Origin of the sequence: Parabacteroides merdae ATCC 43184, assembly GCF_025151215.1 — a bacterium.
In the GTDB taxonomy this organism is placed as follows: domain Bacteria; phylum Bacteroidota; class Bacteroidia; order Bacteroidales; family Tannerellaceae; genus Parabacteroides; species Parabacteroides merdae.
In genome coordinates, this window is record NZ_CP102286.1 from 3517961 (window position 1) to 3575631 (window position 57671).

The 57671-nt window shown below is 43.8% G+C and carries 42 protein-coding genes and 1 pseudogene (2 of these 43 running past the window's edge); 35 read left to right on the top strand and 8 right to left on the bottom strand.

The features are described 5' to 3' along the window. Together NQ542_RS14425 and NQ542_RS14430 are read left to right on the top strand one after the other, a co-directional pair. Nucleotides 1-398, top strand: the end of a protein-coding gene (locus tag NQ542_RS14425; RefSeq protein ID WP_005639655.1) for a glycine--tRNA ligase. 1147 nt of this gene lie to the left of the window's left edge; the window shows 398 of its 1545 coding nt (coding positions 1148-1545); its start codon lies beyond the left edge, outside the window; it ends in the stop codon at nt 396-398. Between the two features lie 4 nt (nt 399-402). Further along, nucleotides 403-969 (top strand): FKBP-type peptidyl-prolyl cis-trans isomerase, encoded by a 567-nt coding sequence (locus NQ542_RS14430; protein WP_005639657.1) that lies wholly within the window; start codon nt 403-405, stop codon nt 967-969. Between the two features lie 66 nt (nt 970-1035). On the opposite strand, the gene NQ542_RS14435 is transcribed toward NQ542_RS14430, so the two are convergent. Continuing rightward, nucleotides 1036-1623, bottom strand: a complete 588-nt coding sequence (locus NQ542_RS14435; protein ID WP_005639659.1) for a DUF417 family protein — start codon at nt 1621-1623, stop codon at nt 1036-1038. Nucleotides 1624-2171: 548 nt separating this feature from the next. On the opposite strand from NQ542_RS14435, the gene NQ542_RS14440 reads away from it, so the two are divergent. The 17 genes from NQ542_RS14440 (at nt 2172) to NQ542_RS14520 (ending at nt 31862) form a co-directional block, all read left to right on the top strand. Continuing rightward, the gene (locus tag NQ542_RS14440) at nt 2172-2759 is read left to right on the top strand and encodes an RNA polymerase sigma-70 factor (protein WP_005639663.1); all 588 of its coding nucleotides are present in this window, start codon (nt 2172-2174) and stop codon (nt 2757-2759) included. Nucleotides 2760-2832: 73 nt separating this feature from the next. Beyond that, complete coding sequence (locus NQ542_RS14445; protein WP_005639665.1) at nt 2833-3810, top strand: FecR family protein; 978 nt, start codon at nt 2833-2835, stop codon at nt 3808-3810. Between the two features lie 285 nt (nt 3811-4095). After that, nucleotides 4096-7512 carry a TonB-dependent receptor gene (locus tag NQ542_RS14450; protein WP_005639667.1) on the top strand — a complete coding sequence of 1139 codons (3417 nt, stop codon included), beginning with the start codon at nt 4096-4098 and terminating at the stop codon, nt 7510-7512. A 31-nt stretch (nt 7513-7543) separates the two neighbouring features. Continuing rightward, nucleotides 7544-9436 carry a RagB/SusD family nutrient uptake outer membrane protein gene (locus NQ542_RS14455; RefSeq protein ID WP_005639669.1) on the top strand — a complete coding sequence of 631 codons (1893 nt, stop codon included), beginning with the start codon at nt 7544-7546 and terminating at the stop codon, nt 9434-9436. Between the two features lie 105 nt (nt 9437-9541). Then, complete coding sequence (locus NQ542_RS14460; RefSeq protein WP_005639672.1) at nt 9542-10675, top strand: metallophosphoesterase family protein; 1134 nt, start codon at nt 9542-9544, stop codon at nt 10673-10675. A gap of 89 nt (nt 10676-10764) precedes the next feature. After that, nucleotides 10765-11787, top strand: a complete 1023-nt coding sequence (locus NQ542_RS14465; RefSeq protein ID WP_005649803.1) for an MBL fold metallo-hydrolase — start codon at nt 10765-10767, stop codon at nt 11785-11787. Nucleotides 11788-12666: 879 nt separating this feature from the next. Then, the gene (locus tag NQ542_RS14470; RefSeq protein ID WP_005645211.1) at nt 12667-13149 is read left to right on the top strand and encodes an RNA polymerase sigma-70 factor; all 483 of its coding nucleotides are present in this window, start codon (nt 12667-12669) and stop codon (nt 13147-13149) included. Nucleotides 13150-13205: 56 nt separating this feature from the next. Next, nucleotides 13206-14255, top strand: a complete 1050-nt coding sequence (locus NQ542_RS14475) for a FecR family protein (RefSeq protein WP_005639678.1) — start codon at nt 13206-13208, stop codon at nt 14253-14255. Between the two features lie 183 nt (nt 14256-14438). Beyond that, nucleotides 14439-17846 (top strand): TonB-dependent receptor, encoded by a 3408-nt coding sequence (locus tag NQ542_RS14480; protein WP_005639680.1) that lies wholly within the window; start codon nt 14439-14441, stop codon nt 17844-17846. Nucleotides 17847-17863: 17 nt separating this feature from the next. Next, the gene (locus NQ542_RS14485) at nt 17864-19627 is read left to right on the top strand and encodes a RagB/SusD family nutrient uptake outer membrane protein (RefSeq protein ID WP_005639682.1); all 1764 of its coding nucleotides are present in this window, start codon (nt 17864-17866) and stop codon (nt 19625-19627) included. A 13-nt stretch (nt 19628-19640) separates the two neighbouring features. Next, nucleotides 19641-22637: a glycoside hydrolase domain-containing protein gene (locus NQ542_RS14490; protein WP_005649807.1), complete on the top strand. Its 2997-nt coding sequence runs from the start codon at nt 19641-19643 to the stop codon at nt 22635-22637. A 125-nt stretch (nt 22638-22762) separates the two neighbouring features. Then, nucleotides 22763-25921: a DUF5107 domain-containing protein gene (locus NQ542_RS14495; protein WP_005639685.1), complete on the top strand. Its 3159-nt coding sequence runs from the start codon at nt 22763-22765 to the stop codon at nt 25919-25921. Between the two features lie 276 nt (nt 25922-26197). Continuing rightward, entirely contained in the window at nt 26198-27010 is an 813-nt protein-coding gene (locus NQ542_RS14500; protein ID WP_005639689.1) for an alpha/beta hydrolase, read from the top strand. A 12-nt stretch (nt 27011-27022) separates the two neighbouring features. Then, nucleotides 27023-28798, top strand: a complete 1776-nt coding sequence (locus tag NQ542_RS14505) for a hypothetical protein (protein WP_005639691.1) — start codon at nt 27023-27025, stop codon at nt 28796-28798. A gap of 26 nt (nt 28799-28824) precedes the next feature. Further along, nucleotides 28825-29709 (top strand): hydroxypyruvate isomerase family protein, encoded by an 885-nt coding sequence (locus NQ542_RS14510; protein WP_005639694.1) that lies wholly within the window; start codon nt 28825-28827, stop codon nt 29707-29709. A gap of 10 nt (nt 29710-29719) precedes the next feature. Then, nucleotides 29720-30856, top strand: coding sequence for a glycoside hydrolase family 43 protein (locus NQ542_RS14515; RefSeq protein ID WP_005649812.1), 1137 nt, complete (start codon nt 29720-29722; stop codon nt 30854-30856). Between the two features lie 106 nt (nt 30857-30962). Next, nucleotides 30963-31862: a YitT family protein gene (locus NQ542_RS14520; RefSeq protein WP_005645231.1), complete on the top strand. Its 900-nt coding sequence runs from the start codon at nt 30963-30965 to the stop codon at nt 31860-31862. A 414-nt stretch (nt 31863-32276) separates the two neighbouring features. On the opposite strand, the gene NQ542_RS14525 is transcribed toward NQ542_RS14520, so the two are convergent. Continuing rightward, nucleotides 32277-35093 carry a M16 family metallopeptidase gene (locus NQ542_RS14525; protein WP_005639703.1) on the bottom strand — a complete coding sequence of 939 codons (2817 nt, stop codon included), beginning with the start codon at nt 35091-35093 and terminating at the stop codon, nt 32277-32279. Nucleotides 35094-35289: 196 nt separating this feature from the next. Between NQ542_RS14525 and NQ542_RS14530 the strand changes: the two genes are divergently transcribed. The 16 genes and pseudogenes from NQ542_RS14530 to NQ542_RS14605 all read left to right on the top strand — a co-directional run bounded on the left by NQ542_RS14530 (nt 35290) and on the right by NQ542_RS14605 (nt 52520). After that, complete coding sequence (locus NQ542_RS14530; protein WP_005649815.1) at nt 35290-36726, top strand: Gfo/Idh/MocA family oxidoreductase; 1437 nt, start codon at nt 35290-35292, stop codon at nt 36724-36726. Between the two features lie 152 nt (nt 36727-36878). Then, a complete protein-coding gene (locus NQ542_RS14535; RefSeq protein ID WP_005639714.1) occupies nt 36879-37607 on the top strand; it encodes a DUF4271 domain-containing protein in 729 nt (242 codons plus the stop codon). Next, a complete protein-coding gene (locus NQ542_RS14540) occupies nt 37604-38371 on the top strand; it encodes a uroporphyrinogen-III synthase (RefSeq protein WP_036608063.1) in 768 nt (255 codons plus the stop codon). Before NQ542_RS14535 ends, NQ542_RS14540 begins: the two co-directional genes overlap by 4 nt. Next, entirely contained in the window at nt 38361-38747 is a 387-nt protein-coding gene (gene rnpA / locus NQ542_RS14545) for a ribonuclease P protein component (RefSeq protein ID WP_005639719.1), read from the top strand. Before NQ542_RS14540 ends, rnpA begins: the two co-directional genes overlap by 11 nt. Further along, nucleotides 38747-38968: a membrane protein insertion efficiency factor YidD gene (yidD, locus tag NQ542_RS14550; protein ID WP_036723952.1), complete on the top strand. Its 222-nt coding sequence runs from the start codon at nt 38747-38749 to the stop codon at nt 38966-38968. Before rnpA ends, yidD begins: the two co-directional genes overlap by 1 nt. 3 nt (nt 38969-38971) lie before the next feature. After that, nucleotides 38972-39604 (top strand): TatD family hydrolase, encoded by a 633-nt coding sequence (locus tag NQ542_RS14555; RefSeq protein ID WP_005639724.1) that lies wholly within the window; start codon nt 38972-38974, stop codon nt 39602-39604. A 97-nt stretch (nt 39605-39701) separates the two neighbouring features. Further along, entirely contained in the window at nt 39702-40994 is a 1293-nt protein-coding gene (gene tyrS / locus NQ542_RS14560) for a tyrosine--tRNA ligase (protein ID WP_005639725.1), read from the top strand. A 332-nt stretch (nt 40995-41326) separates the two neighbouring features. Beyond that, nucleotides 41327-43635: pseudogene (locus NQ542_RS14565) on the top strand (family 78 glycoside hydrolase catalytic domain); the annotation flags it as partial. 99 nt (nt 43636-43734) lie between these two features. Continuing rightward, entirely contained in the window at nt 43735-43974 is a 240-nt protein-coding gene (locus NQ542_RS14570; RefSeq protein WP_229055947.1) for an alpha-L-rhamnosidase C-terminal domain-containing protein, read from the top strand. Nucleotides 43975-44227: 253 nt separating this feature from the next. Continuing rightward, nucleotides 44228-44716 (top strand): pyridoxamine 5'-phosphate oxidase family protein, encoded by a 489-nt coding sequence (locus tag NQ542_RS14575; RefSeq protein WP_005639730.1) that lies wholly within the window; start codon nt 44228-44230, stop codon nt 44714-44716. A 136-nt stretch (nt 44717-44852) separates the two neighbouring features. Beyond that, entirely contained in the window at nt 44853-45758 is a 906-nt protein-coding gene (locus tag NQ542_RS14580; protein WP_005639732.1) for a serine O-acetyltransferase, read from the top strand. Nucleotides 45759-45850: 92 nt separating this feature from the next. Beyond that, nucleotides 45851-47356, top strand: a complete 1506-nt coding sequence (locus NQ542_RS14585) for a THUMP domain-containing class I SAM-dependent RNA methyltransferase (RefSeq protein WP_005639733.1) — start codon at nt 45851-45853, stop codon at nt 47354-47356. Further along, nucleotides 47340-49541: a S9 family peptidase gene (locus NQ542_RS14590; protein ID WP_005639734.1), complete on the top strand. Its 2202-nt coding sequence runs from the start codon at nt 47340-47342 to the stop codon at nt 49539-49541. The genes NQ542_RS14585 and NQ542_RS14590 overlap by 17 nt, the downstream gene beginning before the upstream one ends. A gap of 131 nt (nt 49542-49672) precedes the next feature. Further along, nucleotides 49673-50944, top strand: a complete 1272-nt coding sequence (gene purD, locus NQ542_RS14595; protein WP_005639736.1) for a phosphoribosylamine--glycine ligase — start codon at nt 49673-49675, stop codon at nt 50942-50944. Nucleotides 50945-51072: 128 nt separating this feature from the next. Beyond that, entirely contained in the window at nt 51073-52086 is a 1014-nt protein-coding gene (locus NQ542_RS14600; RefSeq protein WP_005649823.1) for a hypothetical protein, read from the top strand. Further along, on the top strand, nt 52071-52520 hold the full coding sequence (locus NQ542_RS14605; RefSeq protein WP_005639738.1) for a YqaA family protein: 450 nt from the start codon (nt 52071-52073) through the stop codon (nt 52518-52520). The genes NQ542_RS14600 and NQ542_RS14605 overlap by 16 nt, the downstream gene beginning before the upstream one ends. Here the strand turns inward: NQ542_RS14605 and NQ542_RS14610 are convergent, their stop codons facing one another. The 6 genes from NQ542_RS14610 to NQ542_RS14635 all read right to left on the bottom strand — a co-directional run. Beyond that, nucleotides 52521-53234: a DUF5036 family protein gene (locus NQ542_RS14610; RefSeq protein WP_005639739.1), complete on the bottom strand. Its 714-nt coding sequence runs from the start codon at nt 53232-53234 to the stop codon at nt 52521-52523. A gap of 68 nt (nt 53235-53302) precedes the next feature. Beyond that, on the bottom strand, nt 53303-53749 hold the full coding sequence (locus NQ542_RS14615) for a helix-turn-helix domain-containing protein (RefSeq protein WP_005639740.1): 447 nt from the start codon (nt 53747-53749) through the stop codon (nt 53303-53305). A 203-nt stretch (nt 53750-53952) separates the two neighbouring features. Continuing rightward, nucleotides 53953-55257, bottom strand: coding sequence for a S28 family serine protease (locus NQ542_RS14620; protein ID WP_005645259.1), 1305 nt, complete (start codon nt 55255-55257; stop codon nt 53953-53955). A 4-nt stretch (nt 55258-55261) separates the two neighbouring features. Next, on the bottom strand, nt 55262-56269 hold the full coding sequence (gene queG, locus NQ542_RS14625) for a tRNA epoxyqueuosine(34) reductase QueG (protein WP_005649825.1): 1008 nt from the start codon (nt 56267-56269) through the stop codon (nt 55262-55264). A gap of 1 nt (nt 56270) precedes the next feature. Further along, nucleotides 56271-56879 (bottom strand): polysaccharide deacetylase family protein, encoded by a 609-nt coding sequence (locus tag NQ542_RS14630; protein WP_005639748.1) that lies wholly within the window; start codon nt 56877-56879, stop codon nt 56271-56273. Between the two features lie 2 nt (nt 56880-56881). Further along, nucleotides 56882-57671: the final stretch of a DUF2723 domain-containing protein gene (locus NQ542_RS14635; RefSeq protein ID WP_005639749.1), read on the bottom strand. Its footprint extends 2450 nt past the window's final position; 790 of the gene's 3240 nt are visible here — the last part of the coding sequence; the start codon falls outside the window, past its right edge; the stop codon is at nt 56882-56884.

Sequence of the window (57671 nt, forward strand, 5' to 3'; positions counted from 1 at the left end):
TGATGGCCGGTTCTTATTGCGAAGAGACATTGGAAAACGGCGAAACACGTGTTGTATTGAAGTTGCCCGCAGCGTTGGCGCCTATCAAGCTCGCCGTATTGCCGTTGGTGAAGAAAGACGGTCTGCCTGAAAAAGCTGAGGAGATCATGAAGATGTTGCGTTTCGATTTCCGTTGCCAGTATGACGAAAAAGATTCTATCGGCAAGCGCTATCGTCGCCAGGATGCTATCGGAACCCCGTACTGTATTACAGTTGACCACGATACTTTGAAGGATAATTGTGTCACGATCCGTTTCCGCGATACGATGGAACAGGAACGTGTGAGCATCGACAAGTTGCATGACATTATCTCCGAGAAGGTAAGCATGAAGAATTTATTAAAAAAGATAATGGAATAAACGCATGAAGAAATACCTGCATATCGCGTTGATGTTGTTGTGTGTCTTTGTTGTCTCTTCTTGCAAGGATGATGACGATGATACTGAAGCTGTTGAAAGAGAGGCTTATAAGTTGGAACAGGACATTGCCTTCCAGGCAAAAGTAAATGAAACCGGTTTTGTAAGATGGTATTCGGAAGCCGGTGATGGTTATGTTTGTGCCAAACTGATTGAAAAGGGGAATGGCAAGCAAGCCTATTTCAATAGCCGTGTCTCGGTCTACTATAAAGGTTCTTTGACAGATGGAACGGAGTTTGATGCCCGGTTGTTTGAAGACGGTACGCCCTTCAAGTGTGCGGTCAGTTCATACTATGCGAATTATTCGAACTCCAATCCGAATGGATATGGTTCCGTCATATCTGGTTGGACAGTTGCTTTGCAACATATGGTTGAAGGAGATAAATATGAGGTTTGGATTCCGCAGCAGCTAGCCTATGGCGCAAGCGACAACGGTGATATCCCGGCTTATTCGACTTTGATATTCGAAATCGAGCTGGTATCGGTGGATGAGCAGGCAGCTTCGGCAAGTTAAAAGTTGATTTATAAAAGAATAAAAAGGGGGTGGCTATACAATGTGTAGGCAACCCCTTTCTACTTTTTATTTCTTCTGTTTCAATATCCTCTGTGCACAGTCCGAGAACACTACGATCGCCCCGGCAATGATTGCCGTATCTTTTATTACTAGTCTGCCTGCCCCGGTCAGCAGTGGGAATCCATGTTCTCCGCTTCCCAAGTCCGGTACCCATACTTCAGGCGTCGTCACCAGGAAAGAGAGCGTTCCGATCGTCATGATAATAGCAAGTCCTGCACCTACCAGGCCGATTTTAGGGGAGAAAATACCTAAGAACGTCAGGATACCGATCGCCATGATCAGAATGCCTAACCCGTGCGAGAAGCCGTACGTGTTGTTTTCCACATGCCACTGATGTTTGGCCTCGTTGAATTCCCCCTCTTTTAGTTTATATTCTTTATATTCGGGAGCGCTTTTCGTATAGAAGAAGCTCATAAAAGGACTGTTCGCCACAAACGGCACGATACCTTCTGCTTCATAGTTATAGAATTTCAATCCTCCGATCCATACGAAGATGATCAGGATTGCCACGCGGATCAAGTTAATGCCCAACTTTTGAGTCGAAGCTGCAATGTTCAGGAAAGTGTAAAATAGATTACTTAATTTAGTCGTCATGTCTTTGCTGTTTTATATGTTTGTTTTATAATGCAAATATCGACCCATTGTGGCTTGCGGTAAATGGCAATTCTGCCGGATAACTTATCAATTTTCCCCGATCTGGTTATTTATAGGCAAAAGAAACCCCTATAAACAATTAAAGGCTGTCTCACGACAACCCCTAACCAAACTTTGTTAACCTTAAATCTAATACTATTATGAAAAAACCACAATACAAAGATACGGGTTTGTCCGAACTTGTCAAGAGCCAAGATGCTAAATAGTGTTGTAAGAGGTATAAGAAAAATTAATTGCAGATGAATAAGCCTTTTATTGAAAATAAAATTATCTTTGTCTGGAAATATAAAGAAAAACGTAGAAGCGTTTCGTATTATTCTTTGTTAGGAATCTGGTAAATTCATTGTACAAAAAGAATAATAGGCAAAAACGCTCGCGCTCCCATAGGGCGTGGGCTATTGCTTATTTGTTGTACAAGCTTACCAGAGCTCCTAACCGGATGAGACAATAGCTCCACGCTTTTTTACCACAAATAGAAAGAATACGATATGATGGAAGCGAAAATTGACATTGAAAAAGTCAGGAAAGGAGATCATGCTGCTTTTAAAACTTTCTTTGAATGTTTCTATCCTAAATTGATGGCGCTCGCTTGTCGTTTTGTAGATGAGCAGGTTGCCAAAGATTTGGTGCAAGAAGTCTTCACTTCCTATTGGGAACAGAAAAAGGTTATACAACCCGACAATATCCAATCTTTCCTTTTTAAATGGTTGCAAAATAGTTGCTTGAACCACATTAAACACCAGATGATTGTTGACGAGTACGAATCATGTGTTCGTATCGCTGAGGCGCGTATCGCTTTTTGGGGCGAATCCACCGACTCCAACGATGTCCTTAAGTCTGTTATAAATCAGGATTTGCGGGAAATCATAGAACTCTCCGTTAATAAACTGCCTCCCAAATGCGCACAGGCTTTCCGTCTGGCCTATTTCCATGATATCAGCCATAAGGAGATAGCCGAGATTATGGGAATCTCTCCCCGTACAGTCGAAGGACATATCCGGCAAGCACTTGCCTTCTTACGGAAAGATTTGAAAGGCCTTTTCCTGCTTATATTCCTGCTCTGCAACATAAATTGAATTTTTCTTTGTTTTTGACCACGTAGTACCTCCCGCTTCGATTGTCTTCTTTCTATAAGTACAATCAAAGAAGATGGACGAACAATTACTCATACAATTCCTTACGCATACCTGTACCTCGGAAGACCTCCGTTTAGTCGACCAATGGATCGCATCCGGCAAACCCAATGCTGACTGGCTGTTCGAAATGGAACGCATATGGAGTTTGAAGGATGAACTGCGATTCTCGGATAGGAGAGAGATAGAGGAGGCGTACAACCGTTTTACTCTTTCCCTGGGAAAGAGTAAAAATGCGAAACCGCATTTTTACATATATCCGATATTGAAATATGTGGCAGCTGTTATCATCATCGGATTATTAGGATTGAATCTTTATAAAATGGTTCAACCGGCAACTGTAGGCGAGAATACGGTAGAAGTGCCGAAAGGACAAAGAGCATCTCTAATGCTTTCCGATGGAACAAAGATCTGGTTGAATTCCCAAAGTAAACTTATTTACCCGACTCAATTCTCTGATAAGGAAAGGAATGTCCGGCTTGAAGGGGAGGCTTTTTTCGATGTGGCCCATAAGGAACATCTTCCTTTTGTCGTGCATTCACCTTTGCTGGCAATAAAGGTATTGGGAACGAAATTTAATGTAAAAGCTTACTTCGACGAAAAATCCGTTGTCACATTGGCAGAGGGAAAGGTTGAAGTGGAAACAAACGACTGTAAAAACAGATTGACTCTTAAACCAAACGAACAGGTTTCATATTCGGGAAGTTCCGGTTTGGCATTGGAGAAAAATATCAATACGAATACGGTTAAATTATGGATGAAAGGAGAAGGCGCTTTTATCCAATGTCGGCTTGATCATATTGTCCGTGATTTGGAACGGAAATTTGATGTGAAAATAGTTATAACGGATCATTCTTTAAGTTCTGAAGTTTTTACTTGCCGCTTTAAGGATACAGCTACAATTGAACAGGTTTTACATTTACTGAAAGAAACCAGGAGATTGGATTATTTATTTGAAGGGGAACAAATACGGATTTTCAAACCATTAAAATAAAAAGCCTATGGGAAAGGATTGATAAAAACGAAGGCTGAAGATAGGCCAATATCTTCAGCCGGGATTAAGCGAGTAACGCTTTAGCGAACCTAAATTTATTACTAACTAATCATTTACAAATGTATGCATTATATTATGAAAAATACGCCATGCGGTGTATATAAATCGTCATGGCTGCGAAAAAGTCTAAATATTATGAGATGTGTTATATTATTCATACTATTGGGAACCTTACAGTCTTTTGCTAATTTAAGCTATTCACAGTCGGTGAAATTGTCATTGAATATGGAAAATACGACCGTACAGGAGGTTCTCACTACTATTGAACAAAAAAGCGGTTTCTATTTCACGTATAATTTGGAACAGGTAAAAGTAACTCGTAAGGTTACTGTCAACTTTAAGGATAAGACAGTTCCCGAAGTATTGGATGAACTATTTGCAAAAGAGAATATCCATTATGTGATAAACGACAAGCATATTGCCTTATATAAAGGAAACGAAAGGCAAGTTGCTTTACAAGCAAAGAAAGATATAAAAGGTGTGGTAACGGATAAAAACGGAGAACCGATCCCCGGCGCCAATATCATTGAGAAAGGAAATCCTACCAATGGAACTATTACCGACGTCGATGGAAATTACACTTTGTCCGTATTCGGAAATTCCGTGTTGGTAGCTTCTTACATAGGATATAATAGAATCGAAATTCAAGTTAAAGATCGTTCTGTTGTCGATATTACATTATCGGAGGATACGCAAGCATTGGAAGAGGTAGTTGTCGTTGGTTATAGTACCCAGAAGAAAGTAAACCTGACCGGTTCGGTCTCCACTGTTAATTTCGAATCGATGTCATCGAGACCCGTCACCGATGCCTCTCAAGCTCTTAGCGGTGCTTCACCCGGCCTTCAGATCATGCAAAGTTCCGGACAACCTAATGCAGAGAGTTTTTCCTATAACATTCGCGGTGTCGGGACATTGAATTCTTCCAGTCCTCTTATTCTTGTTGATGGAATGGAACAAAGCATCAGTATGGTCAATCCTTCTGATATAGCCAATGTCTCTATCCTTAAAGATGCAGCTTCTTGTGCCATATATGGAAACCGTGGTGCTAACGGTGTTATCCTTATCACGACCAAAAACGGCACGGAAGGTAAAATTAGTGTGACGTATGATGGTACAGTCTCCTATAATGAACCTTTCAAAATTGTTCATACAATTTCGGATTATGTTCAGTATATGAAATTGATGAATGAATCATCTAATAACTTAGGAAACTCTGATATCTTTTCTCAGAGTTCTATTGATCTTTGGGAAGCCGCTAAAGCTGATCCTAACGGAATTTCTGCTTCGGGTTATCCGAACTATGTTGCTTATCCCAATACAGACTGGTGGGATGAGATTTATACGAAGCAATGGATGCAGAAGCACACGATTTCACTCAATGGCAAGGAGAAGAAAACAGGTTATTCAATGAGCTTTTCCTATATAGATAATCCGGGTATCATGAAGAATACGGGATATAATCGTTATATGGGACGTGTGAACTTGTATTCTGATATTACCGACTGGTTGCGGGTTGGAACTCGTACCTCGGGAAATGTTACCGATCAAGAAGTCAGTGTTACTAGTTATAATGGGAGCAGTCATATCAATTCTATGAACACGGAAAAGATGGTTCCTTGTATATATCCGTATTATGATGGAAAATATGGTGCACCGGAAGGACCTGAAGAAGATCCACAATCGCATAACGGACTTTGGGATAATGTATTGAATGGGTTTGACAAATATTCACAGCTTTATACGGAGTGGTATGCTCAAGTCAAGTTTCTGAAATATTTTACATATAATTTTGATTTTTATTATCAGGATCTTCGCCGGGAGCGAAAAGTATCGGACGCTTCCATTGGAAAGTTCAGTTTTTCTAAGGGAGCTTATTCAACAGGGGCCGATGACCCATCAACTCTTTATACTCGTATGTATTATACAAGGACGAATCGTACGAAGTTGAACCATTTACTTAATTATAACCAGTCTTTTGGTATTCATGATGTGTCGGCAATGGTTGGCTATGAGGAAGAAACGTATGATTACAGGGAGACGAATGTGAGTAAGCTGGGACTTACAGATGCCGCTGTAAATGACCTTGATGCCGCTACAACACCTTATTCGACGGCTGGTTATGGGACTGAATATGCTGCCCGTTCGGTGTTCGGACGTGCGAATTATGCTTATAAGAGCAGATATTTGCTTGAGTTTAACTTGCGCTATGATGGCTCGTCGAGATTTTCTCCTGATTATCGTTGGGGAGCTTTCCCTTCTTTTTCGGCCGGTTGGCGTATGAATGAGGAGTTGTGGCTTAAACCAGTACAGTGGCTGACAAACTTAAAGCTTCGTGCTTCTTGGGGTAAGTTGGGTAATAATGCAATCGGTAACTATGATTGGCAGTCTGTATATTCGGCAGCAAATTATTCTACCGGTCAAGCTTTGACAAGTGGTATCGCCATCACTTCTATTGCCAATGCCGCTCTTACTTGGGAAGAGACAGCTGTTACCAATGTCGGTCTTGATTTTGGTTTCTTTGATAATAAATTACATGGTAATATAGATGTTTATAATAAGTTGACTACCGGAATTCTGTACACTCCTGATATGTATATGGTAATGGGAAATGCGACTGCTCCGAAAGCGAATATTGCGGAAGTTACGAATAGGGGTGTTGAATTGGAGCTCGGATGGAGAGATAATATCGGCAGGGATTTCAGCTATAGCATTAAAGGTCAGTTTTCTTTTAATAAAAATTTTGTCAGCAAATATAAAGGTAAATTGGAAAAAGGATGGAATAAGGGACATACGGAATATTCTACTAATATAGGAGATGTTTCTACTGGTAGTACTACGAGAGTTATCGAAGGACGTCAGATTAATGAGTTTTATCTTCCTAACGTTTATAACGGTAACGGTTCATATTTCAATGCGGACGGTACAGTCAATATAAATGGTGGTCCTAAAGATGGTATGATCCGTACGGAAAACGATATGCAATGGCTTCAAGCCATGCAAGCGGCAGGTTATACTTTCCAACCTTATAATAATATTGCTAAAAATGCACTTTGGTATGGCGAGTATATTTATGCGGATGCGAATGGGGATGGAGTTTATGGTAATTCATATGATTCTGAATTTCAGGGAACTTCAACAACCCCTAAATATAATTTTGGTATCCAGGCCAGTGCAAATTGGAAAGATTTCGATTTTTCTATGACTTGGGGAGGATCTGCTGGATTTAGTATTTATTACTATGGTAAGGCAAGGAATTCAAGTGAAACGACTTATGGTTATGCAATTCCGGATGCGGTAGCGAATGATCATTATTTCTATGATCCTGAAAATCCATCAGATCCGAGAACCAATCAGTCTTCAAAACAACCTCGTTTGGTTAATGTATCGGGGGCTCAGAGTTCAGCAAGTTCTTCGCTTCATCTGGAGAAAGGGAATTTCATTAAACTTAGAAATTTGACTTTAGGATATACAATGCCTAAAAGCATTTCTAAAAAGTTCTATGTTGAAAGGCTTCGCGTATATGCTTCGGGGGAGAATCTGTTTGCGATTACCGGCTTCTCCGGTATGGATCCGGAAATGCGTGTTAGTATGGGATATTCTACCATGCGTCAGTATGCCTTCGGTATTAATCTAACATTTTAATTATTTTGGAAACAGCTAATATATTGAGAATATGAAAAAATTATTTAGAAAAATAGCTATCATCGGAACTTTATCGGGCATGTTATTCGGTTTGGAAGGGTGTACCGGCGATCTTCTTGATACATCTCCAAGTTATAGTTTCTCGAGTTCGAATGTATGGACCAGCCCTATCTTGGCCCGTGCGGCTGTGATGGGGGTTTATAATGAACTGTATGAGAAATTCTCTAAGAATTACGATAGTCCTTCTATCGGTATTCCGTTTGATGCCTGGTCGTCCGTAATGGATATCGATATGAACTGGAAGAATAATTGTTTCGTGATTTCCGGTTCTTGTACGCCTTCGAATGGAAATGTAGGTAATCATTATAAATATTATTATACGGTTGTGTATAGGGCTAATGATGTTATCAACAACATTGATAATGTCCCGGAAATGGATGACAGCGAGAAAGCACGATTGAAAGCCGAATGTAAATTTCTGCGGGCTTGGGCATATTATCATTTGAATGTCTTGTGGAGAGGTGTTCCTATCTATATGGAAAATGTGGAGAGTTCGGAAGCAACCAAAGCGCGTTCATCGGAAGCTGAGGTATGGGAGCAAATTCTTTCAGATCTTACGGATTGTATTAATGAGCCTAATCTTCCTGGTAAATATGCTCAAGGTAATAGTAGTTATGGACGTATAACAAAAGGTGCTGCTTATGCTTTTAGAGGTTATACTTATCAGTTTATGGGAGATTATGCTAAGGCTCTTGCAGACTTTGAAGCGATTGAAGGGCTTGGATATGCACTTTACAGTCCGAGTAATGGCGTAAAAGGAAACAGAGATTTCTTTCAGCTCTTTAAACCGGCTAATGAGCAATGTGATGAGATGATTTTTTCAGTACAGTGTGTTGAGACAAGTGGGATGGGAAACCCGAGAGGAATCAATTATGGTAATCGTTGTACGGGTGGTTCTGCTTGGAACAATTATCTTCCGAATCCTGCTTTTGTGGAAATGTACGAGTGTGCGGATGGCTCCGAATTTGATTGGGAAAAATATTGTCCCGGATGGCATTCGATGACTCCCCAGGAAAGGGTTGCTTTCTTTCTGCGTGACGGACTTCAATCCGGTAAAGGAGAATGGGGAACAACTGAAGCAACTTCTAATTATCAGGCTCTTTATAATAATATGGTTTCTTATGGTGCCGATATGAGCAAATATTTGGATCAAGGGAACGAGGCGAGAATACGCCAGGCATATGAAGATCGTGATCCGCGCCTGATGCAGTCGATTATAACTCCTTACTCGACTTACGACGGGAATCAAGCAGGTGTGGGAAATCATACCTGGACCCTTCGTTGGCCGTACATTCTGGATGCTGGAGAGCCTTATGACATCCGTACAGATACAAATTCTAAATTTTATTATCTTTGGAGGAAATATGTAACAGAGAATGATGAATGTACGACTCGTTGGGTCTATTCCGAAGATATTATACTCTGCCGTTATGCTGAAATTCTTCTTAGGCGGGCTGAGTGCTTGAATGAGCTGGGCAGGACAAGTGAGGCTGTTGCTTTTGTAAATAGGATAAGACAGCGTGTAGGGCATGTTCTTCTTAATGATCAGGCTTATCCTGCGACTATTGTGAGCGGGCAGGAGGATATGCGACAACGCATTCGGAAAGAGTTTTATGTTGAACTTGGCGGTGAGGATTCTATGTTCTTTAACGAGCTTCGTTGGGGTACATGGTATGACAGGAAGTTTAAAGATCATTCTTCCGGACAGGTAGGAGAACTTAATACGAATGGTTTGATGCAGATTTGGGGAGAGACTACTTACAAGCATCTTAGCGTTGGTGAACAGATAAAGATTTGGCCGATCCCTGCAAAGGAAAGGGAGATGAATTCAAATCTTACGCAGAATCCAGGCTGGCAGGATTAGTCTGCAAAATGTGAATAACGAAAATAAGGGGTATAAAATGAAAGGTTTTTATACCTCTTATCTTAAATCAAGATTATATTTTACATCATATAAAAGAACCATATCATGAGACGAAGAGCTTTTCTAACAATTAGTGCAACATCGCTTGCCGGTTTGGCATTCGGAAACCGATTGTCTTCTTTATCTGAATCGAACCTGGAGAAAAAATATTCGATCGTATTGTTAGGCGATACACACTTTGATACGGAACCGGCCAGTGTGTATCATGCAGACTATAATGAACCGGTAGAATGGTTGAATCGGGTACAGCGTGCTGAATTTGCCCGTAATGGGGAAATGTGGCGAGAGCGTTGTCCTTTGTTACTTAAACGGGCTGCCCAACTGATTGGCACTGACACCAAAATGGTATTTCAATTGGGCGACTTGATTCAAGGAGATTGCGGTAATCCGAAGGTTCACAAAAAAATGTTAGATGACGTGATGAACCGCTTTAAGTCAGAACTTCATGGTTTGCCTTTTGTGACTGTGACGGGTAATCATGATATCCGTGGAACGAACGCAAAAGAGGCTTATCATACTTATATGCCGGAACGGATGTCTGAGGAATTGGGAAAGTCCATTACGCATACGAACTTTTTTTTCACGATCGGCGATGATGCATATATTGTACTGGATTTCAATGATCCGGATGATACACTCATTGATCAGATGCTAAAAGAGTGTGAAGGAGCCCGACATACATTCGTATTGACCCACGGTCCGGTTCTGCCCTATGACGGAGGAAGTTGCCGATGGTTCTTCCACGGGGGAAAGTCGGCTGAAGAGACTGCTGCGCGTAGACATTTTCGTAAAGTATTTGCCCAGCGGAACGCCTTGTGTATCTGTGGGCACATTCATACGACTGAATTGGCTGATTGGCATGGGGATGGTGGCCGCATTACACAAATGACGGTCAATAGCGTCTGGTCTAAACCGGAATTAGGGACCTATTCTTGTACGTCGGATCAGCCGCGGGATTACGGTAATATTCACGAAATGGCTAAATCCAATAAAAAAGAGGATGGATCCAAATATGAGGATGACAGTGGACTGCTGAATGAATATAAGCCAGGTCTGAGAACTTATATCCGTTCGAATTCGGCAGGCTCTTATAAAATGAATGTTTCTGATCGGCATGTGACTATCGATTTCTATGCGGGTAATTCAAAGGAGATTAGTAAACATTTCGTGTTGAGGTGATAAACGCGTACTCATCCGGATATCGCTTTATTGAATGTGACGCGAAAGTAGGGTAATATTTCACGAGCGAAAATTAAATAATTATTTAAATGAGAAAGAGTGTATTTTTATTGTCATTGTTTGTTTTGCCATTGTATATGTTGTTACAAGCGCAGGAAAAAACGGCGCCTTTTTGGGGTAAGCAGGAAGTGTATCTGATGAATCAAACTGAAAAAACGTTTCATTTAGTAGATGCTCTCTTAAAAGAGAACCCTCCTTCCTCCGGTAATCCGGCATTAGCTCGTAAAGCAGCATTGCAATTATTGGATGGTATATTCCATGATACGCGTTTGGATGGTAGTAAAACGCTTTCGCAGTTTATGGAATCTCGTTTGAGCGGACTTTTGGAAGACATGCAGAAACCTTTGGAAGAGGGTATGAAAGTGTATAAACTCTATAATGACGGATTTATAGTAAAGACAAAAAGTGTCACTGTCGCTTTTGACTTGTACCGTGGGGGAGCGATGAAGGAATCTCCTTCTTTGATTTCGGATGAAACGATGCAAGCTATTGTTGCCCAGTGCGACATTATGTTCCTTTCTCATAATCATCCGGACCATATAGATCCGGTTGTCGTAAGGATGTTTACGGATATGGGAAAACAAGTGATTGCCCCGAACAATAGTTTGGTAGGGAATAAATGGGTGACCCACATCCGTTCGGAGCAGATTATCGATAAGGAATTTAAAACAAAGGGGGGCAAGTTAGATGTAAAAATATTACCGGGGCATCAAAGTGAACTGATTAACAATATCCATGTCGTGACGACTTCTGAAGGTTTTACTTTCGCACAGACGGGTGACCAATATAATGAAGAGGACTTGACGTGGTTATTGGATGTGAAAACAAAAATTCCTGCATTGGATGTTTTGTTGATCAATTGTTGGGCGAATCGTTTCTCCGATACGATTGAAGGGTTCGATCCAAAACTCGTGATAACGGGGCATGAAAATGAATTAGGACATACGATTGATCATCGTGAGTCCTATTGGACTTCATTGATTAAATTGGAGGATGTTAAAAAGCCCAGTTGCTTAATGACGTGGGGAGAGGTCTATTGGTATAAACGATAGCTCGATTTTTATTAACTATCATCCGGATTTTGAATATGCAGGAATCCGGATAAGGTGTTATTTGGGTTCTGTTTTTATTTAAAAGTTGGCATGTTTTCGTTAGTCAGGTGCAATTTACCATATGATAAATTACAATAACCTCTTTTTGTGTCCTTTTTCTATTTTACTTGAAGTTTCAGTTTGTTTTCATTTTGCTTTGTGCTTTGATTTCGATACTTAAAGCTGACTGCGAACGTTATGAAGTTGGTATATTGTCCGAATATTGACTCAGTTTTGTCAGTCAAAACAGATAAAATGCAACAATGTGGTAAACTTTAACTGCTGGAGAATCGAATATTTGCGGGCAAGGTCGAGACATGGGCCATTTGTGGAAAAAATTTTTTCGTCTTTTCGCTGTGAGGTACGCAGGAATTTACCACGACGACCGTCTTTGTAGACGGTGAGCTGCTTGGTTCATAGGTAACGACGACCGTCTTTATGGCGATGAAGTCTTTTATCATGGTGGTGGCGACTGTCTTTGTGGTGATAAACGGCAAAATAGATGGAGAAAAACTCGCTTTGTCCAAGAAAAAGCGATGTCTGAATTTATTCTATCGTTGAGTCATCCTAATGTTAAATAAACCATTAATTACAATAAGGGGAGGGAGATAAGATGCCAATTGAAAGGTCTTTATTCGTTCAGCACACGAAATGAACTTTTCTTTCAATCGTTAAAAAACCTCTTATAAGTAAAAATATAACTTTTCCGTAAGTAGTTTTCCCGGATAAATCGTCTATACTTGTAGAAACGTTTCTTTGTTAGCATGTGTTATGGATAGACCGAAGGAGGATGATCGAGAGTTGATTCAGTTCAAGGAGTTATATAAATCAATTGCTCCAATGCTGATTTTCTACGCTGGAAAGTATGTAAATGCTGTTACTGCAGAGGATTTGGTGCAGGATGTGTTTCTTAAAGTTTGGCAAAAGAGGACTTTTTTGTTCTTGAAAGAAGGGATTAAAACTTATTTGTATCGCTCCGTTCAGCATGCCTGTTTGGATTATCTGAAGCATCAGGAGGTAAAAGGTGATTATATTAATGCCGTCACGACCAAATTAAAAATAGAAGAGATATATTACAATGACGATCCGCAATCCTTGTTTGCGGAAGACGAGCGCCTGGAGCTTATCTATAAAGAGATGGATAAGTTGCCGGATAAGTGTCGTGAAATCTTTACAATGTCCTATCTGGAAGAACGAAAAACTTCGGAAATAGCTGTACTGCTTAATATTTCCACTCGTACGGTGGAGGTACAACTTTATAAGGCATTGAAGATTTTACGGGGTATTTTGCTTAGCTGTTTGATTTTTCTTTCAAATTTTTGAAAATTGCGTAAGTAGATCTGAAGAGATAATCGTGTATAATATAAACGAACATCGGAATGTCTGAAAAATATAGCATAGAAGAATTAATAGTCCGCTTCCTGCAGCAGGATATAAATGAGGATGAGCTTCGTTACCTGAAGTCCTGGCTGGAAGAAGATGTGGAACATAAGTCTTATTTTTTCGAGCTGAAAGGTATTTCGGATTCCAGTCGTCGTTCTTTTTTCTCGAAGGAAGGCTTGAACGAAACAAGCTGGCAGAAAATGTATGCCCGCATAGAGAAATTGCAGGAGAAGGAACCTTCTCGGGATAAATTACGTGTCCGTAATTTATGGATTTCATGGGTAAAATATGCAGCGATCGTCATACTGGCTGTCGGATTAGGTTGGGGAATTCATGCATTTTATGGAAAGGTAGAATCTTCTTACCTGGCGGAAGAAAATGTAGTATATAACGAGATACATGTTCGGAAAGGAGGGCGTGCCAATACGGTAATCCTTTCTGATGGAACAAAAGTCGTATTGAATGCTGCAACGACGTTCAAGTATCCGACCAGTTTCAATGGGAAAAACCGGCAGGTTTACCTGGATGGCGAAGCTTATTTCGAGGTGACTAAAAATGAAGAAAAACCTTTCGTTGTAAAATTGAATAAACAGGATATAACGGTATTGGGTACGACCTTCAATGTGCAGGCTTATGAAAACGAGTCTTATAGCGTGGTTACGCTTTTGAGCGGCCGGATTATGCTGGAGGCTTTCAATGAGTTCAGCGAATCCACGGGGCGTATGTTTATGAAGCCTAACCAGTGCGCCTTGGCCGATAACGAGAGCGGATCGATTTCGTTGTCCGAAGTGAATGCTTCTCTGACGAATGCTTGGATAAACGGCGAGTATAAATTTAAGGACGAACCTTTATCGTCTATAGTCAAACGTCTGGAGAATTATTATGATGTACGGATCCATTTGGATGATCCTCGTCTGGAACAGATCCGGTATACCGGGACGTTTTCGTTGGATCAGGATATTCTGGACGTGTTCCGTATTATTGATTACGAGAAACAGTTTGTTTTCAAACGGATAAAGAAAGACATATTCATAATAAGCAAATAAATTGTAGAACCTCTAAATCTGATTGCCTATGTACAAAGTTCCGACCTTTTAAAAACAGAATCGGAAAATGGTTGCGACATTTCCCGATTCAAGACTTATTTTTAATTAGTTAACCGATCTCTTTCGCTCTCGTCTGGAAAACTCTGCGAATGAGACAATTTAATAACAAAAACATCCAAATGTATGAAAAAGAAACGAGATGACAGTGTTTCATTGTCACTAAAAGTAACACGTATCATGAAAATAACACTAATACTTATATTAGTAGGAGTTATTCAAGTATCTGCTACAACGTACGCACAGGAACATCGGATTTCTGTATCTGTGAAAAACGGAACTTTCTACGATGTCGTTTCACAGATCGAAAGACAATCTGAATTTATGTTTTTCTATAAGAGTGAGGAGATAGATGGTAATCAGCGAATCAACTTAAATGCAAAAAATAAATTGGTTTCAGAAATACTGGATGAAATTACCAAAAATAATAATTTGACTTATAAAGTAACAGGTAAACATATTATTATCACGAAAACAGCAATAACCTCTCAGATAACTAAAGAAATTGTGGGGGTAGTTACAGATGAAAGAGGTGAGCCAATTGTAGGAGCGAATGTGGTTGAAAAAGGAACAAGCAACGGTACGATAACGGATTTAGAGGGGAAATTCTCGTTAACAGTATCTGAAAAGTCTGTGCTGATAGTTTCTTATATTGGTTATAATACTCAAGATGTGACAGTAACGTCGAAGACCGTATATAATATTCAGCTAGAAGAAGATTCTCAAGCATTGGATGAGGTTGTCGTGGTTGGATATGGTACACAAAAGAAAGTTAACCTGACGGGTTCAGTGGCATCTGTTAGTTCTGATGAAATTAAAGATCGTGTACAGACAGATGTATTAAGTTCTATCCAAGGAACGGTTCCTGGCGTTACTATCGTATCTCGCCCAGGGAAAGATGTGTCTATTAATTTTCGTGGTCGTGGTAACTTGGGAACATCGGAACCTCTTTATGTGATAGACGGAGCAATTGCTGATGCAACTTTCTTTTCTAATTTGGATCCAAATAGTATAGAGAGTATTTCTTTTTTAAAAGATGCAGCCTCTTCAGCTATTTATGGTTCACGTGCTGCATACGGAGTCGTATTAGTTACGACAAAACAAGGAAAAGACGGGCGAATGGAAGTCTCTTATAGTGGTATGGTTGGAATGAAGGCTCCGACTTATACACAGGATTTGGTTAATTCATGGGAATATGCCGAACTATATAATGAGGCCTTATACAACACAAATCCTTCTGCCGGTAAAAATCAGGGATACTCAGATGAAGAGATAAATTTGTTTAGGAACGGGACAAAACCGGATTTATATCCAAATACGAATTGGGTGGATTTATTATTTGATGACTGGACTGCCACGACAAAACATTCTTTGAATTTTTCAGGAGGAACAAAAAAATTACGTTATTTCGCAGGATTAGGTTATGTTTATGATACGGAGAATATACGAAACAGAGATACGCGTCGATATAATTTAAATTTGAATGTAGCATCTGATGTAACTGATTGGTTAACGTTTAGAGGAAGTGTGAAATATATACAGCGTAATAAAGATGTCGATGGAGGAACACCTTCCTTTGACAATATATTAATTGTTCCCAGTACGTTTGTAGCCCGTCAGTCTACGGGTGAGTGGGGATCTGTCGAATCAGGACATGAGGCAAGTGGTACATTTGTTGGTGGAAACCCGTTGCGGGCTTATAGTACGAATGATTGGAGCAAAAATACAATTGAGAATTCAATGTATGAATTGGGATTCGATTTAAAACCTTTGAAAGATCTGGTTATTACGGGACAAGGCACTTATAAGTCGTATGAATATAAAAATAAGGCTTATGTGAGTTTAAAGGATGATGTTCCAAGTTTTCTTAATCCAGGTACAGTGATAGGTGGTACGGGTAATACAACTAACTCGATGGAAGTTAATTGGAAAAAACATAGTTTTTTAACTTACACTGGAATGGCTAATTATAGCTTGACGAAAAATATTCATTCACTTTCGGTTTTAGCTGGAGTATCTTATGAACATTATCAAGAAGAGACATTAATGGCTTCCCGACAAGATTTTCCTGCAGATTCTTTTAGTGATTTGTCGGCAGGTGCGACTTCTGGGGCATTGTATCAAAATGGTTCTAGTATGCAAGAATATAAAATGTTTTCTTATTTTGGACGTATCAATTATACGTTGATGGATCGGTATCTGTTTGAAGCGAATTTTAGAGCAGATGCTTCTTCTCGTTTCTACGCGGATAATCGTTGGGGGTATTTTCCTTCGTTTTCTATGGGATGGAGGATTAGTGAAGAGCCATTTATGAAAAGTATGCGTCATATTATCGATAATTTAAAATTTCGTGTTTCTTATGGTACTTTGGGAAATATTAATAATGTGGGTAATTATGATTATTTCCAAAATTATTCGGGGACCGGTTATTATTCTTTTGACGATACATCGGCCAAAGTAATTAAGGAGTCAAAGCCTGCTAATCCTTCGTTGAGTTGGGAAAAAGTAGCATTGACTGATATTGGTTTGGATTTCGATTTGTGGAATGGTAAACTGAGTGGTACAGCTGATTATTATATTAAAAATACGAGTGATATATTGCTTGCTTATAATGTTCCATTGGAAACAGGTATATCAAATGCACCTTCACAAAATGTAGCAAAAGTTCGTAATAGAGGTTTTGAATTCGCATTGACACACCGCAATACAATAGGTGAGGTTTCTTATATGGTTAGCGCAAATATTGCGACGAATAATAATGAAATAACGGATCTATCTTCTTCAAATGACATTATTAATAACTTGGAAAATGGTCATGGTGTAGCTAAATATATTTTACGAGAAGGAGAGTCTATCGGTTCTTTCTATGGTTTTGAAAGTGATGGTTTGTACACGCAGGAAGAGATTGATGCTGGACATTATTATACTTATGGAGGTGTAACACCGAATGCTGGTGATACGAAATTTGTTCCTCAGCGAGAATTGGATTGGGGTGAAGAAATTACAGATAGTGACCGTACAATTATCGGTTGTGAAGTTCCTGATTTTACTTATGGGATTAACCTTTCAGTTAATTATAAAAACTTTGAGTTTTCTATATTTGGACAAGGTATCTGTGGGGCAGATGTTGCTTTTGAGGTTTATCAGGTACACCCGTTTTTTCATGGACAAGATAATCCGAGGAGATACCATATGGGTAGATGGAGTGAGGAAAATCCTAATCCTCATGCAATTTATCCCAGAATTTATACGGCAAGTAGCCCCCATACTACTTATAATAGGGCATTTAATGATTATCATGTATTTGATGCGGATTATTTCCGTTTTAAAACAATGACTATCGGATATAATATACCCAGGAATATAGTCTCACGTTTGGGTATGTCTTCGTTAAAAGTCTATTTAACTGGGGAAAATCTATTTACGATTCGTGCAGATCATAAGATGAAAGATTTTGATCCAGAAGCAACAAGTAGTACGGTTCGTGCCTTAGGTAGCAAATCTTTGGCATTGGGAGTGAATGTTTCATTTTAATAGGAGGAAATTGGTTTATGAAATTATATATAAAAAATTTGATTCTGTTTTGTTCATTAGTGAGTGTGTTGACATCTTGTGATTTGGATGTTGTACCGCCGGCTGAAATTTCTGCAGAGAATTTCTGGAAAACGGAGAAGGATGCGTGGTATGCATTGAATGGTTGTTATCAATCTATGCCTGCTGTGGATATTTGGGATGAAATGTGTACGGATAATGCGCATAGTCATAAACCGTGGGAAGGGAATATGGAAATGGTTCAACAAAATGGCATTAATACGGCGGCTCCTTATGGAAATTATGATTTTAATGCTATTCGAACTGCAAATACATATATTGCTCGTGTCGACGAGTGCGATATGAGTGAAGAACTAAAAGTCAGGACAAAGGCTGAAGCACGTTTTTTTAGAGCTTTTGCATATTTGACCTTGACGCAATATTTTGGTAAGGTGGCTATAGTTACAGAAGAATTACCTTATGATGCTCCGACAATTGCTCGTAATTCTGTGGAAGAAGTTCGTAATTTTATATTAACAGAGTTAGCGGAGGTTGCTGAAATATTACCAGAAAGTTATAGCGGTGGATTTATGAATGAAATAGGGCGTGTAACGCGATATGCAGCTTTAGCATTGCGTTCTCGGGCCGCACTGTATTTTGGTAATTATGAAGAAGCAGAGAAATCAGCAAAAGCAGTGATAGACAGCGGTAAATATTCATTGTTTAAATTGACTTCACTGAATGCGGCTCAAGAGCAAGAGGCTGAGGAGATGGACTTGTATATAGACTTCGCTGAACTAGGAATTGATAAAGATAAATTTATAAAGGGCATGTTCAGCTACGAAGCTCTTTGGCAAGGTGCAAACGCGACACCTGCAAATCCTGAATATGTTTTGACTCATGAATATATGGGTGATCCGAATGCTTATGATCAATATCGTTATACTTATTTTATTCCGTTATCAATGTCTATTCAAAATGGTTATTCTTCTTTTGAACCAATGCAAGATTTGGTGGATGCTTATTGGAAAGTAGATGGAAAAACACTTCCGGAAAAGATTCAAGTAGATGCTCGTAAGGCCAATTATGAGAAAATTTGGAATTATGCAAAAAATTTGAGTGAAGAAGATTATAAAACGTTTGCTACCAGTCCAGAGTTGATGTCTTATGATTATATGAAAGAATTTAAGAATCGTGATAGTCGTTTGTATGTGACATTGATGTTTCCGTTTAAAGGATGGCATGAAACAGCTGTGGGAGAGTTTTATTATAAGTGGAATCCTGATGTAATCAATAAGGACGGAAATGAATCTTGGACCGGTTTCAGTTATCGAAAAATGGTTGCTTGGGAACCTTATATCGCGAGTGTATATGGGTCTGCAGATGATTATCCGACCATTCGTTATGCAGAAGTTTTGTTGACGTTTGCAGAAGCTCATTTAATGACAACAGGATATGATGATCAGGTTCGTTTTGCATTGAATCAACTACGTGACCGTTGTGGTATGCCAGATGTTCCAGAATCTTTAGGAACACAGGAAGCAATAGATTTTTTGCGAAAAGAAAGACGCATTGAGCTAGCTGTGGAAGGTCATCGTTATGATGATGTCAGGCGTTATGGTAATGAATATTGCCAAAAGTATCTGCAAGGTCCGTCGACTGCTCCGAATGGTGCAGTTGTGGTTGATAAAAAGTGGAATGAACGTTTGATGCTGATGCCAATACCCACTACGGCTATAGATGTAAATCCGTTGTTGAAAGAAGACCAAAATCCAGGATATTAAATAGACGATGGATATGATGAGGAAATATATAGAATATATAGTGTTGTTTTTATTTTTATTGTCTTGTTCCTCAAAAGTGGAAATACTGACTGGGGATAGCCAATATCAGCCTTTTGCTCCTGATGGAATTCCTTTTGTTGTTGCGGATTCTATGTGGAATGTTGATATGCGAGGTAACCATAGAGCAGTTGTACGAGTTTCCGATATAAATAGCAATACAGCCGTTAAGGCTGTATTGCCTTGGCGACGTCCAGATTTACGTCCGGAGACTAAAAAAGTTGTAGTTGTGGATGGACAGACTGGCATAGAAATAAAGAATGTCGAGATTCTGGATTTTTCTTCAGAGTCTGGAACGATTATATTTGAACCAATTTCAGGAGAAGGGCTCTATTATATCTATTATTTGCCGTATAAATATAGAAAAGGAGCTGGTGATGCACGTTACGGTAAACCTTGGAATGATTATCTTCCCCCTATTTATGAGGTAGACGGCAAATGGAAGTCTGAATTACCAACTAATTTACCGATAGCCCAGGTTCTTCGTTTTGAAAGTCGAACGAAATTGGATGCTTTTACTCCAATGGGGATTATCGCGACGATAGATGAGACCGATAGCTTGTTGCAGCAGTACCCAGAAACGCCGATTTTGTTTCCGGAGGATAGAGCATTTCCTATTCGTTTGACAGATCGATTGCCAATTCGTTGGATAGAAAAGGGACCGGCTAAATCTTTTGCTGGTGTAGCTTTGCGAAATGAGTATTATGTTTGGCAAATTGGAGTGTGGGCTGCTCATGAAGGGCTGGATAACGTTAAACTTTCATTTAGCGATTTGAAAAATGGTTCTACGAAAATAGCAAAAGAATCTATTACTTGTTTTAATCAAGAAGGTATAAATTGGGATGGGAAACCAATAAGTTTTGATATCCAGATTCCAAAAGGAAAAGTGCAAGCTCTTTGGTGTGGAGTTCAAATTCCGGAAGATGCCAAAATCGGAACTTATGTGGGGACAATTGATTTTCAGGTAAATGAAGTCGTTACAAAAACGATTCCATTAGAAATAACAGTCACGGGAGAAGTTTTGGCTGATAAAGGAGATGGAGATCTTTGGAGGCATGCAAGGTTGAGATGGCTGAATTCTCAAATAGGAGAAGATCGTGAACCGGTCACTCCTTTTCTTCCGATGAAAGTAAATGGCAATATAATTCAGGCAACAGAGAAAACATTTCGTATTGCTTCCAACGGGCTACCGGCTTCGATAGAAATTAACGGCAAACAGGTTTTGGCGAAACCATTTCGTTTTGTTGTTGTTACAAATGATGGTGATATTGCTTTTGATGCGGAAGATGCTGTTCTGAAAAAAGAGGCGGATGGAATGGTTTCTTGGATATCATCTTATGAAAAAGACGGGATCCATTTTATCAGTAATGCTTTTATGGAATATGATGGCTATGTGCATTATGATTTGAAAGTTTCGACAGAGCGGGATTTAATTGTGAAAGATATACGTCTGGAAACGGATTATACACCTTATGCCTCGGAGTATTTTATGGGAACTGGTTTTGACGGAGGTTTCCGTCCGGTAACTTATCAATGGAATTGGGATGGACCTTGGGATAGTTATTGGATGGGAAATGCTTTGGCAGGTTTGCATGTAGAATATAGAGGAGGCAGTTATCATGGTCCTTTATTGAATGATTATAAGCCTGCTCCTTCGAGAGTTTGGGCAAATAGTGGAAAAGGTATGATAAAGGTGTCTGGAGCAAAAGGGTTAGGTGCAAAAGTTATAGCTAGTACGGGAGTGGATACATTATCGATTCAGCCGAAAAATTATGAATTTGCATTGATGATAACTCCTTCTAAAAGATTGAATTCAGGTAAGCATTTTTCTGAACGCTATTATCATGCCATACATTCAGGGTTTGATAAGGCGGCAGAGGAAGGAGCAAATATTATTAATATTCATCATGCTAAGCCTTTGAATCCAGTTATTAATTATCCATTTATTGTGCGAGATTCTTTGGTTGCATTTATTGATCATGAGCATAAATTCGGACGGAAAGTTAAGCTGTATTATACCATTCGGGAATTGACTAATTATGCTCAAGAGATTTATGCTTTAAAAAGTTTGAATCATGAGATATTTGTTTCTGGGCCTGGATATGGATTGCCATGGCAATGTGAGCATTTGATAGATGACTATAAGCCTGCATGGTATACAGAATTACCTCAGGATTGTTCGGATGCAGCATTAGTATTGAATGGATTTTCACGTTGGATTAATTATTATTTGGAAGGTTTGCGTTGGATGTTTGAAAATTATGAAATAGATGGTATTTATATGGATGATGTTTCTTTCGATCGTACTGTTATGAAACGAATTAGGAAGATTATTGCGAAATATCGCCCCGATGCTTTAATTGATCTTCATTCAAATACTGGGTATTCCATAGGTCCGGCTAATCAATATACAGATTTCTTCCCGTATGTGGATCGATTGTGGTTTGGTGAGAGTTTTAAATATAATCAAATGCGTCCGGATGAATGGCTTGTTACTTTTTCTGGGATTCCATTTGGTGTTATGAGTGAAATGTTACAAGACGGAGGAAATCGTTTTCTGGGAATGGTATATGGAACGACAGCCCGTCATTCGTATGGACGATTTTCTCCTGCTCCTGTATGGAATCTGTGGAAATCCTTTGGTATAGAGGAGGCGAAAATGTTAGGATATTGGGATGAATTTTGTCCTATAAAAACTTCTGATCCAGAAGTTAAAGCTACTGCTTTTGTGAAAACAGATAGTATTTTGATTTCTGTAGGTAATTTTTCTGAATCGGATAGGAATGTTCATCTGATCATAGATTGGAATTCTTTAGGAATGGATAAGACGAAAGCACTATTGAAAGCTCCGTTTGTCAATGATTTTCAACAAGCTTCTACATTTAGTTTAGACGAGATGATTCCAATAAAACGAAAAGAGGGATTGTTATTGATCCTGTCTATTTCAAAATAGTTTGGAACAAACATAAAGAATGGAAAGGAGAATCTTTGGTTTCATGTTTAAAAGATTTTCCTTTTCTCTTTTTGGCCTATTTGATTTCAATTTTTTATTTGACATAATTTTTTAGCATAATAGATATGAAAAGTATTTTTATTTTCTTTTGCTTGATGATAATGGACTCTTTATATGCACAACATGAACGAGCGTCTGTTACAGAAATGGTACAGAATATGAAAACTTATCCTTTTTCAGATCCTGATCCAGTCGCTAACCCTTCCGACATTTTCTATCCTTATTTTCGTTTTGATGGTTTTTCTGAAAAAAGTATAGATAAGGAATGGAAGGTTGTTTTGCTTGAAAATGATTATATATGTTTGACCCTTTTTCCCGAAATAGGAGGAAAAATATGGGGAGCTTTTGATAAAGTTTCTAAGAAGGAGTTTATTTATAATAATCATGTGGTGAAATTCCGTGATATTGCAATGCGAGGGCCTTGGACGTCTGGTGGCATTGAATTTAATTTTGGTATTATCGGACATGCTCCGACAACAAGTACTCCAGTTGATTATCTGACGAAGAAAAAAAGTGATGGAAGTGTTAGTTGTTATATCTCTTCCTTTGATTTAATTACTCGTACATTTTGGACAGTTGAAGTTAATTTACCTAAAGATAAAGCTTATTTCACTACGAAAACAACATGGTATAATAGTTCGTCGATTGACCAACCTTATTATCAGTGGATGAATGCAGCTTATAAAGCAGAAAGGAATGCTCAGTTTTGTTATCCGGGAACAAATTATATTGGTCATGGAGGGGAACTTCATTCTTTTCCATTCGATGAACAAGGGCGTGATATATCTTGGTATGAAAAGAACAATTTCGGAAATTCGAAATCTTATCATGTCTTAGGACAATATAATGATTTTTATGGGATTTATTGGCATGATGATGATTTCGGTTCTATTCATCATGCTAACTATGACGAGAAATTAGGTATGAAAATATTCCTTTGGGGATTATCTCGTGAAGGAGAGATATGGAAAGATTTGTTAACCGATACGGATGGGCAATATATAGAACTTCAGTCTGGTCGGATGTTTAACCAACCAGCCTCGAATAGTTGTTTTACGCCTTATAAGCATACGGCTTTTAGTCCTCAAGCAACAGACACTTGGATAGAATATTGGTTTCCAGTAAGGAATATTAAGGGTGTATCCAAAGTTAGCAGTATAGGAGCTTTGAATGTATTAAAAGAAAAGAATTGTTTAAAATTATATTTTTCTCCCTTGCAACAGTTATCGACAACAGTAAAGTTGTATGAGGGTGAACAAGAGATTTATTCAACTTTTTTTAATTGTGATGTTTTAGAAACTTGGGAAGATTCGATTCCATTTAAAAGTAGGGGTACATGTGGAAGATTAAAGGTGGTAATAGGGGATAATCTATTAGTTTATTCGGAAGAAACTTCTGATAATGTAACAAATCGTCCCAAAGAACTGCCTGCTGACTTTGATTGGAATTCCGCGTATGGTCTTTACATACAAGGTGAGCAGTGGATGAACCAGAAAGTATATGACAAAGCAGAAAAGTATTTAACTGCTTCTTTAGAAAAAGAGGCTTATTTTCTTCCAGCTTTGACGAGTTTGGCTTCATTGTATTATCGTCAAGGACGTTATGAAGATGCATTGTTTAATTGCCATATAGCTTTAAGTGTCAATGCTTATGATGGTTATTCTAATTATTTGTACGGTTTGTGCAATATGGCTTTAGGTAATGAAACGGATGCTAAAGATGGTTTTTCTGTCGCTTCATATTCAATTTCTTTTCGCAGTGCTGCTTACGAAAAGTTAGCAGAAATGTTTTTGATTGCTTGTGATTGGAAAAAGGCTGAACATTATGCATTGAAAAGTAAGGATTTTAATCAACAGAATTTAAAGGCGGATCAGGTTTTGATGATTGCATATCGAAAGATGGGACAGATGAATAAGGCGAAAGCGGTTATTGATTCTTTGTTGGATGATCTGCCATTATATCATTTGGCTCGTTTTGAAGATCTTCTGTTAGGAACATTTAATGAGGCTAATAAAAATAGTTTTGCTTCGTTGATTCGTAGTGAATTGTCTTTTGAGACATTCATGGAAATGGCAGAGTGGTATGAAACCGTAGGATGTAAAGACGAAGCTTTGATATTATTTTCTTTTATAGATGATTATCCTATTGCTAATTATAAGAGAGCTTGGCTGTTATATGAAAAAGGGAATATATCGGAAAGTCTGGAGATGTTGGATAGAGCAAATGAATTGTCTCCTGAATATATTTTTCCATTCCGTTCTTCTACGATAAAGGTTCTGGAATGGGCTAAAACACTTCGGCCGAATTGGAAAATCGATTATTACGAAGGTTTAATATATTGGGCAAATCAGAATAAGGAAAAAGCATTGGAGCTGTTTGATAATTGTGGGGAAGTAGAGTATGCTCCGTTTTATTTAAGTCGTGCTTCTTTAAAAAAAGGAGAGGGGCGTTTAATGGATTTATTAAAAGCAGAACAAAAAAGGATATCTTGGCGCACAGGTTTCGCTTTGATTAATTATTATGTAGCAGATCATCTGTGGGAACAAGCTGTTGAAGTCGGGGAAAAATATATGAAACGGTATCCATCAAATTATTATATAGGATTGAAATATGCAAAATCTTTATGTGAAATGGGGCAATATAGCCAATGTATATCTTTATTGAATAAAATGTCGGTTCTTCCGAACGAAGGTGCATACGAAGGACGTGCTGTTTATCGAGCTGCTAATTTATATCGAGCTATAGAACAACTGAATCTTGGAAATTATGAATCGGCTATGAAAAGTGTGGAAGATTCTAAAAAATGGCCGGAAAATTTAGGAGTCGGAAAACCTTATGATAATATGATTGATAATCGTTTGGAAAACTATCTGGAAGCGAAAGTTGCAAAAAAACAAGGAGATAGGCAGAAAGAACTGGAAATTTTATCATTGGTTGCAAATTATAAATTTTCAAGAGAGTATTTCGAATCAGGGAATTTATTGAGTGCATTGGCTTTACAGGAATTAGGAAAAGTTTCAGAAGCGGATGATATGGTTAAAATTTGGAGTATTAGGTTCCCGAATGATCAAAAAGTTCAATGGTGTACGGCTATTTATCATAAAGAATATGATAAAGCTATAGAGTGCCTTAAATCTCGAAAAGAACAGATTGATTCTACCCCTTGGGAAAACTCATTCTATGATTCAAATTTTGATTTGCTCGTCCGTTTATTTGGGTTATAAAGTCAAGTGAAAAGTATAATGCTTATATCCAGAATAGCCCTGAAGTTCTAAAGTTTTGTAGAATGACATTTATAACTTAACGGTATTGGTAGACTATTAGTAAAGGGAGTGAATTGGCAATTTAATTGTGATAATGATTGATTTCGTTTTTGTGGAAAAACGGATTTTGATGCAGTCGTCCAGTTTTTTTCTCCGGTTTATCATTAGTTCTTACTTTTTTCGTTACATTAGCACCTGTTTTTAATAACTCAGTTAATGATTAAGAATTAATACCTTATGAAACACATTCTTTTACTTCTCTTATCGTTCTTTGTACCCGTGGTATGGGGGCAGCAGGTAGAACAGTTCAAGCTCTGGCCGGATAAGCCGGAAGCGGGCGAGGCGGAAATCTTTGTTTATCATCCGGCGAAGGGCGGGAAAGCGGCGCCGGCGGTGCTGATATGTCCGGGTGGCGGATATAGAGGGCTGGCGATGAATCATGAAGGGCATGATATGGCGAAATGGTACGCTTCGAATGGGTTTGTTGCAGTCGTTTTGAAATACAGGATGCCGGAAGGTGTACATACGATCCCGCTGAGCGATGCGGAGAAAGCGATGTCTGTTATTCGGGGCAATGCAGCCAAATGGAACCTGGATGCGAATAAGGTCGGAGTGATCGGCTCGTCGGCAGGCGGACATTTGGCAGCTTCACTCAGTACGCTTGCAGCAGATGCCAACCGGCCGGACTTTGCAATCCTTTATTATCCGGTGATCAGCTTCGATAATATGACGACACATGGCGGTTCCAAGAAGAACCTTTTAGGCACAGATATCGAGAATAAGGAGTTGGTAGACCGCTATTCCTTGCAGAAACAGGTGGATGATAAGACACCGAAGACTTTGCTTCTGCTGAGCGATGACGATCAGACCGTTCCGCCGTTGAACTCTATCCTTTATTATACGGCGCTGAATGAACACCATATCCCGGCTTCTCTCTATATGTTCCCCAGTGGAGGACACGGTTGGGGATTCCGGTATGACTTCACCTACTATCAGGAAGTGAAAGACCTGATACAGAAATGGCTTACCTACATAAAAATCACAGATTAATCTACCGATATCATGAAACCGATTACGCTATTGTTGGCAGCAGGCTCCCTGCTGCTGAGCGCACAAGGACTTTCCGCACAGACGGACGGTTCTGGGAAAAAGGAATATTGGAATGCAAATACCCTCTTGATCCCTTATCGGCTGCCACCTGCTCCCGCAGGGTATAAGCCTACCTATATAGACTTGGACGGTGACGGTGATCCGGATATCCTGCGTACGGTGACGGCCAACGGCATTCCGGTGCAATGGATCGATGACGACGACGATATGCAGTACGGCGATCTGGAGGGAGATACCGATAACGACTGCCTGATGATAGACCGTAATAAGGACGGTGTCTACGGTGGTTACGGCGACCTTATCATCGACTGGGTGGGCGAAGATGAAGACGGTAATCCGGCCATGCAGGTCGTAGTCGACAATATCCCCGAAGCAAATCGGATGAAGACCGGCAACGGACATTATATGTGGGTGGTGGATACGGACAAGGACGACGTGTTCAACTATATCGACTGGAACACGTTCACCCTCCGCTGTTGGATACATAACGGCCTGTCGGATTTCTACGAAGATTATAACGGGAAGAGCACTTTCATGAAGATACACAGCACGACCGAACGTGTGAACGATGTCCGTATGAACTGGGAAAACCCTTTCCTGTTCTATGATCCCGACAATGACGGGCTGACAGAGATGGCGATCCGTTTCTGCGACTCTCCCAAGATCGTGAAAGAGAACGGACAGGCAAATTCCGTCCTCTCAGGTGATATCGACTGGGTTTCCGTCTCGATGGATACGGATAACGACAATGCGCCGGGCAATGAGTTCGATTTCGATATGACCATTCATTTTACAGGTCCCGGCTTCAACTACGAAAACCAGAAACATATCAACAAGAACCTGCGCGGACTTCCCGAAGCCGATACATTCTTCCTCGATGCCCGTTGGCGTAAGCTTCCGGAACTGTTATATCCGGATCATGACGCTGCTTGGGATTTGACGTTCAAGGAAGGTAAATGGGATAAGGTCTGGTTTACCTACGATGAGGACGACGATTGCAACCGTTGGGAACGCGTGGAGTTGTACCAGCCGCGGGATCCGTTCAAGGTAGGAAAGAACCAAGGCGGAATAGACAATAACGGACAGGCTGATCCGGCGGGTGACCGGGGTGAATGGGATGAGGACAATTCCGGCCACGGGCAGTTGTATGTCAGCCCGATAGACGGCAAGATCCACCTGTACGGAGCCGAATGGGGTTGCTGGCGCATCGACCAGAATGCCCGTTACTATCAGGGAATGGGCGGAATCTATGACGGTTACGGTCCGAAACGTATCGAGACCGAGCCGACCGTGTTTCCGACTGTCAAATATACGGATACGGACAATAACGGCTTCTTCGACCTGATGGAATTCGACCTGGATGGCGACAAGGTGTTCGAACAACGCCTTTCCATGAAAGAACTGGGGCTGGACGACCGTTGTCAGGTGATCAATACCGCTTCCATGAAGTACGAAGATTTTGTCGATCTCGAATCGAAAGTCTCCGATGCCATGTGGAAGAATGCCGAGAAAGCGGTCGAAGTGGCAAAAACCAAAAAACTGAATACCAAATGGTATGCTTTGATGTTGCAGCCGAAATCCATTCGCGAACGCTATCATTATGGTTTTTGGTTGCAGTTCTATCTGTACAATGACCTGAAAGATTTGGCCGAACGGACAAACGACAAGGCGTTGGCAAGCGTAATCGACAAGGCTTATTTGCAAGGCAAATGGGAGCTGATTAAATAATTTATTAACGTAAGAACAAGAATAGTATGAAAAACATTTCGAGAAGAACCGCCATTAAGACGGTGTTGGCCGGAAGCGCAGCGATGGCTGTATCCGGTATGGAAGCAGCAGCTCCCGCAAAGAAGAAGAAAGTGGAGAAACCGGAGCCGCTGAAAGGCAATATCCGCCATTCTGTAAGTAAGTGGTGCTTCGGCAGTTATCCGTTGGATGAATTTTGTGAGATTTGTAAAAACATAGGAATCGAATCGATAGAACTGCTCGACCCGAAAGACTGGCCTATCGTGCAGAAACATGGTTTGACGGTTGCGATGGCGCAGGGTGCGGGCTTAGGTATCGACAGGGGGTTCAATGATCCCAAGTTGCATGACGAGCTGGTTGCCAGTTATGAACAAGTCATTCCGATGGTGGCCGAGGCCGGGCTGACGAACCTGATCTGTTTCGCTGGGCGCCGGAACGGTGTGACCGACTTGCAGGGGTGGGAGAACTGCGAGAAAGGCCTGAAACGTCTGATGCCGATAGCCGAAAAGTATAATGTCGTCCTCACGATGGAGCTTCTGAACAGTGTCGGTCATAAGGATTACTTGTGCGACCATACCGTTTGGGGAGCGGAACTGTGCCGCCGTATCGGTTCGCCGAACTTCAAGCTGTTGTATGATATCTACCATATGCAGATCATGGAAGGAAACGTGATCGAGCATATCCGGAAATATCACCAGTATTTCTCTCATATCCATACCGGAGGCGTTCCCGGCCGTGCGGAGATCGACGAAACGCAGGAACTCTACTATCCGGCTATCATGAAAGCGATTGTGGAAACCGGCTATAAAGGGTTTGTCGGACAGGAATTTGTCCCGAAGCAGGAAGACAAAATCGCCTCGCTTGAGAAATGTATCCGTATCTGCGATGTATAAACAGCCAAGTATGAAACGAATTGCTATTTATCCTCTGCTGTTGCTCTTCGCTTTGTGCGGATGTAAAGGGAAAACCGGGACTTCACAGGCCGGGAATGTTTTTAAACCCGGTGAAATCTGGCCGGACAATAACGGCGTGCACATCAATGCTCATGGCGGCGGTATGTTGCAGCAGGGCGATACCTATTATTGGTTCGGCGAGCATAAGACAGAAGGCGAAGGGGGAAATGTAGCCCAGGTCGGCGTTCATTGCTATTCTTCCAAAGACTTATATAACTGGAAAGACGAAGGAATCGCTTTGTCTGTTTCGGATGACGAGTCGAGTCCGATCGTGAAAGGTTGCATTCTGGAGCGGCCAAAGGTGATTTTCAATAAAAAGACGGGTAGGTACGTGATGTGGTTCCATCTTGAACCGAAAGGCGCCGGTTATACGGGAGCCAAAAGCGGTGTGGCTGTCAGCGAAAAGGTTACAGGACCGTACAAGTTGTTGTCTGCCGATCGTCCGAACGCCGGTTTCTGGCCGAAGAATGTGTTGGATATCCATAAAGGTCCGGTTCCCGAAGAATCGAAGAAAGGTTTCGGTGGAGGTGGTCTGCCTGCCCATCCTGACACGTTGAACCTGCTGGGACGCGATTTTGAGAGCGGGCAGATGGCACGTGACATGAACCTGTTTGTCGACGACGATGGAAAGGCTTATCATATCTACGCTTCGGAGGATAACAGCACGTTGCATATTTCCGAGCTGACGGACGATTATACGGCTTGTTCCGGTAATTACGCCCGTTTCTTTGTCGGTCGTTTCATGGAAGCGCCTGCCATGTTCAAGAAAGACGGCAAGTATTATCTGATCATGTCCGGCTGCACCGGCTGGGCGCCGAATCCAGGCCGTTCCGCTGTCGCATCTTCTATCTGGGGGCCGTGGAAAGAGTTGGCGAATCCGTTTGTGGGAGCCGATTCGGAAACCTCTTTCCACTCGCAGAGCACTTATGTGCTGCCTGTTCCCGGCAAGCCCGGACAGTTCATCTACATGGGAGACCGCTGGACACCGAAGAACGCCATAGACGGCCGTTATATCTGGTTGCCTATCCGTTTCGAAGGCGAACAGCCGGTTATCGAGTGGCTGGACGAATGGGGAATTGAGAATTGACAATGGATAACTGCCAATCGGGAAGGGAATGATATTTAATTGTCAATTCTCAATTCTCAATTGTCAATTGTTTTGTACTTTTGCAGCCGCATAAAACAAACGAAGAATGAAACCAACATTGTCAATGAACTCTAACCATGTAATGGTCAGAGAATTAAAGGACTACCTGATGATCGCCTTAGGTATGATCTTTTATGGAATCGGGTGGACTGTTTTCCTGTTGCCAAACGATTTGCCTTCCGGGGCGGTTCCGGGTATTGCCTCTATTGTCTATTGGGGAACGGGCTTGCCTGTACAATACACTTATTTTGCCATTAATGCTTTGCTATTATTGCTCTCGCTGAAGATTTTGGGTTGGAAGTTCAGTATGAAGACGGTGTATGCCGTTTTCGTCCTGACGTTTTTCCTTTCCGTGATACAGCGTTTGACATCCGGGCTTCAATTGTTGCACGACCAACCGTTTATGGCTTGTATCCTGGGGGCTATCTTTTGCGGTAGCGGTATCGGTTTCGCTTTCACTGCGAACGGGAGTACGGGAGGTACGGATATTATTGCAGCGATTGTCAACAAATACAGGGATGTCAGCTTGGGGCGTATGATTATGTTCTGCGATATGATCATCATCGCGTCCAGCTATTTTGTGCTACACGATTTGGAGAAGGTTGTTTACGGGTATGTGACGCTGTTTGTCACAGGGTATATGATTGACCAGGTGGTTAACAGCTCTCGCCAGTCGGTCCAGTTCTTCATTATTTCCAGTAAATATGAGGAGATCGGTAGGGAGATTAATGCTTTGCATAGAGGTGTGACTGTGATCGACGGGACCGGGCTTTATACGGGAAAGCAAGTGAAAATGATGTTTGTCTTGGCAAAAAAGAGCCAGTCCAATACGATTTTCCAAATCATCAATGATATTGATCCGAGGGCTTTCGTTTCGCAAAGTGCCGTTATCGGTGTATACGGGGAAGGATTCGATCATTTCAAAGTGAAGAAGAAAACTAATTGACGCTTTGTTCAGAGTGCTTCTATGTCCATGTCCATACTCTTTTTTCGAGATCCTCTGTCACTCTATCACTAACAGCTTTGCAAGCATTGGTAAACATGATACACAGGAGTGATACATGCCGGATTCATGTATCACTCCTGTGTACTTATGTATCACATCTTACTCATGCTTTGTAAAACATACAGTCTTTTTTTACTTAGCAAGTATCTTGATTACAACAGATTGGTATGTAATCTTCCCAAACATCCGGGTGTCGGAGCCATGAACATCCGGATGTCGAGGGCGGCAACATCCGGGTGTATGAAGCCTGAAGATGGGCGTGTTCCTGTACATTTCCGCTTGCTTTTCACTTTTTTCCTGCTTGTTTTCTGTAAAAATGTACCTTATGTAGGCGTAATAACTTCTGCAAGGCGGTTACGGCTCCATTACCACTTCGATCCGGTTGCCCTGTCCTAACAACTTTTTGGCAAAAGCTTGAATCTTGGCTGGCGTGATGCCTTTTATCGTTTCTTCGTATGCTGTCTCGCCGTTGAACCCGCGGAAGTAATAATTATCCAAAGTCGTCAGCCAGTAAACATTCTCCTGCAGGTTCTCTGTGTGGCGCTTCAGGATATTGTCCTGGCTCTTCTTGAAATCTTCGTCGCGCGGGCCGGATTTGACGATGTTATCCAGTTCTGTCCGGACGATAGCGTTCATCTTTTCCCGTTTGGCCGGATCCGTATCGAAATAGGCTTGCAGGAATGTCTGCCCTTCAGGGAAGGAAGAAATCTGTGCGGAAGTCTGTACTCCATATGTCCCGCCTTCGTCCTCGCGTACCTTTTCCATGTAGACCAGATCGAGAATCTGCTTTAACATAGTGGCGGTGAGGATGTTTTCAAGGTTATATTCCATCTTGCCGGACCAGAAGTTGACAACCGACGCTTTCGGTGTTTCCAGAGCGCGTTTGAAGATATTCGTGTATTCGCCCTTGCGGATAGCCGGTACTTCGGCGGGATTGGCTTTTTCGGCACGTCCTTTGACCGGGAGTGTCGCCAGATATTGTTCTACAAAAGGACGGATACTGTCTGTGTCGATATTTCCGACGAACGTAAAGACAAAGTCTGAAGCGTCGGCAAACCGTTCTTTGTACATCTCCATGATGCGTGGGTAGCTGATCTGCTTGAAGTCGTCGGCCGTGATGCGGGCGGCACGCGGGTTATTGTCGTAAATCGCCTTTGTCAGTGTGTCGCTGAACGCCACCATCGGGTTCAGTTCCAGGTTTTTCAACTGTGCGATCATACGGTTCTCGAAGGATGTATAAGCCTCTTCGTCCATGCGCGGAGCCGTGAAATAGAGATAAACCAGCTCAAACAATGTCTTCAGGTCGGCAGGAGCGGCATAACCGTTTACGTTTTCCGTATTCAGGCCGATGGAAGGAGAGCAGGAGACTTTCTTTCCTGCCAATACCTTGTTCAGATCGGTTGCCGAGAAATTGCCGGCTCCGCCAAGCGTAATGACATCGTTGAATACTTTCAGGTTGTCGATATCTTTCGCTCCGAACAAGGTGCTGCCACCGGGGCTGGTGGCCGTCATCAGGATCTCGTCTTTCTTGAAGTCCGTATGTTTCAGTACGACCTTGATACCGTTGTCGAGTGTCAGGACCGTCGCGCCGAACAGCGGGTCCGTTTTCATCTCCCTGATCTTTCCCGGAGCGGGCAGTTCGGGGATCAGCGGTTCGTTGGAAACAGTCTCTTCATAGGGTTTGACCGGTAATTGTTGCGCCTTGATAAAGTCTTCCAATAATTGGGCCTCGGTCGGATATTTTATGTCTGCCTTGTCAGGGCCGGTCAAGCCGATTACGATATTCTTGTCGCCGATCAAGCTCTGGGCGTATTGGTTCACCTGCTCGATCGGGATTTGCGGTGCGATCTGGCTGATTAGCTGATATTCCGTTTCTATGCCCGGAATGTAACCACCGTCTGTAAAGTGGCGGACATATTCGTTCGTATAAGAGCGGTTCTTTTGTTTGTCGCGGTCGTTGAACAGCGATTCGTATTGTTTCAGGACATTGATACGGGCGCGGTCATATTCGGAAGCCGTGAAGCCGTACCGTTTCACCCGTTCCGTCTCCGTCACAAGCGCGTCGAGCGCCTTGTCGATCTCACCTTCCTTTACCAGGGCGGCAACCGTGAAAGCGCCTTTTGTCTTGGCAATCATGAAATCTCCGTCCGAAGCCTGGGCGGCGACAAAGGGAGGATCCGCTTTTTGCATCATCTCGGCAAAGCGTTCGTTTATCATCGTTTCGACGACATTCTCCATATAGTCCTTCATCAATCCGGCGGCGGTGGCATACAGCTCTTTCGGCATCTTGTCGTGCTTATAGAATATGGAAAGGATCATATTGGAAGCCTCCTTGTCCGTAGCAATGGAAACAAGCGGTTTATCATTGTCCGCCACTTCCGTATATTCCCGTTTGGCCGGATTTACCGGAGCCGGGATATCAGCAAAAATACGTTTTACGGCCGCCTCCACCTTGTCTACATCTATATCCCCTACAATGATAATGCCCTGCAAGTCGGGGCGATACCATTTTTTATAATAGTCGCGAAGCTCGTCCGGCTTGAAGTTGTTGATCACGTCGATCGTGCCGATCGGCATCCGGTATGCATATTTGTTGTCCGGAAACATTTTCGGCAGTTGCTGTTCCCAGATACGCGCCTGGGCATCCTGTCGCGTGCGCCATTCCTCCCGGATCACGCCCCGTTCCTTTTCGATGGCCGTATCTGCGAGGGTGATGAAGCCCGACCAGTCGTGCAGGATCAGCAGGCAGGAGTCGACAATGCTCTCGCGAGTGACCGGAGCGTTCATGATCATGTAGACCGTTTCGTCGAAACTTGTATAAGCGTTGAAGTTCTCACCTCCGCGCATCCCGATGCTTTCGGTAAATTCATCCATGCCATGCCCTGGGAAGTTCTTTGTTCCGTCGAACGCCATGTGTTCAAGGAAATGGGCCAGTCCGCGCTGGTTCTCGTCTTCCAGGATCGATCCGACATTCTGGGCGATAAAGAAATCCGCACGGTCTTTCGGCTGTGCATTGTGTCGGATGTAATAAGTCAACCCGTTATTTAGCTGTCCGTATCTTATTTTCGGGTCTATGGGCAAGGGTTGTATTTCCGGTTGCTGCGCTGCCAAACGGAGGGAGGCTAGTATCCAAAGGAAACATCCGATGGATAGAATCTGTCTGATCTTCATATCACTTATATTCTTATTTAAAAGTCGACAAATGTATATAGTTTTTTGTTACAACACCCATAAACCGGAAAACGTTTGCTAAGATTTAGGAAAAAACTTCTGAGAAAGCTTTTATGTAAGAAAAAAATATCTATTTTTGTGAGGTTGTTGTTTTTATGTGCACGCAAACATTAATAATTTATCTAATATATTTACCATGAAATCTGAAGATATTTCACGTCGCTCGTTCCTGAAACGGGCAGCCGCCCTTTCAGCTGCGGCAGCAATTCCTTCTTTTTGGATTCCGTCTAAGGCCAATGCCATGCCGGGTGTTCCTTTTGTCAGTGCCAACGAAAAAGTGAGAATCGCTTTTATCGGTATCGGTAACCGTGGAGGCGAGATCGCACAGGAACTGTATAAAACCGGTTTGTGCGAAGTGGTTGCACTTTGTGATGTAGATATGGGTGCACCTCATACTCAGAAACTTATTTCCATGTTCCCGAAAGTTCCGCGTTTCCAGGATTTCCGCCAGATGTTCGACAAGATGGCCGACAAGATCGATGCTGTTACAGTCGGTGTACCTGATCACGCGCATTTCCCGATCACGATCGAGGCAATGGCTCATGGAAAACATGTATATGTGGAAAAACCGATGGCCCGCACCTTCCAGGAAATCGAAGTGATGATGCGTGCCGAAAAGAAATTCGGTGTCGTTACCCAGATGGGTAACCAGGGACATTCCGAAGCCAACTACTTCCAGTTCAAGGCATGGAAAGAAGCCGGTTTGATCAAAGACGTCACTGCTATAACAGCTCACATGAACTCTCCGCGCCGTTGGCATAACTGGAACCCGAACATCACGCACATGCCGATGGGTGAACCAGTTCCCGAAACATTGGATTGGGACACTTGGTTGGGTGTTCGTCCGTTCCACGAATATAATCATGACTACCATTTGGGACAGTGGCGTTGCTGGTACGATTTCGGTATGGGCGCATTGGGCGACTGGGGGGCTCACATCATCGATACCGCACACGAATTCCTGGATCTCGGTCTGCCGACGGAAGTAAACCCGTTGTATCTGAAAGATCATAACCCGTTCTTCTTCCCGATGTCTTCCCGTATCCTGTTCAGATTCCCGGAAAGAAAAGAAATGCCGGCTGTCGATATTACCTGGTATGACGGTCTGGATAATATTCCTCCTGTTCCTGAGAACTACGGTTCTTCCGATGTCGATCCGAATATCCCGACGGTTGCCGGTGGCAAACTTCAGTTGGCAAAATTGAACCCGGGTAAGGAAATCTATACGAAGACTTTGACATTCAAGGGTGGTTCTCATGGTAGCACCTTGTCTGTGATTCCTGATCAGGTAGCCAAGGATATGAATCCGAAGTTGCCGGAATATCAAAAGAGCCCGTCCAACCACTACGCAAACTTCCTATTGGCTTGCCAGGGCAAGGAAAAGACTCGTTCTCCGTTCTCTATCGCAGGTCCGTTGAGCCAGGTATTCTGTCTCGGCGTGTTGGCACAGCGCATGAACCGCAAGATCGTGTTCGACCGCGACACGAAGCAGATCGTGAACGATCCGGTTATGAACCAGATGCTGGTTGGCGAAATGCCGCGTAAAGGCTGGGAACAATACTACAATATTTAATGACGTCGGTAGGGGCGAGGTCTACTCGTCCTCTCATAAAGATAGTTTCTAAGATCGTTATTCATAACGGTTGATTGTTTGAGAAGGCAAGCTTGTCGGGTAAGCTTGCCTTTCTTTTTTGATTATCTTTGCACCTGTAATACGCAGGGAACATGAATATATTTGAAGGATATGTGGGCATTCGCTTATGGGACGGGCAGTTGGTGGATGATGTCATCTTCTCCCTGCTGTTATTCCTGTTTATTGTCTTTTCCTTTGTGTTCCGGACGAATTTCCAACTGTTTGTGAAGATGCTGAAAGATGCTTTTCTCGTGAAGGAAAGGCAGAATCTATTTGACGATGTAATAGGGAAGAGCATATTCTTTTTCCGCAATTTTATGACATTCCAAGTCTTGTTCCTTTCAAGTATCGCCCTGATTGCGGTCGGCAGGATATACGGATTTGTGAATTATGCGGAATGGCAGGCGGTTTTATCGGCGATCGGAACGGTTTTTTGTGTTTTATTCCTGTTTTATCAGTTTAAACAATGCTGTTATTACCTCCTGGGCAGCGTGTTTTCCGACCCAGATAAGTATAAGTTATGGAAGACGAGTTATAATGCTATTATGGGGATTTGGGGAGTATCTTTATACGTTCCGGTGTTGTGGTTGGTGTTTGTCGGGACATACGTAACTATACCGATAGTAATGTTTTGTATTCTCTATATTTTGTGTCGTTTTGTAATAATTTATAAGACAATACGGATATTTCACAAGAAAAGCACTGGTTTATTGTATATAAGTTTGTACCTTTGCGGCCAAGAAATTTTACCTCTGGTATTTTTGTACGAAGGTATGGTTTATTTGTATAACTTTATCGAGACAAGTACTCTATGGCATTGAACATCAAAAAGTTGCTGGTATCACAACCGAAGCCTGCATCCGAGAAGTCCCCGTATTTCGACATTGCAGAGAAGTATGGAGTTGAGATTGACTTCCGTCCATTCATTAAAGTAGAACCTCTTTCATCTAAGGAGTTCAGACAGCAGAAAATTTCTATTTTGGATCATACGGCTGTTGTTTTCACGGCCCGTACGGCGATCGATCATTTCTTTCACCTGTGTGAGGAGCTGCGTGTTGCCATTCCCGAAACGATGAAGTATTTCTGTATGACTGAGGCCATTGCCGTATATTTGCAAAAATATATTGTGTATAGGAAGCGTAAGATCTTTTTTGGACAGACCGGAAAGCTGGATGATCTGGTTACAGTTATCGGCAAACATGCAAAAGAAAAATATCTTGTGCCCGTTTCCGACGTGCATAAAGATGATTTGTTAACTATGTTGGAAGCGAAAAAGATTTCTTTTACGAAAGCTGTTATGTACCGCACCGTAAGCAATGATTTCTCTAAAGACGAGAAATTCGACTATGATATGCTGGTATTTTTCAGCCCTTCGGGAATTTCCTCTCTGTTGAAGAACTTCCCGAATTTCAAACAAGAAGATATAAAGATCGGATGTTTCGGCCCGACAACAGCCAAAGCGGTGAAAGAGGCCGGTTTGCGCCTGGATGTGGAAGCGCCGACTCCCGAAGCTCCGTCTATGACGGCTGCCCTGGAATTGTATCTGAAAAAAGAGATGGGTAGTAACAAAAAGAATGGTAAATAGAAGGTATACCCTTTCAAAAGAAGAACGTCTGTCGTGGAAACGTTACATTGACCTGTTGTTTGCAAAAGGGCAATCGTTTGTGGCGTTTCCACTGCGGGTCGTTTATTTAGCGGTGGAAGAAGAGACATTAGCTCCAGTGTCTATCTTGGTGAGTGTTCCCAAAAAAAAATTCAGGCGTGCCGTAAAACGGAATCTGATCAAACGTCAGGTTCGCGAAGCCTATCGGGTACGCAAATATGATCTGATCGATCCGCTGACGGGAAAAAACAAGCGTATGCTGGTTGCTTTCCTTTATTTGGACAAGGAAATCCATCCTTTTGCCGATATGGAAAAAGCCATGACAAAAGCATTGAACGTACTTCGCGACAAGGCATGATAAAGCGTTTTTTTACTTTCCTTCTGTTGTTGCCGGTCTATTTTTATAAATATTGTATTTCTCCCATGACGCCGGCATCGTGCAGGTACACGCCTACTTGTTCCGAATATGCCGTGCAGGCTCTCAAAAAACATGGTCCGGTAAAGGGATTGTATTTAGCAGTCAAACGCATTCTTCGCTGCCATCCCTGGGGAGGAAGCGGATATGATCCTGTACCGTAAAGTATGGTTTATTACGATATACATACTCACCATTTGCCCGTTCATCCGGAAGATGCCGCTATAGTTAACAGTTTGGTTCCTACGTTCGATGTGGAAACGGGGTTGTTCCGTTCTGTCGGCATTCATCCCTGGTATATATATAACGTGGAAGAACAGCTTGCCGAATTGAAGCGGCAGGTCTCATTTCCGGATGTAGTGGCTATTGGAGAAACGGGCTTGGATAAAGGTGCGGAAGCTCCGTTGGACTGTCAGCGGGAAATCTTTAGGGCGTCGGCCTCTCTTGCCGAAAATGCCGGCGTCTTTTTAATCATTCATTGCGTGAAAGCTTGGGACGAACTGATAGCCTCGAAAAAAGAACTAAAGCCCCGTGTACCGTGGATTATACACGGTTTTCGTGGTAATGCCACATTAGCCGGGCAACTTATCCGACAGGGTTTTTACCTCTCCTTTGGCGAGTATTTCAACCCCGGAGCCGTACGTGAAGCATGGCCCGGCCGTTTGTTTGCCGAAACGGACGATCGCGAAATCGATATCCGAACTGTCTACCGGAACCTTTCGGTTTCCTTGAATCTCCGGCTTGAACAGTTTGCCGGACAGGTTGCCGAAAACGTCCGCGACATCCTTCATCTACCTTAAATCATTGTTATACCCTAATTTTCAATTCTCAATTCTCCATTTTCAATTATAAAGTCGTACCTTTGCCCGCATTCAATTAATACTATAATCTAAAACGATGAATTTTGTTGAAGAATTAACATGGAGGGGCATGATCGCTGATATGATGCCCGGAACAGAAGAACAGTTGCAAAAAGAGATGACTTCTGCTTATGTAGGTATTGACCCGACGGCTGACTCATTACATATCGGTCACCTGGTATCGGTTATGATGCTGAAACATCTCCAACGTGCAGGACACCGTCCTATTGCTCTGGTCGGCGGAGCTACCGGTATGATCGGAGACCCTTCAATGAAGTCGGCGGAACGTAATCTGCTCGATGAAGCAACGCTTCGTCATAACCAGGATAGCATTAAGAAGCAGTTGTCCAAGTTTTTGGATTTCGATTCGGACGCGCCTAATGCTGCCAAGTTGGTAAACAATTACGACTGGATGAAGGATTATTCTTTCTTGAATTTTATCCGCGATATCGGTAAGCATATCACTGTTAACTATATGATGGCTAAAGAATCCGTTAAAAAACGCCTGAGCCGCGAATCTTCTGTCGGTATGTCGTTTACGGAATTCTCTTACCAGTTGCTTCAGGGATACGATTATATGTATCTGTATGAACACGAAGGCTGCCGCTTGCAAATGGGAGGAACCGACCAGTGGGGTAACATCACGACCGGTACGGAGCTGATCCGCCGTAAGTTGGGTGGTGAGGCTTTTGCTTTGACCTGCCCGTTGATTACGAAAGCCGACGGAGGCAAGTTCGGCAAGACTGAGTCTGGCAACGTTTGGTTGGATCGCCGTTATACATCTCCTTATAAATTCTACCAGTTCTGGCTGAACGTGAGCGATGCCGATGCTGCCAAATATATCAAGATCTTTACCGATCTGCCCAAGGAAGAAATTGATGCCCTGATCAAAGAACAGGAAGAAGCACCGCATCTCCGTCCGTTGCAGAAACGTTTGGCAAAGGAAGTGACGGTCATGGTTCATTCCCAGGAAGATTACGATGCTGCCGTCGAGGCTTCCAATATACTGTTCGGAAACTCTACATCGGAAGCATTGAAACATTTGGATGAACAGACATTGTTGGATGTGTTCAACGGTGTTCCCCAGTTTGAGGTTTCCCGTGAAGAATTGAGTGCCGGCGTTAAAGCGATCGACCTGTTCACTGAAAAGGCGGCAATTTTCCCGTCGAAAGGCGAAATGCGCAAGTTGGTTCAGAGCGGCGGTATTAGTGTAAACAAAGAGAAACTGACGGATCAGGATATGGTTATCGACTGCTCTTCCCTGTTGGATGAGAAATATTTGCTGGTTCAGAGAGGTAAGAAGAATTACTATTTACTGATCGTAAAATAAGAAACTGTTTGGATTTTTTACAAAAAATGCTTGCAAGGTAAGATTTTATTCTTACCTTTGCATTGCTTTAGATAAAGCGCCGGATTGTCTCATGGTGTAATGGTAGCACTACAGTTTTTGGTTCTGTCTGTCGAGGTTCGAATCCTCGTGAGACAACTCACAGAACAAAAGGGTCGGAATGAAAGTTCCGGCCCTTTTTGATTTTATGGCGGGAAATCTTTCTTCTTGTATCATTTCTGCATGATTAATTCTCAAATTTGTAAGTGGCGGATGACGGTATATCCATATATTTGTGCATTGGATATCATGGAAATTCAGTTGATCTTAATGTTATGAAGTATTATTGTCTGTTACTCTCTTTCCTTTGGGGATTTGTGTTTTTTGTTTCGGGACAGGAAAGAATATCTGTCTGCAATCTTCGGTGTGAATATCTGGAAGATCCGGTTGCAGTGGAGAATGAAAAGCCCTTGTTGAGTTGGCAGTTGCAATCCTCCGGGCAAGCGAAAAGTCAGACAGCCTACCGTATCCTCGTGGCAAGCTCTCCTTCTTTGCTAGCTGAAGGAAAAGCGGATTTTTGGGATTCCGGGAAAATAACATCTTCCCGTTCCAGCCAGGTAGGATATGAAGGGAAACCGCTTGATTCCAGGCAAACGCTTTACTGGAAAGCGATGGTTTGGGATGAAGCGGGAGAGGCTTCGCCTTGGAGTGAAACAGGGAGATGGACGATGGGATTGTTGGAACCGTCTGATTGGACAGCCCGGTGGATCGGCAACCGGGAAGACGCTTATCCCGACTCGACGTTGACTACTCCGGCTCCTTATTTCCGTAAAACATTCCGGATAAACAAGCCGGTCAAACAGGCGAAAGCCTATATATGCGGACTGGGCTTTTATGAAATGTACCTGAATGGCGAAAGGGTAGGCGACCAGGTATTGGCTCCCGCCGTTACCAATTTCGATCGTCGTCCGCTCAAAAAGATGTTGTATTTCTTTGATGATCAATCTAACCAAAGGGTTCTCTATAATACGTTCGATGTCACGTCTTTGGTGCAGAAAGCGGAGAATACGGTTGGAGTTCTGTTGGGAAACGGCTGGTATAACCAGCGTGACCGGACGGTGGAAGGTTGTATGTGGTACGATACACCCCGGCTGTTATGCCAGTTGGAGATAGAATACACTGATGGATCGACGGAACTGGTTGTTACGGATGATAGCTGGAAAACAACGACCGGCCCTTTACTGCATGACGCCATATTCACAGGTGAAGAATATGATGCCCGGCTAGAGCTGGACGGCTGGAACCGGAACGGGTACAAGGATTCTTCCTGGAAGAAAGCCCTTTTGGTAAGGGCGCCGAAGGGCAGTCTGCATGCTCAACTTGCCCCTCATGAGAAAATTATCCGGATATTGCAGCCGGTAAGCTGCGAACAAAAGGACGATTCTACTTATTGGTATGCATTTCCGGAGATGATTTCCGGCTGGGCGCATATAAAAGTGCAAGGCAATGCCGGTGACCGGATCAAGCTTCGTTTTGTCGGAGAGGAAAAAAATGATTTCGGACAAGTGGACCTCTATACGTTGCGGGGCGGTGGAGTGGAACAATGGGAACCGCGTTTTACCTGGCACACGTTCCGCTATATCGAAGTCATATCCCGACAGGTCAGGATGAACAAGGAAAGTCTGGTTGCAAAAGTCGTGCATACCGATCCGCAGCCTGCCGGAAGTTTCAGTTGTTCGAACGAATTGTTTAATAAGATCAACGAAGTCTACTTGCGGACGCAGAAGAATAACTTTCACGGCAGTATCAGCAGTGATTGCCCGCACCGGGAACGGTTGGCTTATACTGGAGACGCGCAGGTGGTCGTGGAAAGTTCTATCTTATCTTTCGATATGACGCAGTTTTGCCGGAAATGGTTTGACGATATGGGGGATGCCCGGAATCGGAAGAGCGGTTATGTTCCGCATACCGCACCCTTCGGTGGTGGAGGAGGCGGTCCGGCATGGGGATCGGCTTATGTGATCATGCCCTGGGCCTATTATTGTTATTATGGCGATACGGTTTTGTTGAACCGTCATTATGAAGGTATGAAACAATGGGTTGCCTATCTGGGAACAAGGACCGACGCCCGTGGAATCATCGTCCGGGAAGAGCCGGATGGCTGGTGCCTGGGGGATTGGTGTGCGCCGGGGAAGAAGATGGAGCTGCCCGAACCGTTGGTCAATACGGCTTATTACTATCATTCGGCAGACTTGATGTCGAAGGTTGCGGCTGTCTTAGGGAAAGAGGAAGACAGACTGCACTTTGACCGGTTGTGCACACGGATCAGGCAGGATTTCAATACTGTCTTTTTCAACCCGTCGACCTATCATTATTGGGAAGGGCGACAAGGTGCGGATGTATTCCCGCTGGCTTTCGAATGGTGCCGGAAGGTGAAAAGGAAGCCGTGTTCAACGCTTTGCTCGCTCATTTGGATAGTATAGGAAATCATTTTGACACAGGTATCATGGCAACGCCTTTGCTCTTGAAAGCATTGAGTGATAACGGACGTGCCGATATTGCTTTCCGGTTGATGAACCAGCGCGAGATACCGGGGTTCGGGTATGTGATGGATGACCGTTATTCTTGTTTATGGGAGCGATGGGAAGGAAAGGCATCCCGTTGCCATCCGATGTTCGGCAGTGTGGTGGCTTGGTTTTACTGGACACTTGCCGGAATCCGTTATGATGAAGCGGAGCCGGGTATGAAGCACATTGTCATTGCTCCTCAACCGGTGGGCGGCCTCATTTATTGCAGCGGATCGTATCAATCCCTGTACGGTCCCGTCCGCTCGGACTGGCGGATAGAAGCGGATTCGTTTGAGTTGACAGTCGAGGTACCCGTCAATACGACTGCCACGGTTATCTTGCCGGACGGCAAGATATACAGAAATGTCGGATCGGGCATCCATCGGTTCGCGTCGCCCCTTATGTCGGATCGTTGAACCAGATAGAAGGGAAAATTCCTCATCCGGCAGTGCTTATCGAGGTCAGTTTCTTTTATTTGTTGGGTGTTGGTTGTGAAGTGCAGTCTTTAAACTGACAAAGAACCTTTGCTATGATATTATGACATGCCGATAGGAAAATGAGAATGACCTTTCTGTTTTTGTAGGAGGATGCGACAAATATATCCTGCGAGAGCATCTTGAAAAAGATAAAAAACTTGTATGTTTGTAGGGATAAAAACAGAAATGCGAAATGAAGACATTAGTACATACCGACAAAGAACTGATTGAAGCGACCATTAAGAAGTGTGATATCTGTTATGTGGGACTGGCCGATACGGATGGGACTCCCTATGTATTGCCGATGAACTTTGGCTATCGTGATGGTGTTATATACCTGCATTCGGCACAGGAAGGACGGAGTATTTCCATTTTGGAACGGAATCCGCGTGTCTGCATTACATTTAGCACGGACCATGATCTCGTTTTCCAGCATCCGGAGGTCGCTTGTAGTTACCGGATGCGCTCCAAGAGCGTGATTTGCTGGGGTGAAGTCCACTTTGAAGAAGATTTCGATAAAAAAACGGAAGCTCTGGATATCATTATGAAACAGTATTCGGATAAGGAATTCCGCTATTCCGATCCGGCTGTGAAGAATGTCAAAATATGGATTGTGGAAATGGACGAAGTGACCTGCAAGGAATTCGGGGCACCGCATAATAAGCTGAAAATTGGAAGTTAAAAATTGAAAATTGACGTTGCCGGGTGGTTTGTCTTTTTGGATAAAGCGTTGTATGATGGGCAAATAATTGTCAATTGTCAATTGTTAATTGTCAATTTCTTCTTACTTTTGTTGCCAAATATGATATTGCTGAATAATGGGATTGCAAAAGCATAGCAAGGTCTTGAATGATACAGTTGAGATGCTCTCGGACGAGGGGTCTTACCATCAACTGTTTCATGCTTACCGCGATGAAGAGGCGCTTCCTTCGGGTGAGGTGCTGAAAGAGATCATAGATTTATGCCGGGCAATCCTTTTCCCCGGTTATTACGGGAATGCACGGATCAGCAAGCAGACCATCCGTTTTCATACCGGCGTGAACGTCGGAACGTTGCATACGCTGCTTTCCAAGCAGATTTATGCAGGGCTTTGTTTTGCTGATACTGCCTGTGTTTCTTGTCCCGAAGAAAAGATCCTTACCGAGGCGGAAAAACTGTCGGAAGCCTTTATCCGTACGCTTCCCGAAATGCGCGCCTTGTTGGCGACGGATGCCGAGGCTGCTTTCAACGGTGATCCTGCTGCTCAGAACATCAACGAAGTTATTTTTTGCTATCCCGGTTTCCGGGCTGTCTGCAACTATCGTATTGCGCACCAGCTATACCGGTTGGGCGTTCCCTTTATTCCCCGCATGATTACTGAAATGGCCCATTCGGAGACAGGTATCGATATCCATCCGGGGGCGGAGATCGGACACTATTTCTCGATTGACCACGGGACAGGAACCGTTATCGGTGAGACCAGTGTTATCGGGAACCACGTCCGTATCTTCCAAGGAGTCAGTCTGGCAGGAGAGAAACTGCCGCCTGACGAAAACGGGAATGCGATACGCGGTGTGCCGCGTCATCCGGTGTTGGGCGATCATGTGACTGTCTATTCCAATGCCACATTGTTAGGGCGTATTCGTATTGGCGAAGGAGCTACGATCTGTGGCAACGTCTGGATCACGGAAGATGTTCCGGCGGGAGCAACCGTGAGCCAGCAGACAATTAATAAAGTCAGTTGACTGCCAGTGAAGTCATAGAACAAAGAATAATTAATAATTAAAATAGAATTACTAATAAACGATGAGGAATCATTGTTAACTTTCAACTTAAAATGAGCGAAACATTTGAAATGGTGGCTAAGACCCTTTACGGGTTGGAAGAAATCCTGGCCGGCGAGTTATTATCTTTAGGTGCCAACGATATACAGATTGGCCGCCGGATGGTTTCCTTTACCGGGGATAAGGAAGTGCTTTACAAAGCCAACTTCTATTGCCGTACGGCATTGCGTATCTTGAAGCCTATCTATCACTTTAAAGCTAAAGACGCCGATACTGTCTACAAAGAGGTTAAGAAGGTGAAATGGGAAAACTACATGTCTTTGGACAAGACGTTTGCCATCGACTCTGTAATCTACTCTGAAGATTTCAATCACTCCAAGTTTGTTGCTTATCGTACGAAGGATGCGATCGTGGATTATTTCATGGAGAAGGATCAGAAGCGCCCCTCTGTCCGTGTAAACAATCCGGATCTGTATATCAATATTCATATTTCACATAACGACTGTACGCTCTCTATCGACAGTTCGGGCGAGAGCTTGCATAAACGTGGTTACCGCGTGGACCAGACGGAAGCTCCGTTGAATGAGGTGTTAGCTGCCGGTATGATCTTGAAAACAGGCTGGAAAGGCGAATCGAATTTCGTCGATCCGATGTGCGGTTCCGGTACGTTGCTGATCGAAGCGGCGATGATCGCCTTGAATATTGCGCCGGGCGTGCATCGTAAGGAGTTTGCTTTCGAGAAATGGATCGATTTCGACCAGGAACTGTTCGACCGTATCTATAACGACGAGAGTCAGGAACGTGAGTTTAATTTCAAATGTTATGGTGCCGATATCAATCCGGCGGCGATCGAGATTGCCGAGAAGAATATCCGTAGTGCCGGCCTGATGAAATATATCGAACTGAGGACCCAGCCGTTCCAGCAATGCACGGAGGCTCCCCAGCCGGGCATCATGGTGACCAATCCCCCTTATGGAGAACGTATTTCCAGTCGTGATTTGTTGGGGTTGTACAATATGATCGGTGAACGTGTCAAACATGTGTTTACTGGCTATAAAGTATGGATTCTGAGTTATAAGGATGAATGCTTCGATAAGATCGGCTTGAAACCGAGTGAAAAGATGAAGCTTATGAACGGATCGTTGGAATGCGAATACCGTTGTTACGATATATTCGAAGGAAAAATCAAAGACTATAAGAAAGCACTGAACGAAGAAGGTGAAGCACGTCCTTCCCGCCCGGAAAGACCTTCTTTCGAACGTAAGCCGGACCGCTCGTCACGTCCGAATTTCCGTACCGACCGCATGGATCGTCCCGCCCGCCGTTTTGCTGCCGCGCATGCTGAGGACGACAACGAGCGGACACCTTTTATTCCCGGCAAACGCTATTTCGGCGATGACCGTGCAGATGGCCGTTCGGCTCGTAGGGATTTTGTCGGCAAACGTCCTGTCAAGAGACATTTTAAGGATGACGAGGAGTTTGGCGGTAAGAAAAAGTTCGGTGACCGTTCGTTTAAGAAACCATTCAAAAGAAGAGGAAAGGATGATTTTGAGGATTAATATTTTAGGTGTATTATGTGCTTTGGCACTTATAAATCCGTTGTCGATGATGGGACAAGACAAACAGTTTACTTTGCATGACTTGATTCCCGGTGGAAAGACGCAAAGTCGTTTTGTGCCTCGCAACTTGAAACAGTTGCAGTGGTGTGGAGACACATATCTGTATGTCAAGGGTGACAGCATGATGAGTGGAGAATCGACAAAGGCGGTGAAAGTCGCCTTTACTCGCCAGCAGTTGAACGAAGCGCTTGCGGTGGCCGGTGCGCAGTCGGTTGGCGGTATGCCCTTCTTCTCGGTTCCTTACAAAGATCAGCCGGTGCTTGCTTTTAATGCCAAGCACCATCGTTTCCATTACGATTTTGTGGAAAACAGGATTGTAAGCATGTATGATCTGAATGGTTCCTGGGAGAACTTCGACTTTTGTCCGGCCAATGGTTATTTGGCTTTTACGGAGGAGGACAACCTGAAAATCCTTTCGCCGGATAACGCTGTCAGTATCGTGACGGACGAAACGGCTGAAGGTGTTGTTTGCGGGAAGTCCGTTCATCAGAACGAGTTCGGTATCCATAAAGGGACTTTTTGGTCTCCGAATGGTTCGGCGCTGGCTTTTTACCGGATGGATGAAAGCATGGTGACGGATTATCCGTTTGTCGACATTACTGCCCGTTGCGCGAAAGCCGAACCGCACAAATATCCGATGGCTGGGATGAAAAGCCATGAGGTGACAGTCGGTGTCTACAACCTGGCGACCGGAAAAACCGTCTGGTTGAAAACCGGATTACCGAAGGAAAAGTATCTGACGAATATTACCTGGAGCCCGGATGAAAAGAGCATTTATATTGCCGAACTGAACCGGGATCAGAACGAGATGCACCTGGTACGCTATTCTGCCTTGACAGGTGATAAAGAGGCGGATTTGTTTACCGAAAAGAACGAACATTATGTAGAGCCGCAACATCCGGTGCTTTTCCTGCCGAACAATCCGGATCAGTTTATCTGGCAGAGCCGGCGTGATGGTTATAATCATTTGTATCTGTATAATACGAAGGGAGAACTGTTGAAGCAGTTGACGGAAGGCGAGTGGGAAGTCCTGGACATCCTCGGTTTCGATGTTAAGGGAAAGGCGTTGTTTTTCTCTTCCACAAGGCCGTCAATGCTGAGCTCGTTCAGTTATGGTGATGCTCTGTATGTCGGAACGTCACGCCTGGATCTGAAAAAGGGAACTTCTTACGAATTGACTTCGGGAGGTTTGCAAGGAGTTCATGCTACGCAACTGAGTGCTTCCGGTAAATATTTGATCGACAGTTATTCAGCTCCCGATGTTCCACGTGAAATTTCGATTATCGACGGACAGAAACGTGAAACTTTACGGACGTTGCTGACGGCGAAGAATCCGTACGAAGGTTATGCGATGCCGGAAATCGTTACCGGAAAAATCAAGGCGGCAGATGGTGTCACCAATTTGAATTTCCGTCTGGTAAAACCTGTCGGTCTGGATGAGACGAAGAAATATCCGACGATCGTCTATGTGTACGGCGGCCCGCATGCCCAGTTGGTAACAGGCGGATGGAAGAACGGTGTAGGCGGTTGGGATATCTATATGGCTCAACGCGGATATGTGGTTTTTACGCTTGATAGTCGGGGATCGGCAAACCGGGGACAGGCTTTCGAAAATGTCATACATCGTAATTTGGGTGTGAATGAGATGGCAGACCAGGTAAAAGGCGTTGAGTTTCTGAAATCACTTCCGTATGTCGATGCCGACCGTATCGGTGTGCACGGATGGAGCTACGGCGGCTTTATGACGACGAACCTGATGTGTTCGTATCCGGAACTGTTCAAAGTGGGGGTTGCCGGTGGTCCGGTGATCGACTGGAGCAACTACGAGATTATGTATGGCGAGCGCTATATGGACCGTCCGCAGGACAATCCGGAAGGTTATAGGAATGCCAACCTGAAATTGAAAGCAGGTAATCTGAAGGGACATCTGCTGTTGATCCACGGAGATATCGATCCGGTTGTTGTTTGGCAGCACAGCCTGGGATTCCTGAAAGCCTGTGTGGATGCGGATACATATCCCGATTATTTCGTTTATCCCCGCCATCTGCATAATGTGATTGGTAAAGACCGTCCGCATCTGTATGAGAAGATAACGCGCTACTTTGACGACTACCTTAAGGATTGACAATTGACAATTGAGAGAAAGAACAAAAATGAAATAACAAAGAAAACAATAACCATTAAAAAAAGATGATTGGGAAAGGATAATGACAAGTAATTGTCAATTGTCAATTGTCAATTGTCAATTATAAAAAAATGAATATTCTTTTATTAGGCTCAGGCGGCCGCGAACATGCAATAGCCTGGAAGATTGCTCAAAGTCCGAAAGTGGATCAGTTATTTATCGCTCCCGGTAATGCAGGTACTGCATTGGTAGGCACGAATGTAAATATCAAGGCTGACGATTTCTCTGCTATCAAGGAATTTGCCTTGGCAAATCATATCGGTATGGTGGTGGTAGGTCCGGAAGATCCGCTGGTGAAAGGGGTGTATGATTATTTCAAGAACGATGTCGCCCTGGCAGGTATTCCCGTGATAGGACCTTCGAAAGAGGGAGCGCAACTGGAAGGCAGCAAGGACTTTGCGAAGGCCTTCATGATGCGCCACAACATTCCGACAGCCCGTTATAAGAGTATTTCTGCCGGAAATTTAGAAGAAGGATACGCTTTCCTGGAAGAATTGCAGGCTCCCTACGTATTGAAGGCCGACGGTCTGGCTGCCGGTAAAGGTGTGCTGATTCTCGACACGCTCGAAGAAGCAAAGAAGGAGCTGGACGATATGCTGGGGGGTATGTTCGGCGATGCCAGCAAGACGGTCGTGATCGAAGAGTTCCTGGACGGTATCGAATGTTCCGTGTTTGTGATGACGGATGGCGAGAGCTACAAGGTGCTTCCGGTGGCAAAAGACTATAAGCGTATCGGCGAAGGCAATACAGGTTTGAATACAGGTGGAATGGGAGCCGTTTCTCCGGTTCCTTTTGCCGATGAGACGTTTATGCAGAAGGTGGACGAGCGTATTATCCGTCCGACGATCGAAGGGCTGAAAGCGGAAAATATCGACTATAAGGGTTTCATCTTCCTTGGTCTGATCAATGTGAAGGGCGAACCTATGGTGATCGAATATAATTGCCGCATGGGTGATCCGGAAACGGAAGTTGTCATGTTACGTATCCAAAGCGACTTGGTTGAACTGTTGGAAGGTGTGGCCGAAGGTAATTTGGGCAGTCGTACATTGGTTCACGATCCGCGTGCGGCCGTAACAGTCATGCTGGTAAGCGGCGGTTATCCTGAAGCGTATGAAAAAGGAAAGGTTATCAGTGGCCTGGATAAGGTTCCCGCCGAAAACATCATTTTCCACGCAGGGACAAAAGCTGCCGATGGGCAAATCCTGACCAGTGGCGGTCGTGTCATCGCTGTCAGCTCTTACGGAGCCGACAAGGAAGAAGCCCTTGCCCGATCTTTCGCCGGTGCCAAGCTCATCGATTTCGAAAAGAAATATTTCCGTAATGATATCGGATTCGATTTATAAATTGTTGTCATAAATGCTGATTTATGGGGTGAGCTAACAGACGATTCAAGCCTTGTGTGTTGCAGGCTCTCTTTTGCCTCGTCTGTTGGCTCGCATGTAAATCAGCATTTATCTATTCCTGATCAGAAATGCGAGTAGCTTATAACAAATATTCCCGTCGATTCGACTTCTCCGCGCCACCGACATTCGTGCCGGTCTTATTGGCATGTATTGCCTGTTGGGTGGTCAGTTATTTGTACTCCGTGGGCTATCCTGTCTATGGCGAGGTCTCGGCTACTCCTCTCTGGAATACGATTTGCCAGACATTGCCAGGCAAGGAGTTTACCTATATTATCGGGATGGCGTTGATGTTCGGAGGGGCTTTCCTATTGCATCGTGCGAACTATGTACTGGTGTTGATACGGGAGAAGACGATGCTGCCCTTCCTCTTCTATGTCCTGTTCATCAGTACGAATCCCGACTTCTTTCCTTTGAAATCGACTTCGGTCGGTGTTTTCTGCCTGATTCTGGCTATTTACCAACTGTTCACGACCTATCATGATCCCGAGGCGAGAGAGAAGGCCTACAGTGCCGCCTTGCTGATCGGTATAGGCAGTCTGCTTTGGGTTCATTTGCTGTGGTTTTTGCCGTTGTTCTGGCTGGGGATGTATAATTTCCGTTCGCTGACGTCCCGTACCTTTATCGCCTCTTTGTTAGGGGTGGCGACGGTATATTGGTTCCTGTTGGGGTGGTGTGTCTGGCAACGGGATTTCACGCTGTTCAACGTCCCTTTCTCGACGCTTTTCAAGGTGCGCCTCTTGGCGACGGACGGAATAGTGTTGCTGGATTGGATCAGTATCATGGCGATTGCCCTGTTGACAGTTGTCGCTTCCCTGAATATTGTCATGCACGATACGGAGGATTCGCTTCGCTCCCGTCAGTTTCTCTCGTTCCTGATTGCGATGTCCGTATGGGCGTTCAGCCTTTATTTCCTCTATGATCAGGTTTCGGAAGAATTTTTGGAAACAGCTTGCGTGCCAGCCTCTATCCTGATCGCTCATTTCTTTACGGTGACACGTGGCAAGATCGTGTTTTGGTCGTTTTTTACAACTGTGGCAGTCCTGGTTGCCACTCTATTCATTCGTATATGGAATTTCTTATAGAATACGGATATATCGGTGTGTTCATCGCCTCTTTTTTGGCTGCTACCGTTTTGCCGTTCAGCAGCGAGGTCGTTCTAACCGGAGTGTTGTTGGCGGGAGCGGCCTACTGGCCTTGTATGATTGCGGCTACGTTAGGTAATTTCTTAGGTGGCATGAGTTGTTATTGGCTGGGTATGCTGGGCAAGGTCGAATGGATAGAGAAATATCTGAAACTGGATGCCGTCAAATTGCAGAAAGTGCAGGATTGGATAAAAGGGAAAGGTTCCTGGATGGGCTTTTTCGTTTTCCTTCCCGGTATAGGCGATTTTATCGCCGTGGCGCTCGGTTTTCTCCGCGCCAATATCTGGATCGTGGCTGTCTCGATGTTTCTCGGAAAGGCGATCCGATATTGGGTTTGGATGGAATTTGTCTATAAAGTACAGGGAATGTTCTGATTATTCCACTTTGACATATATTTTCGTATACACCTCGTTATGGCGGGCGTAAATGGCATAATTTCCCCGGATGTCGCTCCACGAAGGCAGAAGTGTGACTTTCAGTATGCCGCCTTCGGTCGTAATCTGAAAGAGGTCTTCGAGGTCGCTATCGTAGCTGAACTCCGTGTCTTTGGGAAATTCCCGGACAATCTCGTCTTCATAACCGCTTACCACTGTCCCGATCGTGCTGTCGTAGGCGGGTAACCCGTCTGCTTCGGGATTGATCAGGGCAAACTGGATGACAGCGCCTACTCTTTTCTCCTCTTTCATGATCTCGGATCCGACATAGAATTGGTAGTAGTCTCCTGCCAGCGCCAATGCGAATTTTCCCGATGGAAATTGCTTCACGGCTTCTTCCTTGAAAGCTTGGTAGAGGTGTCCCGGCGTTACGGCTGCTTGATAAACCAATCCGTTGCCGACTTGGGGCGGAATGACTTTTCCAATCCCTTTCGACGGACCGATTTCGGCGATCAGGCATTCGTTTGTTTGAAAGTTGTTTGCCGCGTTGATATAGATGTCCGAATTGCCCAGACGGGTCGCTCCATTCTCCACATCGAGCATGTTCAAGGTAGTTGCATTGTTGATTTCAGGAGCCGAATCGTCGTCCGAACAAGAAAAAGCCGGTAACAGGAATGCTGCCAGCAAGAGCTGGAACAAGAAATTCTTTTTCATTTCTTCTTTATTTATAAGTTAGACAATAGGTAAAACATGCACAAAGGTATTTATATTTTCCTGAAAAGCTAATCATTCCCTTTATATTTCGCCCGCCAATGGGACGGAGGTATGCCGACACGCTCGATGAAGGCGCGACTGAAGGTTTTCACCGAACTGTAGCCCATTTTCGTCGCCACTTCGCCCAAAGGCCAGTCCGTATGGAGCAGGACGTCGCGGATGGCCACCCAACGGTAGGCTTCGAGCCATTCGTCTGTAGTCACCCCGGTCAGTACCCTCAGGCAGCCGGACAGATCGACTCGCGAGACGCCCAATTTTTTTGCATAGAAAACCGGATCATGATTCATATAATGATGAACCATCGAGGCGAAAAGGTCCAAAAATTCGTTGCCCGTTCGTTTATGGAAAATGATACCCGATTGTACGCCTTGCCAGCGTTCCGCTTCGGTCGCTTCCCGGCCGCAGAAGGAGATAAAGATATCTTTGGGAGTGTATAGGGGGTATTTTGTGTCCATTTTTGTATATATTCGTTTGTTTATAGCTTATACAAGACCGACGGATTCGTTCAAGGGGCAATTAGAGAACGAATCTGCCGGTTATAATTCGTTAACCGGATAATTGTAGAATGAATATGGGAGTTATGATTCATTCGCTAAATGCTCGTTAAACGAATCTGTTGATCATAATTCGTTCTACAATTAATTGAGAAACGAATCCGCTATTCTGCCAGCCATTTGTTAATCTGTGTCAGTATCTTTTCCTTCATGTCTTCGGGCATGTTGCCGATACGGGCGCGGTGGCTGCCTCCGGGTTGGATGTAGACTTGTTCGTTTACCTTGCCTTTGAAGATCGGGACGCGGGTGGCGCTCCACGGGTCTACTTCGCCATAGATAAAGATCATCTTCGGATCGTTGTCACGGAGGAAATCATAGACTTTGTGGTAAAGTTCGGGGCGGTATTCAACTTTGTCGACCAGCTCTTTCGGCAGCATGATGCGGTTCAGGTATCCCCGGCTGCTGTCGATTGTCAGGTATTTCCTGAACGGTTTCGTGTCATAGCCGTAATAACCCAATTCGCGGGCAGCTTGTACGAAGAAGGAGATATTCGGCTGGTTTTCGGCAAAATAGTCGGGCCCGCTGATGTCAACCAAATGATAAAACAGTGTCTTTGCATCGGATGTGAGCGGCGGGATCACGCTGGTCGGCGTACCCCATTGCCAGAGGGCGAACGGGTATTCCAGGACGCAATAATCCAATACTTCGGCTATCGGAATGCGGAATTCCAGCTTCTTGTCCTTGCAGAACTTTTCCAGCATCGGGACGATTTCGTCCTTGTGTTTCAATATTTCAATCTGGAAAGCTTCGATCTTCTGACGGTCTTTCTTCGTGCCTACTTTGCGGAGGAACGGTTCGTGGCGCCCGTCTTCCACACCGCGGTTCAAGGGGGCTACGTAGGGAACGGAGAAGTCTACGTCGTCCGGAAACCAGGCACGGTACAGGCAAGTGGTTTGTCCGCCTTTGCTGATGCCGGTGCTGACCCATTTACCGGTGTACAGCTCTCGGAATGTTTGGTTGACGTTATGCAGGTCGTAGGCCGAGTTCTCTGCCGTCAGGTATTCCCAATTACAGGGGGTCGGGGTGGATTCGAGGAAATAACGGTATTCCACGAATACCATATTGGCATCGAGCAGCTTCGACAGCTCTTCCTGATAACGAGGGTTCAAGGCATACGCCGCACCATATCCTTCCGTGACCAATATGGTCGGGCGGTCGAAACCGACGTGGGCGACGATCACGCGTTGCGTGAATGTTCCGGCTGCCGGGTTCTTATGGTCGACAGGCTGTGTGATGCGTACGAGATATTTCTCGGCATAATGGTCCGATTCCAGCTTCTCGATGCCGCTGATTCCTTTCAGCCCTTCCAATTTCTTTTGTAATTCCTGTGCGTTACCTGCAAATGCGACTGTCAGCATCAACAGGAATGCGACGAGGCATGGCGATAAGGTTTTCAATGTCCTTCTCATGGTATTAATCTTTTAAGTTATGTATATTTCGTATCAATCCTTCGTATTTGGCTCTTTTGACCGCCGATTTGGCAAATATACGATTATAATCCTCACGGGAAAAGACCTTTAGATCCTCTTTTCGAAGAGAAAGCAAAGTCGGTTTCGGACGGAATGCCTCTATTTGGGTCGGGCGGGCGAAACGGTTCCAGGGGCAGACCTCCTGGCAGGTGTCGCAACCGTAGAGGCGGTTACCGAGTCGGGAAGCCTGTTCGGTGGGGATTTCTCCGCGGTTCTCGATGGTGAGATAGGAGAGGCATTTGCGGGCATTCAGGTGGCGGGGGCCTTCCAGTGCTCCTGTCGGGCAGGCATCCAGGCAACGGCTACAACTGCCGCAACGGTTCTTCTGCGGTGTGTCGTACTGGTCCGCTTCGAGGGTGGTGACGATTTCTCCCAAGAAGAAGAAAGAGCCTTTTCCGGGAATAATCAGGTTTGTGTTCTTCCCGATCCATCCCAGTCCGGCTTTCCAGGCCCAATAGCGTTCGAGGATGGGAGCTGAGTCGGTGAAAAAGCGGGCGGCTGTTACGTCTGCCTGTTCCGTTCCCGCGCTTGACGCGGGATCGCAAAAGAACTGCCCGTTGCGATCCATTCCTTTCCCGTCCGTCTCTATGCGATCCCGCGCGGGGCGCGGGAACAGGGCGGTCCATAGCTCGCTCAACATCTCTTTGACGACGAGATGGTAATCCTTCCCGTAGGCGTAGTAGGCGATATGGGGCGCTTCGGGTGGAAGTTTCTGCTCCGGATAATAGTTCAACGCCACGGATATGACTGTCTTGGCTCCTTCCACCAATCCGGCGGGATTCAACCGGATCTCGCGGTGGTTCTCCATATAGGCCATCCCTGCATGGTTGCCCTCCTTTAGCCATCTGTCAAAAAATAAGGCCTCGCTGTCTGCGGCCGCTACTTGTGCGATCCCGCAGGCATCGAAGCCGATCTCTTTTGCTTTCTCTTTTATTTCGATAGCTGGAAGCATATTAAAACACTTTGAACTCATACCCTTGTTCCTGTAGCCATTCGATGGCCCTGGGCATCGCTTCGCGCATGTTGCGTTCGGCTTTCAGCGAGTCGTGAAAGACGATTACGGAACCGTTGCGGGTATAGTTCTTCACCACGTTGAAGACACCGTTCGGTGTCATGTGCGGACTGTAATCGCGCGTCACCACGTCCCACATGATGATCCGGTAATGCCTCCTGAGTCCTACCACCTGTGGGAAACGCATGTGTCCGTGGGGCGGACGGAACAGGTCGCTTTTTATATATTCGGCAGCCTTTTCCACATTCGCCAGATAGTTCTTGGTCCAGAAGCGGATACCTTGAATATGGTTGAAAGTGTGGTTGCCTACACGATGCCCCCTGTCCAGTACCATCTGGTAGATGTCCGGATGTTTGCGGACGTTGTCCCCGACACAGAAGAAGGTCGCCTTCACGCCATATTTGTCTAATATATCCAATACCCAAGGGGTAACCTCGGGGATCGGACCATCGTCGAAGGTGAGATATACACACTTCTTCTTTGCCGGAATCCGCCAGATTACCCCTGGAAACAGAGCCCTGTAAAACCAGGGCGGTTGTTCTATAAACATATCTATTCTCTGCGCACCGATTCGTAAGCCATACGGTAGTTGTCAAACTCTTCCTGGTATTTCTTGTTGAATTCGGGGTTGTAATGTTTGTTGATTAACAATACTTGATTCAAAACCTGCATGTCCTGTAACAGTTCTGTTTCTACGGACGCCAACTGCACCGGGTTCAAGCGGAAGTACCAGTTTATGTTACGCATCATGTTATCGGCGATGCCTGTAAATATTTCTGCCGCTTTTTCTTTCTGGCCCAGCACATAATAGAGTTCACCGGTTGAAAGAGCCGTGTAGTCGAGCGGGACATTTTCCGGCGGCAACACCTGCATACATTTGTCCAATACTTCCAAAGCCTTGTCGTTCTTGCCTTCTTTCACCAATGCTTCTGCCAACTTGTTGAACAGCATCATGCGGTAGCTCTTGCACATGCGCATTACATTTTCGTCGATGTAAACGCCTGGCTTGTCTACGCCGCCCCATTTGAATTTGTTCATCACGTTGTCGTACATTTTGTCGGTGTTGACTGCTTTGTTGGCATTTTTCGGAACGACCTGGTAAGCGAGACCGGTCTGTTCGAAGTAGCCGTCCAGGTTGACGAACTGATCCGGGCTGACCGTGATCGCGTAGTACATAGGACGTTCGAAATTGTTGGTCTGCAACATGTCGAGGATCGTCAGTTCCTGTTTACCCAGCGCATTCTTTCCGGCGAGGTTGATCATCATCTGGTCTACCATGCCGTCTGTCTTACCGCCTAAGATCTTGGCGCCGGCGACCGAGTCGACTTTGTAGTACAGTTTG

Bases quoted from the DNA above. Each gene is read 5' to 3' on its own strand.
- NQ542_RS14430 (WP_005639657.1), top strand. From the start codon at position 403: ATGAAGAAATACCTGCATATCGCGTTGATGTTGTTGTGTGTCTTTGTT.
- NQ542_RS14435 (WP_005639659.1), bottom strand. From the start codon at position 1,623: ATGACGACTAAATTAAGTAATCTATTTTACACTTTCCTGAACATTGCA.
- NQ542_RS14440 (WP_005639663.1), top strand. From the start codon at position 2,172: ATGATGGAAGCGAAAATTGACATTGAAAAAGTCAGGAAAGGAGATCAT.
- NQ542_RS14445 (WP_005639665.1), top strand. From the start codon at position 2,833: ATGGACGAACAATTACTCATACAATTCCTTACGCATACCTGTACCTCG.
- NQ542_RS14450 (WP_005639667.1), top strand. From the start codon at position 4,096: ATGGAAAATACGACCGTACAGGAGGTTCTCACTACTATTGAACAAAAA.
- NQ542_RS14455 (WP_005639669.1), top strand. From the start codon at position 7,544: ATGAAAAAATTATTTAGAAAAATAGCTATCATCGGAACTTTATCGGGC.
- NQ542_RS14460 (WP_005639672.1), top strand. From the start codon at position 9,542: ATGAGACGAAGAGCTTTTCTAACAATTAGTGCAACATCGCTTGCCGGT.
- NQ542_RS14465 (WP_005649803.1), top strand. From the start codon at position 10,765: ATGAGAAAGAGTGTATTTTTATTGTCATTGTTTGTTTTGCCATTGTAT.
- NQ542_RS14470 (WP_005645211.1), top strand. From the start codon at position 12,667: ATGCTGATTTTCTACGCTGGAAAGTATGTAAATGCTGTTACTGCAGAG.
- NQ542_RS14475 (WP_005639678.1), top strand. From the start codon at position 13,206: ATGTCTGAAAAATATAGCATAGAAGAATTAATAGTCCGCTTCCTGCAG.
- NQ542_RS14480 (WP_005639680.1), top strand. From the start codon at position 14,439: ATGAAAAAGAAACGAGATGACAGTGTTTCATTGTCACTAAAAGTAACA.
- NQ542_RS14485 (WP_005639682.1), top strand. From the start codon at position 17,864: ATGAAATTATATATAAAAAATTTGATTCTGTTTTGTTCATTAGTGAGT.
- NQ542_RS14490 (WP_005649807.1), top strand. From the start codon at position 19,641: ATGATGAGGAAATATATAGAATATATAGTGTTGTTTTTATTTTTATTG.
- NQ542_RS14495 (WP_005639685.1), top strand. From the start codon at position 22,763: ATGAAAAGTATTTTTATTTTCTTTTGCTTGATGATAATGGACTCTTTA.
- NQ542_RS14500 (WP_005639689.1), top strand. From the start codon at position 26,198: ATGAAACACATTCTTTTACTTCTCTTATCGTTCTTTGTACCCGTGGTA.
- NQ542_RS14505 (WP_005639691.1), top strand. From the start codon at position 27,023: ATGAAACCGATTACGCTATTGTTGGCAGCAGGCTCCCTGCTGCTGAGC.
- NQ542_RS14510 (WP_005639694.1), top strand. From the start codon at position 28,825: ATGAAAAACATTTCGAGAAGAACCGCCATTAAGACGGTGTTGGCCGGA.
- NQ542_RS14515 (WP_005649812.1), top strand. From the start codon at position 29,720: ATGAAACGAATTGCTATTTATCCTCTGCTGTTGCTCTTCGCTTTGTGC.
- NQ542_RS14520 (WP_005645231.1), top strand. From the start codon at position 30,963: ATGAAACCAACATTGTCAATGAACTCTAACCATGTAATGGTCAGAGAA.
- NQ542_RS14525 (WP_005639703.1), bottom strand. From the start codon at position 35,093: ATGAAGATCAGACAGATTCTATCCATCGGATGTTTCCTTTGGATACTA.
- NQ542_RS14530 (WP_005649815.1), top strand. From the start codon at position 35,290: ATGAAATCTGAAGATATTTCACGTCGCTCGTTCCTGAAACGGGCAGCC.
- NQ542_RS14535 (WP_005639714.1), top strand. From the start codon at position 36,879: ATGAATATATTTGAAGGATATGTGGGCATTCGCTTATGGGACGGGCAG.
- rnpA (WP_005639719.1), top strand. From the start codon at position 38,361: ATGGTAAATAGAAGGTATACCCTTTCAAAAGAAGAACGTCTGTCGTGG.
- NQ542_RS14555 (WP_005639724.1), top strand. From the start codon at position 38,972: ATGGTTTATTACGATATACATACTCACCATTTGCCCGTTCATCCGGAA.
- tyrS (WP_005639725.1), top strand. From the start codon at position 39,702: ATGAATTTTGTTGAAGAATTAACATGGAGGGGCATGATCGCTGATATG.
- NQ542_RS14570 (WP_229055947.1), top strand. From the start codon at position 43,735: ATGAAGCACATTGTCATTGCTCCTCAACCGGTGGGCGGCCTCATTTAT.
- NQ542_RS14575 (WP_005639730.1), top strand. From the start codon at position 44,228: ATGAAGACATTAGTACATACCGACAAAGAACTGATTGAAGCGACCATT.
- NQ542_RS14580 (WP_005639732.1), top strand. From the start codon at position 44,853: ATGGGATTGCAAAAGCATAGCAAGGTCTTGAATGATACAGTTGAGATG.
- NQ542_RS14585 (WP_005639733.1), top strand. From the start codon at position 45,851: ATGAGCGAAACATTTGAAATGGTGGCTAAGACCCTTTACGGGTTGGAA.
- NQ542_RS14590 (WP_005639734.1), top strand. From the start codon at position 47,340: ATGATTTTGAGGATTAATATTTTAGGTGTATTATGTGCTTTGGCACTT.
- purD (WP_005639736.1), top strand. From the start codon at position 49,673: ATGAATATTCTTTTATTAGGCTCAGGCGGCCGCGAACATGCAATAGCC.
- NQ542_RS14600 (WP_005649823.1), top strand. From the start codon at position 51,073: ATGCGAGTAGCTTATAACAAATATTCCCGTCGATTCGACTTCTCCGCG.
- NQ542_RS14605 (WP_005639738.1), top strand. From the start codon at position 52,071: ATGGAATTTCTTATAGAATACGGATATATCGGTGTGTTCATCGCCTCT.
- NQ542_RS14610 (WP_005639739.1), bottom strand. From the start codon at position 53,234: ATGAAAAAGAATTTCTTGTTCCAGCTCTTGCTGGCAGCATTCCTGTTA.
- NQ542_RS14615 (WP_005639740.1), bottom strand. From the start codon at position 53,749: ATGGACACAAAATACCCCCTATACACTCCCAAAGATATCTTTATCTCC.
- NQ542_RS14620 (WP_005645259.1), bottom strand. From the start codon at position 55,257: ATGAGAAGGACATTGAAAACCTTATCGCCATGCCTCGTCGCATTCCTG.
- queG (WP_005649825.1), bottom strand. From the start codon at position 56,269: ATGCTTCCAGCTATCGAAATAAAAGAGAAAGCAAAAGAGATCGGCTTC.
- NQ542_RS14630 (WP_005639748.1), bottom strand. From the start codon at position 56,879: ATGTTTATAGAACAACCGCCCTGGTTTTACAGGGCTCTGTTTCCAGGG.